Here is a 56,913-nt window from a genome sequence, read left to right on the forward strand (position 1 = left end):
ATCAGGCGATTGCGCCACGCCGTAGCGGACTGTGCCTGATCGTCCTGATCATCGTACGTGTCGTCGGCGTCGTGTTCGTCGTCGTTGCGGGCCACTGGGATGCGACAATAAAGGGGACAGGAGAGTCTAGCGCAGGCCGGTGCATGCCCGGCCGGGCCAGCCTCCACCCGATCAGCTGGAGTTGTGATGCCGATGTTGCTGGATGACGCGCGGTTTCTGTTTGCACGCGCGGCATCGACCCTGCGCCGGATGCTGGCCAGCCTGCGCACCCGCGGCCTGTCCCAGACCGCAAGCCGAGCCTGGCAACGGGTGTCCGGCCGCTTGACCCGCCGCCCGGCCGCCGCGCCGTTATGGTTGCCGCCTTCCCTGCCCTTCACGCCATTTGCCGTCCCCGGCTCGGATGCGCCGCGCGCCAGCATCGTGATCCCGGTCTATGGCCAGCTGCAGATGACCCTGGACTGCCTGCGCGCACTGGCCGCGCATCCGCCGCAGGTGCCGGTCGAGATCATCGTGGTCGACGACGGTTCGCTGGACGACACCGCACGCGTGCTGCCGCAGGTCGAAGGCCTGCGCTACCACCTGCGCGCGCGCAACGGCGGCTTCATCGCGGCCTGCAACGATGGCGCGGCGCTGGCGCGTGGCGAGTACCTGGTGTTCCTCAACAACGACACCCTGCCGCAACCCGGCTGGCTGGACACGCTGCTGGCGACCTTCAGCACGCATCCGGAGACCGGACTGGCTGGATCGATGCTGGTCTATCCCGATGGCCGCCTGCAGGAAGCTGGCGGCGTGGTGTTCGCCGATGGCTCCAGAACTGGTTTCGGTCATTACGACGCGCCTTTCGATCCACGCTACAGCTATGTGCGCGAAGCGGACTACTGCTCGGGCGCAGCCATCGCGCTGACACGTGCCCTGTTCGAACAGCTCGGCGGCTTCGACGCACGCTATGCACCTGCGTACTACGAAGACACCGACCTGGCCTTCGCCGTGCGCGCCGCGGGCCTGAAAGTGCGCTACCAGCCGGCCTCGGTCGCCGTACATCGCGAAGGTGCGACCGCAGGCACCGATACCGGCAGCGGCATCAAGGCCTACCAGGTGCGCAATGCGGAGGTATTTGCGCGGAAATGGCGTGCGGCGCTGGCGACGCAGCCCGCACAAGGGATACAGCCCTCATCTGCCAGCCTGCACGCACGGCAGCAACAGGTCCTGATCATCGACTCGGACACCCCCAAGCCGGATCGCGACTCGGCCTCGCTGCGCCTGGTCAACCTGATCCGTCTGCTGCAGGAAGAAGGCGCCCACGTGTGCTTCATCGCCACCGATGTCGGCTTTGTCGAGGACTACACCCCGGCCCTGCAGGGGATGGGGGTGGAGGTCTGGCACGCGCCGTTCGTAAAGGGCCTGCCGAGCTTCCTGCGGCAGCACGGCCGCCGGTTCGACAGCGTCCTGGCCTGCCGTCATTACGTGGCCGACGCGCTGGTGCCGGTGCTGCGCCGCCATGCGCCGCAGGCCAAAGTGATCTTCGATACCGTCGACCTGCACTACCTGCGCGAACGCCGTGGCGCGCAGGCCTCCGGTGATGCGGTGATGCTCAAGCAGTCCCACGCCACCCAGGCGCTGGAACTGGCCGTCATGAATGCGGCCGACACCACCCTGGTGGTCAGCCCGGTCGAACGCGAGGAGCTCGCCCGCGAAGCGCCATCAGTGCAGGTCGAAATCCTGTCCAACCTGCACCAGCTCGGTAGCGCCGGCGCGGCGTTCGAGGCCCGCAGCGACCTGCTGTTCGTTGGCGGCTTCCACCACCCACCGAACGTCGATGCGGTGCTCTGGTTTGCCGAAGCGGTGTTCGCGCAGGTACGCGCGCGACTGCCCGATGTGCTGTTCCATATCGTCGGCATCGATCCACCGCCGCAGGTGCAGCGCCTGGCGCAGCAGGCCGGCGTGATCGTGCACGGCCATGTCCCCGACCTGCTGCCGCTGCTCGAAACCAGCCGCATCGCGCTGGCTCCGCTGCGCTATGGCGCCGGCGTCAAGGGCAAGATCAACCAGGCGATGGCGCACGGGCTGCCGGTGGTCGCCACGACCATGGCGGTGGAAGGCATGCATCTGTGCGATGGCGTTGACGTGCTGGTGGCCGACACGCCCGAGGCGTTCGCCGATGCGGTGGTGCGCCTGTATGGCGATGCGGCGCTGTGGCAGACCCTGGCCACGCACGGCATCGACAATGTGCATCGGCATTTCTCGCTGGATGCCGCGCGTGCGACGGTGCGTCGGGTGTTCTTCGACGATGCGCCGCCAAGCTAGTCGGCCAGCAGCGCAGCAATCGCCTGGTAGGCCACGCGCACGGTGTCCGGGCCGTGCAACGCTTCGAGCCGGCGCACGATGAAATGCCCGCGCGCCATGCTCTGGAAGTGATCCATGAAGATCGAGTTCACCGTGGCGCCGCCGACCGCGCCCAGCACCGGCATCCACTGCGCTGCGGCCTTCTCGCTGACCTGGATCGAATAGCGTTCGGCAATCGCCTTGACCAGGCCAACCAGCACCGGCGCGCCCTCCTTCTGCAGGCCATGCCGGGCGACGTGCTTGGCGGCGTCGGACACCATCCTGCTCATCGCTTCGCGCGCGGCGTAATAGCCCACTTCGGCGGCGTCGTCGTTGGGGGCATTGCCGCCCATGGCCAGCACGCGCACGCAGTCCAGCCGCACCGTGGGATCGCTCAGGTCGGCGCCCTCGCTGCGGGCGATGTCGGCGATCGAGCGCAGCATGATCGTGGTGGTCAAAGGCAGTTCGACCGCCAGTGCAGCCAACCCGAACGCACCGCCCACCGCGCCGGTCGCGGCGGTAGCGCCCAGGTGCCACCAGTCCGACGACTTGCGCGCGCCTTCCGGCTTGGTCCGCGTGTCCATGGTGGTCAGCGAAACCCGCAGCGCGGCGCCGATGGCCTTGCGCGCGGCAAAGCCGATGACCGCGTTCGCCCGCCGGGGCAGGAAGCCGATCAGTTTTTCCACCGGCGCGCCGACCACGTTGGCCACGCGCGCACCGAAGCTTGGGTATTCCAGCCGCTGCACAGCCTGGCGCAACTGTTCCAGGTCCTGCGGCCCCAGCGTGCCGGCACTACGGGCCGGAATCAGCTCGCCCGCCAACGGGACTGCCTGTGCCTTGCTCATCGCCTGCGTCTCCTGCTAGCCACCACCGGCACGCGCGTGGGCCACGCGTGCGGCGAAATCATCCAAGCCGGGGGCATTGCGGTCCAGCCCGCGCGCGCGCTGCAATGCTTCGCTGGCCACGCCCAGTTCACCCGCGCCCAGACGCTCGGTGCCGATGTCGATCCAGCGCATCGCCAGCTGGCGGCGCGCGCCGGGCAGGTTGCCATCGCCCGGCGAGATCGCCTGCCACGCGTCCAGGCAGACCTGCGCGGCCCGCACGCGATTGCCAGCCAGTTCGCGACCCACGCACCGTTGCACATCCGGCAGCAGGCGCTGCGACGCGCGGCGGGCCATCGGATCGTCCGGCGCCAGCGCCTGGGCCGCACGCAGCTTGTCAAAAGCGCTTTCGCCCGGTGGGTCGATCCAGTCACCACGCGCCACTGCGCGGTCCGCGTCGGCCAGCAGTGCGCGAACGCGCCGTTGCCGCTGTGGCGAGGCCGGCACGGACTGATCCAGCTGCGCCTGGCTGCGATGCGCCCGGTCGATGGCGCGCATCACTTCGGCCACGACCGGCGACTGCGGTGCCAGTGCACGGGCCTGCGCCAGATCGGCATCGGCGCCGGTGAAATCGAAGTCTGCCGCCAGCCGGCGCGCACGCCGGGCGTATTCGGATGCGGCGTTCTGCAGGCCCAGCGTGGCCGCGGCATCGCCCGGCGCGGCCATCAAGATGGCCTGGTAGCCATGGACCGCCTGCTCCAGCCTGCCGCGCTGCAGGCTGGTATCGGCCTGGCGCCGCTGTTGTTCCAATGCGCGGGCCAGCTGCGCGCTGGCGCCCGGCAGGTCGTAATGGCCTGCGTCGTAGCCACGCACCGTGGCGATCAGCGCGGCGCCGTCGGCCAGTTGCCCCGCCTGCAGCGCCTTGCGCGCCTGCTGCAGTTGGTCGGACAACAGGTCTTCGCGCGCTTCCAGCGCAATCGTGTTGTCCGGCTGCAGCGCCAGGATCTGCTTGAACAGCGGTAGCGCTGCATCCGGTGCGCCGTCGATCCTGCCAGCCGCGCGCGCGGCGACGGCGCTGGCGATCAGCGTACCGATGCCGGCCGCATCGGCCTCGCGCTTGCGCAGGTCGGCAGCGACCGCATCGGACAGCGCCTGCGGCACCTGCAGCTGGCGGGCCAGCGCCAGGGACTGCCGCGCGGCGTCCAGGTCATTGGCTTTCAAGCTGGCCTGCGCCTGGACGATGGCCGCACGCGCGACCCGGGCCAGGCCGTCACGCGCTTCGCCCCGGTCGTTGTCCAGGGCCAGTGCGGCTTCGAAGCGTTGCCGCGCGCCACTGCCATCGGCAGCGGTCAACCTGCCCTGCTTGATCGCAGCATCGCCCTGGTCCAACAGCGACTGGATGCGGGCACCCTGCCAGATCCTGTCGGCGATCGGCTTGCGCAGCAGCACCGCCGATCCCAACCCCACCAGCAGCACCGCCCCCAGCAGCCAGGGCCACCATGGGCGCTGCCGATGGACGACCGGGGGACGCGGTCGCCCCCGACCATCGTCCGGCATGGGCTGCCAGTCGATATGCGGTTCGATCCTGCCGTCGGGCAGCTGGTCGGGCGTGGGATTCACGCGCGGCAGTATCCGTCAGCAGGCGTGATAAGCCGATCCCCCGGCTGAACGCGGGTCAGCCGGCGCGGCGCGCGTCCTGTACGCCGGGCAGCGCGTCCAGCTTGCCCAACAGGGTGGACAGCTGGCCGTAATCGGACACCTTCAGTCGCAGCTTCAGGTGCACGCGACCGGCGCTGCCGGTGTTGTCGCTGTGGATGTCCAGCACATGTGCGTCTTCCTGTGCGATCAGGGTGGTGATGTCCTTGAGCAGGTACTTGCGATCGATGGCACTGATCAGCGCATCCACCTCGTAACCGCCTCCGGCCACGCCCCACTCCACCGGCAGCACGCGTTGTGGATGCTGCGCGGCGAGGCGGCGCAACGAGGCGCAGTCGCGGCGATGCACGGTCACGCCGCGGCCGCGGGTCAGGTAGCCGACGATGGGTTCGCCCGCCACCGGCTGGCAGCATTTGGCCAACTGCACCAGCAGGTTGCCCACGCCCTGCACGGTGAAGCGCGACTTGTCCGCGCCCGGTGCACGCTGCACCGGGCGGCGGGTGGCGTTCTGCAGCGGCAGCGGCGCATCGCCGGACTGGGCGCGCTGGTCCTCCTGCAATGCACGGGCGACCTGGCTGGGCCCGGTGTCGCCCAGCGCGACCTGGATATGGAGTTCTTCAACGGTCTCGGCGCGGAACTTCTTCAGCGCCGGCGCCAGGTCCAGCTGGTGCAGGTGCAGGCGCTTGAGTTCGCGCTCCAGTAGGTCCTTGCCGGCGGCGATGTTCCCAGCGCGGTCCAGCTTGTGGAAGTACGCGCGCACCTTGTCGCGCGAGCGCGCGCTGGCCAGGAATCCGCTGGATGCCTGCAGCCAGTCGCGCTTGGGCTCGCCGGTCTTGTTGGTCAGGATCTCGACCCGATCACCGCTGTGCAGCACGTGGCCCAACGGCACGATCCGGCCATTGACCTTGGCCCCGCGCGTGCGGTGTCCGATCATCGTGTGCACGTGGTAGGCGAAGTCCAGCACGGTGCCACCGCGCGGCAGGTCGATCACCTCACCCTTTGGCGTCAACGTGTAGATACGGTCCTCGGCCAGCTCGGCATCCAGCGCACCGCCCAACACAGCCTCGCCTTCGCCGTCATGGCCATGCTCCAGCAGGCGCCGCATCCACGCGATCTTGCGGTCGAAGGCGGCATCGCCGCCGCCTTCCTTGTAACGCCAGTGTGCGGCCACGCCCAGTTCGGCCTGGGCGTGCATGTCGTGGGTGCGGATCTGCACTTCCAGCGCGCGCCCTTCCGGGCCGACCACCGCGGTATGCAGCGAGCGGTAGTCGTTGGCCTTGGGCCGGGCGATGTAGTCGTCGAACTCCGACGGGATCGGCGTCCACAGCGCATGCACCGCGCCCAGCGCGGCATAGCACTGGGCCACGTCGCTGACCGCGATGCGCACCGCGCGCAGGTCGAACAGTTCGTCCAGCGCCACCTGTTTGCGCTGCATCTTCTTCCAGATGCTGTAGATGTGTTTGGGCCGGCCGCTGACCTCGGCGGCGATGCGGTGCTCGGTCAGGGTGCTCCGCAGGGTTGCCTTGACCTTCTCGATGTAGCGCTCGCGCGCGGCGCGCTTGTCATCCAGCTGGGTGGCGATGGAGCGATAGGTATCCGGCTGCAGATGACGGAAGGCCAGGTCTTCCAGTTCCCACTTCAGCTGCCAGATACCGAGCCGGTTGGCCAGCGGCGCGTGGATGTCGCGGGTCAGCAGGGCCAGCTCGCGGCGCTGGTCTTCAGGCAGGGTGCCAGCGGCGCGCATGCGGGCCAGCTGCCGCGCCAGCAGGATCGGGACCACGCGCAGGTCCTGGATCATCGCCAGCAGCAGCCGGCGCAGGCCCTCGGTATTGCGCGCCGCGCCGGGTTCGGCGTGTAGCGCCCAGACCTGGGCGGCGGCGGCCTGGCCATCCATCAGCGTGGCCATGCCGGGGGCCGCGCGGCGCAGGGACGGCATCACCGCCGCCTGCACGCCCGGCAGGCCGGACAGCAGGGCCGCGCCCAGCACTTCGCCATCGGCCGACAGCCCGGTCAGGGTGGTCAGCGTATCGGTCAGCACCGGCCAGGGATCGGGCATGCCGGCCTGGGCGTCGCTCGCTTCCAGGGCCTCCTGCACCGGCGTGCGCAGCGACTGTGGCAAGCCCGCCAGGACGGACGCGACGACGGCAGGCAGTGGTGTGGACGGTGCGGACATCGGGGCGGCAATGACATGGAGCGCGTGGGCGAGGCGACTACACTAACGGCCTGATCAACGTGGGAACACCCATGCGGCGCACATCCGGCGCGAACGTCGCCACCGATCGACCCATGCAAAGGACATGCGATGCAGGCTCCAACGGACGGCGCTGAGCGCCGGCTGCAGGGACTTCGGGTCCAGATGCACCGTCCGCTGGACTGGTTGCGGCGTCAGTTCCGCGCCAGCGACCTGTGGTTCATCGGCCTGGCCACGCTGGTGGGACTGCTCGCCGCCGGGCTGACGCTGCTGCAGGGCAGCCTGGCCCATGGCCTGCAGCGCTGGCTGTTCGGGCTGGCACCGGATGAGCGCCTGAGTACCGCCGATGGTCTGAGCGTGACCCAGCTGCTGGTCCTGCCGCTGGGCGGCCTGCTGGTCGGCCTGGTGACCCTGGCCGCGCGCCGGCGCAAGCGGCCACTGGTCGATGCGGTGGAAGCCAACGCCCTGCACGGCGGCCGCATGTCGATGCGTGACAACCTAATCGTGTCGCTGCAGACGCTGCTGTCCAACGGTTTCGGCGCCTCGGTCGGGCTGGAAGCGGCCTATGCGCAGATGGGCTCGGGCGCCGGCTCGCAACTGGGCCGGATCCTGCGCGTGCGTCGCGCCGACATGCGCACCCTGGTCGGTGCCGGGGCCGGCGGCGCGATTGCCGCGGCCTTCGGTGCGCCGCTGGCCGGGGCGTTCTATGCCTTCGAGATCGTCATCGGCGCGTATACGCCATCGGCGCTGGCGCCGGTCGCCGCCGCCGCGCTGGGCGGCGCCTTCCTGGCCGAAGCGCTGGGCGCCCCACCCTACCTGCTACCTGCAGCCTCGACCTATCAGCTGGAACCCCGCGACTACGCCATCTTCATCGCGCTGGGCCTGACCTGCGCGCTGATCGGCATCGCGGTGATGCGGCTGGTCGCCGGCATCGAACGGGTGATCGGCAAGATCAACCTGCCGCTATGGGGTCGCCCCGTGGTTGGCGGGCTGCTGCTGATCCCGTTGGCGCTGTACTCACCGCAGGTGCTGTCTTCCGGACACGGCGCGCTGCACCTGGATATCGGCGGCGACAAGACACTGCAACTGCTGGCCACGTTGCTGGTGCTCAAGTGCCTGGCATCGGGCATCTCGCTGGGGTTCGGCTTCCGTGGCGGCCTGTTCTTCGCCTCGCTGTTCATGGGCGCGTTGGTCGGTGCGTTCTTCGCCATCGGGTTGAACCAGCTGGTCGGCGAGTCCTGGGTCGACGTCACCAGCGCCTCGCTGGTCGGCATGGCCGCGCTGGCAGCGGCGATCGTCGGTGCACCGATGACGATGGCAATGCTGATCCTGGAAGGCACCCATGATTTCGTCCTGGCCAGCGCGGTGATGGCCGCGGTGCTGGTGGCCAATACGGTGGTGCGCCAGGCCTTCGGCTATTCGTTCTCCACCTGGCGCCTGCACCTGCGCGGCGAGAGCATTCGCAGCGCACGCGATGTCGGCTGGGTGCGCAACCTGTCGGCCGGCAAGATGATGCGCAAGGATGCCAACCACACGCCCGATGCGATGACTGTGGCCGAGTTCCGCCGGCGCTTCCCGCTGGGATCCACCCAGCGCGTGGTCCTGGAAGACGACGCCGGTCATTACGCCGGCCTGGTGCCGCTGGCCTTCATCTACGGCGACCGCATCAACGAGGGCGCGCCCGTGTCCGAATACGCGCAGAACAAGGACGCCGCACTGAGCGCCGACACCGACATCGTCTCGGTGATGCACGCCTTCGACACCACCCAGAGCGACGAACTGGCCGTGGTCGATGCCGACCGCCGCGTCCTGGGCGTGCTGTCCGAAGGCTTCGTCCGCAAGCGCTATGCCGAAGAACTGGAGAAGCGCCAGCGCGAGTTGATGGGTGAGCGCGTCGTCAGCGACGACTGAGCTCCCTGACTTCCTGCGCGATCGCGGAATGCAGCCCGCCCTCCATCACAGCCTGGGGTCGCAGCGGGGGCCGCATCCTGAAAGGAGCGCATGCCGCCATTGCCCGCCACGCAGACCCATCAATCGATAGTTCCACACAGCCGCGTCGTGTGTGGACACCGACGAAGCGCAGTGCCGCAACAAGATCGCGACGCACCATGAGGTAGGATCGGCTCGTAGCGCTTCCAGCAGGAATGGCAGGCCTCCCAGCGGCCCTGGTGTGGCCCAGCTGCATCACATCAACGACAGGAGTCACCGAAATGGCAGGATTGCCCGAGCATCGATTCACCGACAAGGACCTGTGGGGCAAGGATGGCCGGCCTGGGGCCGACGATGTCCAGCAGCAGAGCATCGGCGACTGCTATCTGGTTTCAGCCGCAGGCGTCGTCGCCCAGCAGACGCCGGATCTCATCCGCAACAACATCGAGTTCAATGAAGCCACGGGGGAATTCGCAGTCCGCCTGTATCAAGGGGACCACTGGCAGCGGGTGCCGGTGACTCAGGCAGAGCTGACAAACAATCTTTCCGAAAGGGGCGGGAGCAGCTTCGGCAGCAAGACACCGGACGCCGGCGGCGGACTATGGCCAGCGATCTACGAGGTCGCCTACGCGAAGATGCGCTGGAACGACTGGGAGACAGGCCTCCAACAGCTAGCCAAGGGCGGCAATCCTGCCGATGCCCTTCACGCCATTACGGGAGAGGAGCCAATCAGGCTGGATGCAGCCCAAGTCAAGGAAATGGGCATGCAAGCAACAGTGATGCGTATCAACGATGCACTGGCCCACGACAAACGCGTCGTCATGGGTACCAACAAGGACCCGAAAGGCGCGAGCGAATTGTGGGAGGCGCTCGTGTCCAGAACCGGTTACAAAACCGACGGTGTCACCGGCCATCATGCGTACATGGTCTTGGGAGCGCGTTACGACGAAGCGTCAGGTGAGGCGGTCATCACCTTGCGTAACCCATGGGGTCACAACCGGGGCATTGATCCCTCGCTTGGACCAGGCAAAGGCGCAGAAGTTGAGGTCAAGCTCAACGAACTGCTGCAGGAAAACACCAGGTCCTTCGGCACGTTCCACATCGGCATGCTGGAGCCCCAGCAACAAGGCCTTTTCGAGGCGATCCAAAGGCAGGTGGGCGACAAAGCGGGAGATGCAGCCGTCGCACTGGCCAGCGTGCAGGCCAGCCGCGAAGGCATCACCTCTACGGATCAACTGCGCATGGCGGCAGTCACCGACGATGGCAAGTTGTGGGTGGCCGGCAAGACCGAGGGCTATCGCACCATGGTTGACACCCTGGCGGCGCTGCCATCCCGCGAAGAATCTTTGGGCCAGCTCGCCCAGGAAGCACAACGCCTGCAGGTCGCCAGTTCGCAAGCACCAGAGCCGCCCGCCCGGCAACTCGCCTGATGACGACCATCATTACGGGTGCGCATCGCATGCACTTCGCCATCAGACTCGGCATGGCGGCAAGCATGATCTTGCTTGCCGGCTGCAGCCGACAGCCGCTGGACGCCATCCATGGCTGGAAAGAAAGCTTCGTCGATATCCGCGACACAAGCCTGGAAGAGGTATATGCGCCGCGTCGCGCAGCGGCACGCGCGGCGTTTCAGGAGGAGATCGGTCCGGACTTTAAAGTGCTGGGTGACAAAGTGTTCCTGATGGATACGGGCATGGATGGTCCAACCTTCAAAGAGCTCAATCCAATATTCTTCCCGCGCAAGGATGATCCAGTCCAATGCGGAAATGCGCAACGCGTCATTGAGAGCAAGTTATCCGGCATACGTGTAAAGCCTTACCTGATCAACGACCAATGCCGGTTTGCGGTATTCCACTTCAATGACGGACAAATCAATGATGGCAAGCAAGACGTGATGACGCTTTACGACGTAGCGCTCACCCGGGCAGTTGCGAACTAATTGACTAGGTAGCATACGCGACTGATCGCGAACCTGATCACGATCAGCGCACAACTTCATCGCGATGCGCCCCTTTCGCGAAGAGAAGGGGGTAGGTACTTTTCGCAACTCAGCAGCAGAGCGCAAAGTCGAAAATAACCCCTCCCTTCGCCCGGGTGTTGCGGCATTTCCATGCCCTTGCGCGTCAGCGCCCCTGCAACGCCACCACCCGCTGCGCCAGCCTCTTCGGACTGACACCGCTGCGCGCACCCAGCTCCTGGGCGAACAGCGATACACGCAGCTCTTCGATGTCCCAGCGCAGCGCCTGCCACTCGTCGGACTGCGCACGACCCAATGCCGCGGCGTCTTCCAGCGCCTGCACGAACGGCGCCAGCTCCAGCATGCGCTGCTGGTCGCGAGTGGGGTCGCGCTTGGCGCGTTCGGCGCGCAGCTTCATCGCCTTGAGATAGCGTGGGAACTGGGCCAGCGCCTCGGCCGGCGTCTGCCGCAGGAAGCCTGGATGCACCAGCGCAGCCAGCTGCGCGTGCAGGTCGTCCAGGTTGCCGCGCGCCCAGCCCATCAATGGCGCTTCCAGTTCCGGCTTGAGCTCGGCCACCGCGCCCAGGATCGCCTCGGCCAGCTTGAGGCGCTCCATGGCCTCACCGAACAGGCCTTTACCGGCCACATCGCGGCGTTGCGCGAACGTACCGGGATCGCGAATCTCGCCCAGCCCTTCGGCCAGCACCGCATTCAACGCCGCATCGACGATATCGCCGCGCAGGCGCTCCTGCGATTCCAGCGCCGCGTACAACAGCCCGGTCTTGGGTGACACCGGGAGTTGCTTGCGCGCCTGCTTGACCTTGTCGGCCAGGGCGATCTCCAGCAAGCGGCGCACACCCTTGGGATGCGCCGAGGCGGCCTGCGCGCGATCGGCGAAAATCCGCAATGCGGCGCTGTCGCCCTCATCCACCAGCGCCGGATACGCCGGCACGCCGGCTTCGCCCGGCACCTGCAGCGGGATCGGATCGTGCGGGAAAGTGTGCAGGCCTTCGCTGGCCAACGCGCGTCCGGCGCGGGCAGCGAAGGCATGGCCGGCGCGCGTGCCGAAGCGTTCGCGCAGCGCGTCCAGGTCACGCGATGAGGCCAGCACCTTGCCGTCTTCATCGCGCAGGCGCAGATGCATGCGCAGGTGTGGCTCCAACGCGGCCTCGTCGAAATCCAGCGCACTCACTGGTACGCCAACCGCCTTGGACAGGAACCGCGCCAGCTCACCGCGCAAGTCATCGGCCGACGGCTTGCTGAAGGCCTCATAGAACGCGCGCCCGAAATCCGGCGCCGGCACGAAGTTGCGCCGCTGCGCCTTGGGCAGAGAGCGGATCAGCCCGGCAGCCTTTTCCGCGACGAAGCCTGGCGCCAGCCACGACAGTCGCGTGGGATCGAGCGCGTTGAGCAGGTGCAGCGGAATCTCCAGCGTCACGCCGTCGTCTTCCGCGCCCGGCTCGAACTTGTATTGCAGCGGCAGGCGCGCATCGCCCAGCGCGAAGTACTTCGGATAGCGATCGGCCTCGCTGCCTTCGCCGGGCAGTAGGTCGACCAGTGACCAGCGCAACGTTTGGCGTTTGTCTTCGGCCAGCGTCTTCCACCAGGCATCCAGCCCGGACGCCGAATGCAGCTCGCCTGGAATGCGATCCAGATACCAGCGCGCCTGCCAGCCCTCGTCGGCGACGATGCCGGCGCGGCGCAGCTTGGCTTCTTCCTCATGCGCGGTCGCCAGCACCTTGCCGTTGTCGGCGACGAACGCAGCGCGCGTGTTGATCTCGCCCGGCACCAAGCCTTGGCGCACGAACAGCTCATGCGCCTCGCCCGGCGCGATGCGCCCGTAGTGCACCGGTTTCTTCGGCGCCAGCACCAGCCCGAACAGGCTGATCTGCTCCGAGGCCAGCACCTGACCCTGCGCGCGCGACCAGTGCGGATCGAAGTGCTTGCGCGCCAGCAGTTGCGGCACCTCGGCGATCACCCAGTCCGGTTCGATCGACGCATTGGTCAGGCCCCACACGCGCTGGGTGTCCAGCAGCGTGGCCACCAGCACCCAGGCCGGCGGCTTCTTGGCTAGCGCCGAGCCGGGGAACAGATGGAAGCGGCGCTGGCGCGCCGCGAGGAAATCGCCTTTCTCGGTGCGGTGACCGACCTGCGTGGGCAGGCCGGCAATCAGCGCGCGATGCAGCGACTGATAGGCCGCGCTGCGTTCGCGCTCGCTGATACGTGAAGCAAAACCGGGGTCAGAGTCGACTTTCCCCGTGCTTGCATCACCACCGGCGGCCCCCGTTGGGAAACTCGACTCTGACCCCGGTTTTGCCTTGCCCTCGCGCGCCAGCCGCGCGGCGCGATGCAACTCGCCCCGCGTCGGACGCGAGGATGGCTTGCCTTCGCCCGCGACAAGCGCGGCCGGCGAACCGGCCAGCAGCGGCTCCATCGACGCCAGTACCGGCTCTTCGGCCCAGCCCAGCTCCTCGCACAGCAGGCGCAGCTGACGATGCAGCTCGCGCCACTCGCGCATGCGCAGGAAGCCGAGGAAATGCCGCCCGCACCAGTCGCGCAGCTTGGACTGGGTGAGGTCCTCGTGCGCCTGGCGATAGCCGTCCCACAGCCGCAGGATGCCGACGAATTCCGAACGCGCATCTGCAAATTTTGCGTGTGCGTTGTCGGCCGCTTCCCGCGCTTCCGGCGGACGCTCGCGCGGGTCCTGGATGCCCAGAAATGCGGCGATCACCAGCATCGGCCGCAGACAGCCGTGTGCCTGCGCGGCGACCAGCATGCGCGCCAGCTTCACGTCCACCGGCAGGCGCGCCATCCTGCGGCCCACTTCGGTCAGCTTGCGCAGGCCGTGGCGGTCGGCGTCGGTGACCGCGCCCAGCTCGACCAACTGCTGCCAGCCATCGGCCACGGCACGCTCGTCCGGCGCCTCCAGGAACGGGAAATCCTCGATCCGTCCCAGTCCCAGCTGCAACATCCGTAGGATCACCCCGGCCAGCGACGAGCGCCGGATTTCCGGGTCGGTGTAGCGCGGGCGCTCCTCGAAATCGGCCTGGGAAAACAGCCGTACGCAGATGCCTTCGGCCACGCGTCCGCAGCGGCCCATGCGCTGGTTGGCGCTGGCCTGGCTGATCGGCTCGATGTGCAGGCGGTCCAGCTTCTGGCGCGGGCTGTAGCGCTTGACCCGGGCGAAGCCAGGATCGACCACATAGCGAATGCGCGGCACCGTCAGCGAGGTCTCGGCGACATTGGTGGCCAGCACGATGCGTCGCTGCGAACCCGGATTGAACACCGCGTCCTGGTCGCTGGCCGACAGCCGCGCGTACAGCGGCAGTACTTCGGTGTGGCGGTACTTGCGGCGTTCCAGCGCCTGGTGCGCATCGCGGATCTCGCGCTCGCCCGGCAGGAAGATCAGCACGTCGCCGCGCGCGTCCTCGCGGGTGATCTCGTCCACGGCGGCGACGATGGCCTCGTTGACGCTGCGCTCGTTGCCGCCGTCCTGCGCGTCCTCGTCTTCGCCACCGGGCGCGACCTCGTTCAGCGGGCGATAGCGCACCTCCACCGGATAGGTGCGGCCTTCCACGCTGACCACCGGCGCATCGTCGAAATGCGCGGCAAAGCGTGAGGTGTCGATGGTGGCCGAGGTCACGATCACCTTCAGGTCGCGGCGTTTGGCCAGCAGCTGCTTCAGGTAACCCAGCAGGAAGTCGATGTTGAGGCTGCGTTCGTGCGCCTCGTCGACGATGATCGTGTCGTAGCTGGACAGCCAGCGGTCACTGGCGATCTCCGCCAGCAGGATGCCGTCGGTCATGAACTTGATGCGGGTGTCGTCGCCAACGTTGTCGTTGAAGCGCACCTGGTAGCCGACCGCCCCGCCCATCGGCACCTGCAGCTCTTCGGCCACGCGCCGGGCCACCGCACGCGCGGCGATGCGGCGCGGCTGGGTACAGCCGATCATCCCGGCCACGCCACGCCCGGCGGCCAGGCACAGCTTGGGCAGCTGGGTGGTCTTGCCCGAACCGGTTTCACCAGCGATCACCACGACCTGGTGCTCGCGGATGAGTGCGACGATCTGCTCGCCTTCACGTGCAATCGGCAGCGCTTCATCCAAGGTCACTCGCGGCAACGAGGCGGCGCGTGCCTGACATGCACGCACCGACGCCTGCAGCGCCTGGCCGAAGCGTTCGCGCAGCTGCGTGTCGTCGGGCTTGGCCTTCCAGCGCGACCACAGGCCGTGCAGGCGGCCACGGTCCCGGCTCAGCGCGCCATCGATGGCACGCCGGGCGGCGTCAGGGTGTTCGGGGAGCGATGCGATTGATGCCATGAATCGATTGTTCTAGATCTTTTGATTACTAATCTTTATCTATCCTGTTTATTGTGACCCATCGCCACTGACCGGAGACCCTCCATGGCCAAGACCAAGACCGCACCGAAGACCAAGAAGAAGGCAACCCCGCTCGCCGCCGCCCCCAGCGCGCCGAACGTGGACATCGGCATCACTGCCGCCGCCCGCAAGGAAATCGCCGACGGCCTGTCGCATTTCCTGGCCGATGCCTACACCCTGTACCTGAAGACCCACAACTTCCACTGGAACGTGACCGGGCCGATGTTCAACTCCCTGCACACCATGTTCGAAGGCCAGTACACCGAGCAGTGGGCTGCCCTGGACGAAGTGGCCGAGCGCATCCGCGCGCTGGGTTACAACGCGCCGGGTTCCTACACCGAGTTCGTCAAGCTGACCTCGATTCCCGAAGAACCCGGCCTGTCCAACAGCGCCGACTGGAAGGAAATGGTCCGCCAGCTGGTCGTCGGCAACGAGGCGGTCTGCCGGACCGCCCGCCTCACCCTCAAGACCGCCGACGACGGCAACGACGACCCGACCGTGGACCTGATGACCCAGCGCCTGAACACCCACGAGAAGTACGCGTGGATGCTGCGTTCGCTGCTGCAGTAAGGGTTCGGCCTAGCCTGCGCAGCAGGCGAGGCCTCCCGGCATTTGCCGCGCAAATACCGGGCCCCAGCTTCGCGGCCTCCAATCCCCTCGCCTTCGGCGCGCCCCCTTGCTAAGGGGGCTTTCCACCAGAAAGCTTCCTTCAGCGTCTTTTCGAGGCGTTTGGAATTTTCTGGCACGTCAAGGCACAACGCCCGGCCCTCGCCGGGCGTTGTGCGTCTGGGGCCTGAGACGCCGGCCCGGTATCCTGTGCGCATGCAGGAACGTGCTCTAGAACTTCTCCACCGCGTGTTTGGCCACGCGGGTTTTCGCGGCGAACAGGCCGCCATCGTCGAACATGTCGCTAGTGGCCACGATGCCCTGGTGCTGATGCCCACCGGCGGCGGCAAGTCGCTGTGCTACCAGGTGCCGGCGCTGCTGCGCGAGGGCACCGCGATCGTGGTGTCGCCGCTGATCGCGTTGATGCAGGATCAGGTCGAAGCGCTGCGCCAGCTGGGCGTGCGCGCCGAATTCCTCAATTCCTCGCTGGAAGCCGGCGAGGCGCAGCGGGTCGAACGCGAACTGCTGGCCGGTGAACTCGACCTGCTCTACGTCGCCCCCGAGCGGTTGCTGACCGGGCGTTTCCTGTCGCTGCTGGACCGCGCCAAGATCGGCCTGTTCGCCATCGACGAGGCGCATTGCGTATCGCAGTGGGGCCACGACTTCCGCCCCGAATACCGCCAGCTCACCGTCCTGCACGAGCGCTGGCCCGACATCCCGCGCATCGCCCTGACCGCCACGGCCGATCCGCCGACCCAGGCCGAGATCGCCGAGCGCCTGCAGCTGGAAGGCGCGCGCCGCTTCGTCAGTTCCTTCGACCGGCCCAACATCCGCTACACCGTCGTGCAGAAGGACAACGGCCGCCGCCAGCTGCAGGACTTCCTGCAGGACCACAAGGGTTCGGCCGGCATCGTCTACTGCATGTCGCGCAAGAAGGTCGAGCAGACCGCCGAGTTCCTGCGCGAGAAAGGCTTCGACGCCCTGCCTTATCACGCCGGCCTGGATGCGCAGGTGCGCGCGAACAACCAGCGCCGCTTCCTGCGCGAGGACGGCATCGTCATGTGCGCGACCATCGCCTTCGGCATGGGTATCGACAAGCCGAACGTGCGCTTCGTCGCCCATACCGACCTGCCCAAATCGCTGGAGGGCTATTACCAGGAGACCGGCCGCGCCGGCCGCGACGGCGAGCCCGCGCAGGCGTGGCTGGCCTACGGCCTGGGTGACGTGGTGCTGCTCAAGCAGATGATCGAACAGGGCGAAGCCTCCGAAGAGCGCAAGCGCCTGGAGCGACGCAAGTTGGACCAGCTGCTGGGCTATTGCGAATCCATGCAGTGCCGGCGCCAGGTACTGCTGGCCGGCTTCGGCGAGAACTACCCCAACGCCTGCGGCAACTGCGACAACTGCCTGACCCCGGCCGCCAGCTGGGACGCCACCGATGCCGCGCGCAAGGCACTGAGCTGCGTCTACCGCAGCGGCCAGCGCTTCGGCGCGGCCCATATGATCGACGTATTGCGCGGCGCCGACACCGAGCGCATCCGCACGCTCGGCCACGACAAGCTGTCCACCTATGGCATTGGCGAGGACCTGGATGCGGCGATGTGGCGCGGCGTGTTCCGCCAATTGGTGGCCGCCAGCGTGCTGGAGGTCGATGCCGAGGGATACGGCGGCCTGCGCCTGACCGCCTCGGCCAAGCCGATCCTGCAAGGCCAGCAGACCGTGCTGCTGCGCAAGGACTCGCCGAAGCTGCGCCAGCGCGAACGCGGCACTGCGCCGACGGTGCAGGTCTCCGAATACGATGCGCCGCTGTTCGACGCGCTGCGGCAGATGCGCGCGCGCCTGGCCAAGGAACAGAACGTGCCGGCCTACGTGATCTTCCACGACGCCACCCTGCGCACCATCGCCGAGCAGCGCCCGCAGAGCATGGGCGAACTGGCACGCGTCGGCGGCGTCGGCGGCAGCAAGCTGGACCGCTATGGCGCCAGCCTGCTGGAAGTCGTGCGCGAGGCGGGCTGATCGCATTCCACCGGCAACACCAATACACACCTTTCCAGCGGACATCGTCATGAGCGGCTATTGCAGCTTCGCCCCCGGCCACCCGGTCCACGCCAGTTACCACGACACCGAATACGGCTTTCCGCAACGCGAGGAATCCGAGCTATTCGAACGCCTGCTGCTGGAGATCAACCAGGCCGGGCTGAGCTGGGAAACCATCCTGCGCAAGCGCGAGCACTTCCGTGCAGCCTATGGTGCATTCGACGTGGACACGGTGGCCGCCTACGGTGAGGCCGACATCGCCCGGCTGATGGCTGACGCCGGGATCATCCGCAACCGGCTCAAGGTGCTGGCCGCGATCCACAATGCCCAGGTCATCCAGACCCTGCGCACCTCGCACGGTGGCTTCGCCCAATGGCTGGATGCGCACCATCCGATGGAAAAAGCCGACTGGGTGAAGCTGTTCAAGAAAACCTTCCGTTTCACCGGCGGCGAGATCACCGGGGAATTTTTGATGAGCCTGGGATACCTGCCGGGGGCACACCACGAAGGATGCCCGGCATTTGCAGCGGCGGCGAAGAAAAAGCCGGCGTGGATGCAGGTGGACAAGCCGTTGAAGTCGGCGAAGACGAAGAAGTAACAGCAGCGGAGCAAGCTCCGTTCTACACACAGCCAGCGCGCTCCAGACCTGTAGAACCGAGCTTGCTCGGTTGCTGTTGCTGTTGCTGTTGCTGTTGCTGTTGCTCAGATGTTGATCTTCAGCGCCTTCAAAGCGAGCCGAGCACAGCAGGCAGAGATGGCCGAAGAGGCGCGCGTGTCTGAGCGAAGCGAGTTTGCGCGCCGTGCCATTTCCGGCGAGGAGCAAAGGGCACCGATGCGCAGCATCGGCGAGTGTTTTCAATCCCCTTTGGGGGACAGGCGCTGCGGTTTTGGCTACTTTTTCCAAGCACAAAAGTAGCTCGTGCGGCGAAGCCGCGCGAAAGCGCGAAAGCCTTGCACTTCGCTGCTTTCCAGAACAGAAGAATCAGACGCCCATATACCGATGCGGCCGATGGTTGAACATCAGCACCAGGCTCAACACCACCGCGCCCAGCGCCGAATACAGCACCTTCGACGGCGCCAGGGTGAAACACGCCACCAGCATCAGCACGCCATCGAACGTCATCTGCACGCGCCCCGCACTGATCCCGCGCGAACGCTGCAGGTAGACCGCCAGGATGCCCACGCCGCCCAGGCTGGCGCGGTGGCGGATGAAGAACAGGATGCCCATGCCGACCAGCGCACCGCCTACCAGCGCCGAATACAGCGGCGTCACGTGCGCGTAATCGGCCCAGCGCGGCAGCAGGTCGGTCAGCACGCCGCAAGCGGCCACCGCCACGAACGTCTTGATGGTGAATTCCCAGCCCATCCGGCGCACCGACAGCCAGTAGAACGGCAGGTTCACCAGCACGAACAGCAGGCCGAAATTCCAGCCCAGCGCGTAATGCGCCAGGAACGCCACCCCGGCCATGCCACCGATCATCAACCCGCCCTTGGCGAACACCGCCAGCCCCAGCGAGGCGGTCAGCGTCGCCAGCACCATGCCCTGCACGTCCTCGGCGATGGAATGGTGGTACGCGCGGTCATCGACCTCGGTGCCGGCTGAATCCGGCGGCGGCGTCAACGGACCGGACGTCACCACCACGCCGGGCGGCGAATGGTCAGCGCCACCATCGTCCAGGCCGACCTCCGGCGCAGGCGTCAGTCCATCGAGGGCGGGATCTTCAGAGGGCGGCTTGGAGTGCGGCACGGCGATGGCAGGCGTGGGCGGCGCTGCATTCTACTGGGTGCACCGCGGCAATTCCGTCACATCTGAAACTTCATGGCAGCCGCCATGCCACCACCAAACGACAACGGCCGCACCCGAAGGCACGACCGTTGCATGCAATGCAGGAGATTTCGGCGTTAGCGGACTTCCGCCACCTCGACGCCGTCCAGGCCCTGGGCCAGGGTGCGGGCATCGCCGCCCTGGGCCAGCTTGATGCGCAGGCGCACCTCGTTCTGCGAGTCGGCGTAACGCAGCGCATCCTCGTAGGAAATCTCGCCAGCCTGGTACAGCTCGAACAGGCTCTGGTCGAAGGTCTTCATGCCCAGGTTGGTCGACTCCTTCATGACCTCCTTGAGCTTGTGGATCTCGCCGTCGCGGATGTAGTCCTGGATCAGCGGCGTGCCCAGCATGATCTCCATCGCCACGCGGCGGGCCTTGCCATCGGGCGTAGGCACCAGCTGCTGGGCGACCACGCCCCTGAGGTTCAGCGACAGGTCCATCAACAACTGGTTGCGGCGGTCTTCGGGGAAGAAGTTGATGATGCGGTCCATCGCCTGGTTGGCGTTGTTGGCGTGCAGCGTGCATAGCACCAGGTGGCCGGTTTCGGCGAAGGCGATCGCATGGTCCATGCCTTCGCGGGTGCGCACCTCGCCGATCATGATCACGTCCGGCGCCTGGCGCAGGGTGTTCTTCAGCGCGTTCTCCCAGCTGTCGGTGTCGATGCCGACCTCGCGCTGGGTGATGATGCAGCCCTCGTGCTTGTGCACGAACTCGATCGGGTCCTCGATGGTGATGATGTGGCCGGTCGAATTGAGGTTGCGGTAGCCGATCATCGCCGCCAGCGAAGTCGACTTGCCGGTGCCGGTGGCGCCGACGAAAAGAATGATGCCGCGCTTGGTCATCGCCAGGGTCTTGATGATCGGCGGCAGGTTCAGCTCATCGACACTGGGGATCTTGGTCTCGATCCGGCGCAGCACCATGCCCACCTGGTTGCGCTGGTAGAAGCAGCTGACGCGGAAGCGCCCCACGCCGGCCACGCCGATGGCGAAGTTGCACTCGTGGGTCTTTTCGAATTCCTCGCGCTGGGCTGGGGTCATCACGTTCAGCACCAGGTCGCGCGACTGCTGCGGCGTCAGCGGCGTCTGGGTGATCGGCGAGAGCTTGCCGTGCACCTTGATCGACGGCGGCATGCCCGAGGTGATGAACAGGTCCGACGCCTTCTGGTGCGCCATCAGCTTGAGGAACGAGGTGAAGTCGATGGTGCTCATCTTTTTCTCCGGGAGCCGGACACCGCGAGCCGATGGCCGGAAAACGATACGGAACCCTCGCGAACCGCGCGCCGCGCAGGCAGCGCACCGGTCGACACCTGCCGATGCAGGCGCCCCGCCCGCATCACTCGAACAGACGCTTGTCCTTGGCGTATTCCTTGGCCTGGTTGCGCGTGATCTGGCTGCGCTTGACCAGGTCCTGCAGATGTTGGTCCAGGGTCATCATGCCGTACTGCTGGCCGGTCTGGATGGCCGAGTACATCTGCGCGACCTTGTCCTCGCGGATCAGGTTACGGATGGCCGGCGTGCCGACCATGATTTCCCAGGCTGCGGTGCGTCCGCCCCCCACCTTCTTCAGCAGCGCCTGCGAGATCACCGAACGCAGCGACTCGGATAGCATCGAGCGGACCATCGGCTTTTCGCCTGCGGGGAACACGTCGATGATGCGGTCGATGGTCTTGGCCGCCGAGCTGGTGTGCAGGGTGCCGAACACCAGGTGGCCGGTTTCCGCGGCGGTCAGCGCCAGGCGGATGGTTTCCAGGTCGCGTAACTCGCCGACCAGGATGTAGTCAGGGTCTTCGCGCAGGGCCGAACGCAATGCCTCGTTGAAGCCGTGCGTGTCGCGGTGCACTTCGCGCTGGTTGATCAGGCACTTCTGCGAGGTGTGGACGAATTCGATCGGGTCCTCGACGGTGAGGATGTGGCCGTATTCGTTCTTGTTGATGAAGTCGATCATCGCCGCCAGCGTGGTCGACTTGCCCGAGCCGGTCGGGCCGGTGACCAGGATCAAGCCCTGCGGCTGCTGGATCATTTCGCGGAACAGCGGCGGGCAACCCAGCTCTTCCAGGGTCAGCACTTCGGACGGAATGGTGCGGAACACCGCACCGGCGCCGCGGTTCTGGTTGAACGCGTTGACGCGGAAGCGGGCCAGCGAGGGAATCTCGAAGGAGAAGTCGACCTCGAGGAATTCCTCGTAATCGCGACGCTGCTTGTCCGACATGATGTCGTAGACCAGCGCGTGCACCTGCTTGTGGTCCAGCGCGGGAATGTTGATGCGGCGCACGTCGCCGTCCACGCGGATCATCGGCGGCAGCCCGGCCGACAGATGCAGGTCCGAAGCCTTGTTCTTGACCGAGAAGGCCAGTAGTTCGGCGATATCCATGCGTCGAGTGTTTCCCCTGTCGAAAAGTGCTGCCAACTGGAACCATGTATCCCCGAAGGGCAGTATAGCGTCCTTCCCGCGACTGCCAACGGGCCTGTCCACGTGCTTTCCAAGCGTCTCGCCGACACCATGAACAGGCTGCAGAACGCGGCCACCGCGGCCCAGCGGCCAATGCCGACCCTGGTGGCGGTCTCCAAGTTCCAGCCGGCGCAGGCCGTGGCCGAACTGGCCGATGCCGGCCAGCACGTCTTCGGCGAGAACTACGTGCAGGAAGCCCAGGCCAAGCTGGCCGCGCTGGATCGATCGGGCCTGACCTGGCACCTGATCGGCCACCTGCAGTCCAACAAGGCCGGCGTGGCCGCCGAACTGTTCGACTGGGTCCAGACCGTGGACCGTCCCAAGCTGGTCACCGCGCTGGCTTCGGCACGGCCTGCCGGGAAGCCGCCGTTGAACGTGCTGATCCAGGTCAACATCGACGACGAGTCCAGCAAGCACGGTTGCGCGCCCACCGAGATCGATGCATTGGCCACCCTGATCGCTACCCAGCCGACCCTGGCGCTGCGCGGGTTGATGGCGATCCCCGCACCGCACGAAGATCCGGCCTTGCGCCGCGCTGCATTCGCGAAGATGAAAGCGCTGTTCGACACCCTGGCCGCGACACACGCGGGCGTGGACACGCTGTCGATGGGCATGAGCGAGGACTGCGCGCTGGCGGTGGCCGAAGGCGCGACCATGGTCCGGGTCGGCACGGCCTTGTTCGGCGCGCGGCCGGCCAAGCCGTAGCACCCATCGCCCACATCGGCGAAGCGGTGATAATCCAGCGGTCACTTCTCCAGGAATCCACCCGCACCATGACCAGCCCGACGCCGCAGCACGCCACGCCCGCCAGCGATGCCACGGCCTTCATCGGCGGCGGCAACATGGCGCGCAGCCTGATCGGCGGCCTGATCGCCCGTGGCATCGACCCGGCGTCGATCCGCGTGGCCGAACCGGTGGCCGAACTGCGCGAGGGACTGGCCAGCCAGTTCGGCGTACAGGTATTCGAAACCGCCGCCGATGCCGTCCAGGGCGCGGGGCTGTGGCTGTTCGCGGTCAAACCACAGGTGATGCGTGGCGTCTGCGAAGCGCTGGCCGATGTGGCGACCCAGGCCAGGCCGCTGGTGGTGTCGATTGCCGCCGGCATCACCGCCGCGCAGTTGTCGCGCTGGCTGGGGGGGGATGCGGCCGTGGTCCGCGCCATGCCCAATACACCGGCCCTGCTCGGCGCAGGCGTGACCGGGCTGTTCGCCACCGAGCAAGTGGACGCGGCCGGCCGCAACCGCACCGATGCATTGCTGTCCTGCGCCGGCAAGACCGTGTGGATCGACGCCGAAGCGCAGATGGATGCGGTGACCGCCGTGTCCGGCAGCGGCCCGGCCTATGTATTCCTGCTGGCCGAGGCGATGGAAGCCGCCGGCATCGCCCAGGGCCTGCCCGCCGACGCCGCGCGCGCCCTGACCCTGCAGACGGTGCTGGGCGCGGCGCGGATGCTGACCGAATCGGGCGAAGCGCCGGCCGAACTGCGCCGCCGCGTCACGTCACCCAACGGCACCACACAAGCCGCGGTCGAGACCTTCCAGGCCGGTGGCTTCGAGCAGCTGACCGAAGCGGCGATTGCCGCCGCCACCGCGCGCGGCAAGGCGCTGTCGGCGGCCAACGACTGAGTCATGACCCGCGGGTGCACCTCGCGATTGCCGCGGCTCGGCCATGGCCTGAGCGTCGCGCTGCTGTGCGCTGCGCTGACCGCCTGCTCGGCCGGTGAAACCCCACGCAAGGTCGAAGCCATCGCCCCGGCCGACACCATGCAGCAGTTCGGCAACCTGCGCGTGCGCTACAACGCACTGCCGAGCCTGTCGATGAATGCCACCGCCGCGCAGGCCTACGGGATCGAACGCGGCGCCGGCCGGGCCCTGGTCGTGATCGCGCTGCGGCGGATGCAGGGCAACGACGAACTGCCGGCGCAGGGCGACGTCAGCGGCAGCGCGACCGATCTGTCCGGACGGCGCCAGCCCATCGCCTTCCGCATCGTGCGCACCGGCGATTACCTGGACCAGATCGGCGTGATCGACGTCAGCGCACACGACACCTTGCGCTTCGTGCTGGAGATCCGCAGCCCCGAAGGCGGTGGCACGCTGCGCTTCGAACGCACGTTCTAGCGTGCCGTGTGGGAGCCGCTACAACGGCGATGGCTCGACCAGCAGAGCCCCGTCGCCGCTGTAGCGCCTCACACACAAGCTAACTTCAACCTGCACACCAGCGTTGCGGGCCATCGCCCTGCTCGCCCAGCGTGTCGTCGGGATTGCTCAACCGGCACCGGCGCAACGACAGGCAGCCGCAGCCGATGCAGTCGGTGAGCTGGTCCCGCAATTGATGAAGCGCAAGGATGCGTTCGTCCAACTCGTGCTTCCACGCCGCCGACATCCGCGCCCATTCAGCCTTGGTCGGCGTGCGCGCCTCGGGCAGCACCTCGAAGGCTCGACGCACCGATTCCAGCGGCACGCCCACGCGCTGGGCCACCCGGATCACCGCCAACCGCCGCAGCACATCGCGCCCGTAGCGGCGCTGGTTGCCGGATGTGCGCAGGCTGTGAATCAGCCCTTTCTTCTCGTAGAAATGCAGCGCCGAGACGGCCATGCCGCTGCGTTTTGCCACATCGCCCACCGCCAGCTCCCGCATCGCTTGACCTCAACTTTGCTTGAGGTCGCATGCTGCCGTCCCCGCCAGTGGCGTGCAAGCGCGCGATCCTCCGGCGCCTCTTCCAATGTGGTCCTACATGAACGCCTCGAACACACCTGCCCTGCCCCGATCCGAAGCGATCGTCACGCCCGAATCGATCCTCGCGCCGCGCTACCGTGCCACCACCGTCGGCATGGTCGCGCTGGTGTCGCTGACCGCATTCGAGGCGTTGGCCGTGGCCGCGGCGATGCCGACGGTGGCCACCGCACTGGATGGTCTACCGCTGTATGCGCTGGCCTTCGGCGGCACGCTGGCTACCAGCGTGGTCGGCATGACGGTGGCCGGGCGCTGGAGCGATCGCAACGGTCCGGCCAGCGCGCTGTGGAGCGGCCTGGCCTGCTTCGTCGCGGGGCTACTGCTGGCAGGCCTGGCCACGACGATGCCAGTGCTGATCGCCGGGCGCCTGGTCCAGGGACTGGGCGCAGGCGCGCTGTCGGTGGCGCTGTACGTACTGGTCGGGCGGCAGTATCCGGAAGACCTGCGGCCGCGCATCTTCGCCGCGTTCTCGGCCGGCTGGGTGGTGCCATCGCTGGTCGGCCCGGCCTTGAGCGGACTGGTGGTCGAACACCTGGGCTGGCGCTGGGTGTTCCTGGCGGTGCCGGTGCTCGCTATCCCTGCAGCCTGGCTGCTGCGACCCGCACTGGCAGCGCTGACACCGCCGCCCGCACAGGCTCAGCCGGGACAATCTGCAGGCTGGGCCGTGGGTGCGGCGCTGGGCGTGTGTGCGCTTTACCTGGGCGCGCATCAGCACGGCCTGATTGCGACGGTGATCGTGCTGCCTGCACTGGGCCTGCTGCTGGTCAGCACCTGGCGCCTGCTGCCACACGGCACGTTGCGCGGTGCACGCGGGCTGCCCAGCGTGATCGGCCTGCGCGGGATGGCCGCGGCGGCCTTCTTCGGCAGCGAGGCGTTCCTGCCGCTGGTGCTCTCGCACGAACACGGCCTGTCGCCCAGCTGGGCCGGCGCGGCCTTGAGCGTGGGCGCGCTGGGCTGGTTCTTCGGCTCCTGGTACCAGGGCCATCGTGCGGGGCTGAGCCGGCAGGCGGTGCTGCGCACCGGTTGCACGCTGCTGGGATTGGGCGGCGCGGCGACCGCGACGGTGGTCTGGCCGGCGATGCCGGTGATCGTGCCGGTGATCGGCTGGGCCTTCACCGGGCTGGGCATGGGCCTGCTCTATGCCAGCCTGTCGGTGTTGACGCTGTCGCTGTCAGCGCCGGCCGAACAGGGCCGCAACAGCGCCGCGCTGCAGCTGTGCGAAGCGGTCGCGGTGGCGACCGCGCTGGCGATCGGGGGTTCGTTGTTCGCGGTGCTGCTGCCGCGCGCCCCGTTGTTGGGCTACGCCGCGCCGTTTGCAATCTCGCTGCTATGCGCAGTGGTGGCGGCTTGGCTGGCGCGACGCACCCGCAGCAGCCGAGCGCCGCGCTAGCGCTGGCGCGCGCTCCATGCATGGATGATGGCGACGATGGCCTGCAGGCCATCGGTCAACGCGGCCGGCCCGGGCTGCAGGATCAGCGGCGATTTGATCTCGTGCAGTTCGCCATCGCGCACCGCGGGGATGGCGTCCCAGCCCGGCCGCGCAGCCACGTGTTCGGGCCGGAAACGCTTGCCGCACCACGCGCCCAGGATGATGTCCGGCGCACGTGCGATCACCGGCGCGCCATCGGCCAGGATGCGGCCCCTGGCCAGCGGCTCGCGCGACAGCTCGGGGAAGATGTCCTCGCCGCCGGCGATGCCGATCAACTCGGCGACCCACTGGATGCCGGTGATGATGGGTGTGTCCCATTCCTCGGAGTACACCTTCGGCCGGCGCGGCAGCTGCGCGCCCTGGGCCTGCGCCGTCTCCAGCCCGCGTTCCAGCGCATCGGCATAGGCCTCGGCCTTTGCTGCGCAACCGACCAACGCGCCGAGCCGGCGCACGTAGTCGACGATGCCTTCGACGCTGCGATGGTTGGCGATCCACACTTCCACGCCGGCCTTGACCAGCGCAGCGGCGATGTCGGCCTGGATGTCGGAAAAGCCAATCGCCAGATCCGGCTTGAGCGCCAGGATCTGGTCGATCCTGGCGCTGGTGAACGCGGCGACCTTGGGCTTCTCGCGACGGGCCTGTGGCGGACGCACGGTGAAGCCACTGATGCCAACGATGCGGTCTTGCTCGCCCAGCGCGTACAGCGTCTCGCAGGGCTCCTCGGTCAGGCAGACGATCCGGCGCGGACCCATCGCGGCGCGCCTCAATCCGGCAGCGTCATGCGGAAATACACCACCCGCTCGGTTTCCTCGAAACCGCATGCGGCATGGATACGCTGGGCATCGAGGTTGTCCAGCGCCGCATCGGAGGCCAGCTCGGCGCAGCCCTGCGCACGCGCCCAGTCGCGCACCGCGGACAGCAGCGCGCGGCCCACGCCGCGCCCGCGCCAGTCGGCGGCGACATACCAGCCCTCCAGGAAGCCCACCGGCGACGAATTGGTTCCGTTGACATGGTCCTGGCGCAACGTCGCTTCGGCGAAGCCCACCGCGGTGCCGTCGGCGGCGAAGGCGATGAAGTTGCCGGCGTCCGAGCGCTGCAGCGCTTCGGCGACGTTGCCGAAGGCATCGGTTTCGTCCGGCCACAGCGCCGTGCGCAGGCGCGCCCAGGCACGCAGATCGCCCGCGGTGGCGCCGCGGACCGAGAAGGTGTCGTTCAAGTGCGGGGAAATCCGGGTGTGCCTACGCGCGGCGCGGCGCTCAAGGAAACAGCATCCGCTTGGTCCAGCCGCCATCCACGTCGCGCTCATAGCGCCAGCGTTCGTGCAGGCGGAACCTGGCGCCGTACCAGAACTCGAAACTGTCGGGCACCACGCGGAAACCGGTCCAGCCATCCGGGCGCGGCACCTCGCGGCCTTCGAACTCGGTCTCGACCTGGACCAGGCGGTCGTTGAAGTCGTCCTCGTCCTCCAGCGTGTGCGACTGGGCCGAGGCCCATGCACCGAGCTGGCTTTCGCGCGCGCGGGTGGCGAAGTAGGCATCGGCCTCGGCGTCGCTGACCAGCTGCACGGCGCCTTCGATGCGCACCTGGATGCCGGCCTCGCGCAGGGTGCGCCACAGCAGCAGCAGCGCCGCGCGCGGGTTGGCCTGCAGCTCCTGGCCCTTCTGGCTGTCCAGGTGGCTATAGAACACGAAACCGCGCGCGTCATGCGCCTTCAGCAGCACCGTCCGCAGCGACGGGTGGCCTTGCAGGGTCGCGGTGGCCAGGCTCATCGCGTTGTATTCGGGCTCGGCCGTGCTCTGGCTGGCCTCCTCGTAGAGTCCGGAGAAGGTGGACAGGGCTTCGGCGTAGAGATCGACTTCGGTGGTCATCGTGAAAGCGCGCGGGTGGTCGGGAACGGTGCGCTATTGTCGCCCGATGGGCACACCCACGCACCCGTCTGGCCAAGGCTTCCCCGACACCCTGGTCCAGGCGGCACTGGCCAGCATCCGCGCCCTGCCGCAGGCGGTGCCGGTCTGGGGGCTGTCGATGCTGCAGGGCACTGGAAAATCCACGTTCGCCGCGCAGCTGGCACGGGCTGCCACCGATGCGGGCCTTCGTCCGGCGGTGCTGTCCCTGGACGATTTCTACCTGACCCGCGCGGCCCGCAAGACGCTGGCACACGAGGTTCACCCGCTGCTGGAAACCCGCGGCCCGCCCGGCACCCACGACCTGCCGTTGGCACTGGCCACGCTACGGGCACTGCGCGAAGGTCGATCGGTGAAGCTGCCGCGCTTCGACAAGCTGGCCGACGACCGTGCGCCCGAATCGCAGTGGCCGACGCTAGAAGCACCGGCGCAGCTGGTGATCTTCGAAGGCTGGTGCCTGGGCACGCCTGCACAGGAACTGGCCGCGCTGGTGGCGCCGATCAACGCACTGGAACGGGAGGAAGACCGCGACGGCCTATGGCGCAGCACCTGCAACGCCGCGCTGGCACGCGATTACCCGGCGCTGTGGAAGACCTGCGACGCACTGTGGTTCCTGCAGCCACCGGGCTTCGACAACGTGGTCGCCTGGCGCTGGCAGGCCGAGCAACAACTCAAGGCCGCGCACCCAGGCCAGGCCGGCATGACCCGTGCGCAACTGGAACGCTTCGTCCAGCACTACGAGCGCGTCAGCCGGCAGGCGCTGCGCACGCTGCCACGGCTGGCGGACCGGGTGATCGCGGTGGATGCGCAGCGACGCGTTGTCGGCCACTGACACGGTTTCCCCTGCAACTTCCGTGGCGACCGGCGCGCCGTCGCCGCTATCATTCGAGGCGATGAATCCCGCCCCCAATCTCGTGATGGTCGGCCCCATGGGCGCCGGCAAGACCTCCATCGGCCGCCGCATCGCCGAGCGTTTCAGCCTGGATTTCGCCGACGTGGATCACGCCGTGGTCGAGACCAGCGGCACCAGCATTCCCACCATTTTCGAGGAAGTCGGCGAAGCCGGTTTCCGTGAGCGCGAAAGCGCTGCGCTGGCCGAATTGCTGGCCGGCGAAGGCCAGGTGGTGGCCAGCGGCGGCGGCGCGGTGCTGAGTGCCGGCAACCGTGCGCTGATGCGCCAGCGTGGCTTCGTCATCTACCTGCGGGTGGACGTGGACACCCAGCTCAAGCGCGTGGGTCGCGACCGCAACCGTCCTTTACTGCTCACCGGCGACCGCCGCGAGGTCCTGACCGAATTGATCCGTCTCCGTGAACCGCTGTACCTGGAAGTGGCCGACCTGGTCCTGGAAGCCGACCGCCTGACCCCGGGCGAAGCCACCGCGGCCCTGGTCTGCCGCCTGGCGCGCGAATGGCAGCGCAACGGCGCCAACGCCGCATGAGCCCGTCCATGCAGACCGTCCACGTCGGCGGCGACACGCCTTACGACATCCGTATCGGCGCCGGCCTGATCGCCGATGGCACAGCACTCGCCCAGCATGTGCGTGGCCGCCATGTGCTGCTGGTCAGCGACTCGCATGTCGCACCGCTGTATGCCGATGCGCTGGAGCAGGCGCTGACCACAGCCAAGCCCGAGATCAAGATCGCGCGCTTCGTGCTGCCGGCCGGCGAGGAATCCAAGACACTGGAAAATTTCGGTGGTGCCATCGACGCCCTCGCCGCGCTGGGTGCGACCCGCGATGCCTGCGTGTTCGCGCTGGGCGGCGGCGTGGTCGGCGACCTGGCCGGCTTCGCCGCGGCCTGCTGGATGCGCGGCGTGGATGTAGTGCAGCTGCCGACCACGCTGCTGTCGATGGTGGATTCGTCGGTCGGCGGCAAGACCGCCGTGGACATCCCGCAGGGCAAGAACCTGGTCGGCGCGTTCCATCCGCCGCGTGCGGTGTTTGCCGACACCGCCGCGCTCACCACGCTGCCACCACGCGAGATCCGCGCCGGCCTGGCCGAGGTCATCAAGTACGGCGCACTCGGCGATCCGCTGTTCTTCGAGTGGCTCGAAGCGCAGCACCAGCCACTGCTGGCCGGTGACGCGCACGCGCTGGCGACCGCCATCGCCCGCAGCTGCGAAGCCAAGGCCGCCATCGTCGCCCGCGACCCGCTGGAAAAAGGCGAGCGCGCGCTGCTCAACCTGGGCCACACCTTCGGCCATGCCATCGAAACCGAACAGGGCTACGGCGGCGTGGGCAACGCCAACCTCAACCACGGCGAAGCTGTCGCCGTGGGCATGGTCCTGGCCGCACGCCTGTCGGCGCGGCTGGGCCTGAGCAACACCGAAGACACCGGGCGCCTCATCGCGCTGCTGTCCGCCTACGGCCTGCCCACGCAGATCCCCGCCGGCCTCTCACCCGATGCGCTGCTGGGCCGGATGCGCCTGGACAAGAAGAACATCGCTGGCCGCCTGCGCCTGGTGCTGTGGCGCGGGATCGGCCAGGCCATCGTGGTGCCCGACGTCGACGAAGCCCAGGTGCTGCCGGTCCTGGCCGGGATGCCGTAACCCGCGTCAGGCACTGCCCTCGCGTTCGATCACCAGGACACGGGCTGTGCCCTGCGGATGGGCGACGTGCTCGGTGCCTTCCGGTGCGTGGAAGACATCACCTGCTTCGAGCAACGCGACACGCTCGGCGCCCTCCTGGCGCCAGCGCATCTGCACGCGGCCATCCAGCACCGCGAACACTTCCTGCCCGTCGTTGACGTGCCAGACGTAGGGCTGGTCGGTCCAGTGCAGGCGCACGCCGACGCCATCGATCAACGCGACCGGCAGCGCGTCCCAGGCGCGCGAGCCGATGAAGTCACGGCTGCGTACCACCGTCGGCGTCGGAGGACTCATGCGGCGGCGCATGCGCGCTGGTTGGACTGCAGGATGTTGTCCAGCGGCAGGGCTTGCCCGGCCTGCAGCGCAGCGATCCAGGCGTCGGTCGTGGCCACCGCGGCGAAGTTGCTGTGGAAGACCACGCTGAAGACCCGGTGGATTTCCTCGGCGCTGGCCTGGCCGGCGGCGTTGGCGTAGGGCAGCGCGCCACTGGCATCGCCCAGCACTTCCACGCGCAGGCCGCGATGGAAGGCTTCATAGATGCTGGAGGCGTTGCAGTTGTGGGTCATGTAACCGACCACGGTGACGGTATCGATGTCGTGCGCGGCCAGCCACGCCGCCAGGTCGGTGCCGGTGAACACGCTGGGCTGCGCCTTGCGGAGGTGGTGATCGCGCGGGCGTGCGGCCACGTCCGGATGCAGGTCCCAGCTGGCGCTGCCATCGGCAAACACCGGCGCGCCAGCCGGCAGCGTGTGCTGGAACACGACCACCGGTACGCCTTGCACGTGGGCGGCATCGATCGCACGGACGATGTTGGGCAACGATTCGGACACCGGCGGATGGGCGATGCGCAGCTGGCCGGTGAAGTATTCGTTCTGGACATCGATGACCAGCAGGGCACGACGGGGAGCAGACATGGGAAGCGCCTTTTGTCGGAGAAGGCGGCCAGTCTGCGCGGCCATCGCCTGGCTAACGAGTGGCCCGATGAATAACTTTCGATAGAATCGGGCCATGTCGCCGCATCGCATCGCCGTGGTCGCCTTCGACCGCATCAGCCCCTTCCACCTGTCCGTACCGTGCCTGGTGTTCGAATCGCGCCCGGAGCCGGACCTGCTCGCCTTCGAGCTGCGGGTCTGCGCGGCCGAGCCCGGCCCGCTGCGCACCGATGCCGGTTTCAGCCTGCAGCCTGCGCATGGATTGGAGGGCCTGGACGGCGCCGACACCGTGATCGTGCCGTCCTGGCGCCATCAGGACGAACCGGCCCCGCCGGAGCTGATCGTGGCACTGCGTCGCGCCCACGCAGCCGGTGCGCAGTTGGTGGGGCTGTGCCTGGGCACCTTCGTCCTGGCCGATGCCGGCCTGCTGGATGGCCGCCCGGCCACCACGCACTGGGCCGCGCTGGAGACCTTCGCCCGGCGCCATCCGCAGGTGCGGCTGCAGCCGGACGTGCTGTACGTGGACGATGGCGACGTGCTGACGTCCGCGGGCACCGTGGCCGGCATCGACTGCTGCCTGCACCTGGTGCGCCGCCTCCATGGCGCCGAGGTCGCCAACCGCATCGCCCGGCGGCTGGTGGTGGCGCCGCATCGCCAGGGCGGGCAGACCCAGTACATCGAACAACCACTGCCCACCGACCCGGGCGACGAACGCCTGGGCCAGGTGCTGGAATGGGCGCTGACCCGCCTGGACCAGCGCCTGGACGTGGACACGCTGGCCGCGCGCGCGCTGATGAGCCGACGCACCTTCACCCGGCGATTCAGGCACGCGACCGGCGCCAGCGTCGGCGACTGGCTGGCGCACCAACGGCTGGCGCGCGCGCAACGGCTGCTGGAAACCACTGACCGGCCACTGGACCGGATCGCCGGCGAAGCCGGGTTCGGCAGCGCCACCTCGCTGCGCCAGCGATTCGCCGCCACGCTGGGCACCTCACCCTCGGCCTACCGGCGGAGCTTTCGCGGTTGAACGCAACCGGCTTGGCTACAATCGCGTCCATGCGCCTCTTCCTGCAACAGCATCCAACCGCGGGCGAATCCGCCCGATACCTGCAGCTGACCCTGCAGCCCGACCTGTTCGGCGGCTGGGAGCTGCTGCGCGAAAGCGGCCAGATCGGCGGCCGCGGCCAGCTGCGTCGCGAGCAGTACCTGGCCCAGGCCGAGGCCACCGCGGCGTTCGAGAAAGCCCGCGATGCGCACCTCAAGCGCGGCTTCCAGGTGATGTTCGTGCGCGGCGCCGACGCGCCGCGCTGACCCTGCGCGCGCCTTCCTTTTCCCTTTCGTTGAATCCGCCATGACACCCCTCAAGAACGACCGCCTGCTGCGCGCGTTGCGCCGCCAGCCCACCGACCGCACGCCTGTCTGGCTGATGCGCCAGGCCGGGCGCTACCTGCCCGAGTACCGCGCCACGCGTGCCAGGGCCGGCAGCTTCCTGGCGATGGCCAAGAACCCGGAAATCGCCTGCGAGGTGACGCTGCAGCCGTTGGCGCGCTTCCCGCTGGACGCGGCGATCCTGTTCTCCGACATCCTCACCATCCCCGACGCGATGGGCCTGGAGCTGTACTTCGTCGATGGCGAAGGCCCCAAGTTCAAGCACACCGTGCGCAGCGCCGCCGACGCGTCCAGGCTGGGCGTGCCGGACATGGAAACCGAGCTGCGCTACGTGATGGACGCGGTGCGCGTGATCCGCCGCGAACTGGACGGCAGCGTGCCGCTGATCGGCTTTTCCGGCAGCCCGTGGACGCTGGCCTGCTACATGGTCGAAGGCGGCGGCAGCAAGGACTTCGCCCGGATCAAGGCGATGGCACTCAACGACCCGGCCACGCTGCACGCGCTGCTGAAGGTCAACACCGACGCGGTGATCGCCTACCTGTCAGCGCAGCGCGCGGCCGGTGCGCAGGCGCTGCAGGTGTTCGACACCTGGGGCGGCGTGTTGAGCCCGGCGATGTACCGCGAGTTCTCGCTGCCCTACCTGCAGCGCATCGCGGCCGAACTGGAACGTGGCCATGGCGAAGAACGCACGCCGCTGATCCTGTTCGGCAAGGGCAATGCCGTACACCTGGAAGCGCTGGCCGCCACCGGCACCGACGCGGTCGGCGTGGACTGGCTGGTGGAGCTGTCCGATGCCGCGCGCCGCACCGGCGGCCAGGTCGCACTGCAGGGCAACCTGGACCCAGCGGTGCTGTACGGCTCACCGGCTGCGATCGATGCGCAGGTCAAGAACGCGCTGGACAGCTACGCCAGCGGCAATGGCGGCAGCCGCGACGGCCATGTGTTCAACCTGGGCCACGGCATGTCGCCTGACATGAATCCGGATCACGTCGCCGCGCTGGTCGAAGCGGTGCATCGCCACAGCGCACGCTGATGGCATCGGGCGCGGCCAGGCCGCGCCCAACTTCACGCGCGACTTCAGCCGCGGGCCATCGACGCCTGGCGTTCCTGCTGCTGCGCCTGATCGGACTGGACCGGCATCATCAACAGCTGGGCGCCGGTTTCGCGCGCCTGCGGCGCTGGCTGGCCCAGATCCACGCTGGCGCGCTGGCCGGGCGAGTTGCCGACCAGCCACAGGGTCTGGTCCTGCACGTGGACGTGCTGCAGGCGGTCAGCCGTGATGCCTTCGTGGCGGGCCAGCAAGGTGGCCTGCGCAAGATGGTCTTCGCCCACGCCTGCCGGTGCGTGATCGCGGATCGCCATGTAGAGCGGCGTATCGGGATGGCTGCCGTGGCCCAGCACAGGCTGCGCCGTCTCCGCGCGTGTGAAATCAACGGTCGGCGCGGTGACGGACGGCGCGCCGGACGATGGCGTGTTGGGCGTGCCGTGCGTCGCGCCTTCCACCTGCCCAGGCAGCGGCGAGAACGACAGCTCGCGTCCACGTGCTTCCTCACCCGAGCGCAGCGAAACGGTGTACAGGGTCGAAGGCAGGCTGGCCAGGGTGCTCGGGTTGCGGATCAGGTCGGCGGCGAACCGTTCCGGGGTGCGCTGGCCACCTTCCGGCGCCGGTTCGGCCAACAACCGGATCGCATCGCTGCCACCGGTACGCGCGATGTTCTGGCTGGCGCGGCCGGTGGCCGCCTGTAGCTGGGCCATCTCCTGTTCGCTGAAGCGCAGCGTGGCTTCCTGCCCGGCCTGGAACGGCGCGCTGCCATCGCGTCCATAGATCGCATTGAGCTGCCCGGCCTGGGTAGCATCGGGCGTGAAGCGATAGGTGTAGCTGCGCTCGCCCGGCGTGCCATCGGCAGCGAAGGGCTGGTCGATCTGCAGGGCGATGTCGTGTTCACGGTAACGCAGCGTGCGCGAGACGTCCGCACTGCCATCGCCATGCACGGTGCGCACGACCTGGCCGCTGTTGGCGCCTGTCGAGAGCGAAGTCGAGAGCGAACCGACGCCAAGGTCGACCTTGCCTTCCGAGCGCACGTCCAGGCGCGAAACCGTGGTCACCTGGGACAGCCCCGGCCCGTCGCGCTCGGGCATCGTCCCCGAATGCATGACGTCATCGTAGGCCTGGCGACCCTGCGGGGTGGTCAGGTCGAATTCGGCGCTGTGCAGCGTGCCACCGGACACCCGGTCCTCACGCCCGAGCATGGCGCTGGCAGGGCCAAGCTTGATGCCGATCCCGTGATAGGCCTCCACCGCCTCGCGCGGGCCGGCCACGACACGCACGCGACCACCTTCCAGCGCTTCGACCGACATTTGCACGCCCTGTTCTTCCCCGACCCGGTCCTTTGTCGCCAGCTGTCGCAACCGGGTGGTGACCTCGACGCTGCCGGTGTGGGCGGCATCCATGCTGATACGCGTGCCGACCGGCATCGATGCCGGATCGAAGGGATTGATCGAACGCAGGTCGGCATCACGCGCGGCGTGTTCGGGCAATGCAACCTCGAACCTGGCCGTGCCACGTTCCTGCACGCGTACGCCGGCGCCGATATCGCGCACCGAACCGTTGGCCTGGAGGGAAGCGGTGACCGTGCCTTCCAGCGTGTAGCGGACCACGCCGTCCCTGCGGACGACCTCGCCCTGCAGCGTGGCATCCAGGCCGGCGCGCAGCTGTGCGCCACCCAGCTGAACCTGGGCCCGCACCTGCCCGCCGTGTTCGGTGACGTGGCCATCGACCCTGTGCGTCACCGCCGGCGCTGCACCCGCGCCACGATCTGCCTGCGACGCATTGCCTGGCGAGGAAGGAATTTCGTCCATGAAGTGACCTGTCTTCGGGGGATTCAGGGCCCGATGCTAACAACCGGCTGCCGAGGGTGCGCCCATGCCGTCCCCGGACTGTGGTGGAGTCGACATCGTGGCTCCCGGCCGGCCCCTGCCCGCCAGGACCCCGGCGATGGCTTCGGCCAATAGCTCGCCAGTCACCGGCTTGCGCAGGAAGCCATCGAAGCCGGCGGCGCGCGTGAGTGCTTCGGCCTGCGCATCGGCGCGTGCGGTCACCGCCAGCAGCGGTAGCACCAGGCCTTGCGCACGCAGCTGCCTTGCCAGTGCCAACCCGTCCATGCCGGGCAGGTCCAGGTCGAGCAATGCAATGTCGAAATGACTGACAGCCGCCTCGGTCAATGCCGCCAGGCCGTGCGGCACGGCGTGCACGGCATGCCCGCGCGCCTGCAGCAGGCCGGTCACGACCTCGGCAATGGTCGCGTTGTCTTCGACCAGCAGCACCGACAGCGGTGCGACGTCGCCTTGCGTGGGCATTGACGGCGCAACGGGCAGACCGGTCGCGGCCGGCAGCGGCAGGTCCACCAGGAAGCGTGTGCCCTGCCCAGGCGCGCTCTCGACCGTGATCGTGCCGGCCATCGCCAGCGCCAGTTCCTGGCAGATCGCCAACCCCAGTCCGCTGCCGCCATAACGCGAGGTCGTGCGTGCACCTTCGGCCTGCTCGAAACGCTGGAACAGCCGTGCCTGCTGTTCCGGATTCATGCCCGGGCCGGTATCGCTGACCACCAGTCGGACGCCTGGCCCAGCCAGTGGCAACGCCTGCAGGCGCACCGCGCCGTGTTCGGTGAACTTGACCGCATTGCCCAGCAGGTTCATGACGATCTGACGCACGCGCATCGGGTCGCCGCGCAAGGTCTGCGGCACCCGCTCGGCGACGCTGCAGGAAAACGCCAGGTTGCGCTGCCCGGCCATCGGCGCGGTCATCGCCGCCACGCTGTCCAGCAGCTCGCGCAGGTCGAAATCCTGCTGGTCCAGTTCCAGTCGCCCGGCTTCGATCCTGGCCAGGTCCAGCGCGTCGTTGACCAGCCGCAGCAGGTGCGTGCCGGCCTCCTGGATGGAACCTGCATAGCCGCGCTGGCGTTCGTCCAGCGACGTGCCCAGCAGCAGTTCGCTCATGCCCAGCACGCCGGTCATCGGCGTGCGCACCTCGTGTCCCAGCGTGGCCAGGAAATGGGTCTTGGCCAGCGATGCCTGCTCGGCCAGTTCGCGCTTGTGCTGGGCCAGATTCCAGGCCGAACGCCGGCGCAGCCGCTCGCGATAGGCCCAGGCGCACAGCAGGACCAGCGCCAGCGCGCATAGCGTCAGCACAGCGATGCCTGCACCGCTGCGCCACCACGGCGGAGCCACGCTGAAAGCAAAACGGTGCTGCGCCGAAGGGGTGCCACCGGCCTCGACCCCCTGCAGCTCCAGCACGTAATGCCCTGGTGCCAGCGCCGAAAGTACGCGGTCGCCGCTGGCGCCCTGGTCAACCCAGCCCGGATCGAAGCCAACCAGGCGCGAGCGGTAACGGTTGCCGGCCGGATCCTCGAACGACAGCAGGCGCATGCCCACGCGCAATTCGCGATCGCCCGCGCGCAGCTGGACATCGGGATCGGTCAGCGGAACGACTGCGCCTTCGCGCACCACCGTCGGCGTCTGCAGCAGCAACGGCGGTGGCGTCGGCGCGCGATCGGGCAACGAGGGATCGACCAGCACCAGCGCACCGTCGCTGGTGGTCGAGGCCAGCACGCCGTCATCCAGCTGGTACAGGCACTTTTCCAGGAACTCCTGGCTGCTCAGTCCGTCGCGCATACCGAAACCGCGCACCTGTCCCGTCACGGGATCCACCCGCAGCAGGCCGCGCTGGGTCGCCAGCCACAATCGTCCCTGCGCATCACGCTGCAGGCCATTGGTCGGGATGCTGGGCAGTCCCTCGTTGATCGACTGGAGCTTCTCCCAGCGCTGGCCCCGTTGTTCCCAGTGCTCCAGCAATCCCACCCGATACAACCAGAGCTGCCGGTCGCCAACGGGCACGAAACCGGAGACGTCATCGCCGTCCAGCTCGGGCACCGGCAGCAGGACGCGTTGCCGCGGATCCCAGCGCAGCAGGCCACCGCCGCTGGCCACCCACGGCTCGCCGTCGGGGCCCAGGCGCAGCTGCTGGAAGGCCAGGTCTTCCTGCGTGACTGGATTCAAGCGGAATTCGTCCAGCACCTCGCCGCTGGCGCCATCGCGGCGCTGGAGCATGCCGCTGACGCCGACCCAGACATCGTGGCGCGCGTCTTCGATCAGCGCTTCCGGCGCCATGCCCCCGCCCTGGATGCGCTGGATCAGCCAGCGACGATGCTGCCCCGTCGCCGGATCGAAGCGCACCAGGTGCGCCGGTACATGACCGAACCATAGCCGCCCGCGACTGTCCTGCAGGCCCGAGGCCGGGGCCATCCCCTTGAGCACGTCATCGCGCAGCGTGGTCACGCTGAGATCGCCGGTGCGCGTATCCAGCTGTTCCAGCGCACCGCTGGCATCGAACTGCCATAGCTTGTCCTGCTGCCCCGGAGCCACCGCGCAATAGGCGTCGACCGCCCTGGATTTCGGTGCGGGCAGCACCGCCAGGCGACGCCAGTCCGGACGCAGATAGGCCAGCCCCTGCCCCATCACCGAGACCCACAGCCCGCCCCCCTGCGCGTGGTCCATGGCCAGCACATACCGGTTGGAGAACAGCGCATTGCGCTCGCTGACCGGCTGCGGGGCCGCGTCGCCCTGCGTCAGCCACAATCCATGCTGGGTGCCCAGCCAGTACTCGCCGCCGCCAGCGGATGCGACCGCCATCAGCTGGTTGGTGTCCTCAAACATCGAGGCCCAGCGCGGCTGGTGCCAGCTTCCATCCGCGCCAAGCAGGCTGGGACCGTATGCACCACTGGCCCACAGTCCACCGTCCACCTGGAACAGTGCCGCCACGGCATGCCCGGACATGGCGCCTGCAGCCACGCGCTCGACCTTGCCATCCTGCACGTAGGCCAGGCCTTCGGTGGTCGCGATCCACAGTCGCCCCTGCGCGTCGCTGGCGAGCGACAGCACCGTATCGGAAGGCAGCGCGTCCTGGGTATTGGCGTTGTCGAAGCGGGTCATCGTGCCGTCGGCCGCGATGCGGTACAGCCCACCGCCGTTGGTGCCGAACCAGACCTCGTCGCCGATGCCACTGACGGCGAAGACGTCGTCGCTATGCATCTGCGGATACTGTTCCTGCCGGTAGTGCCTGAAGCGCTTGCGTTGCGCGTCCAGCACGCTCAGGCCAACGCTCGCCACCCACACCCGATCCTGCGGATCGATGTACATCGCCTGCAGCAGGTTGCCGCCGATCGAAGCAGGGTCGTGGGGATCGTGCTGCCACACCGTGAATTCGGTGCCGTCATAGCGCGCCAGCCCATCGAAGGTGGCTGCCCACAGATACCCTTGGCGGTCGGTGGCCAGCGCGGTCACGGTCGCCGACGGCAGCCCGTTGGCGACGCTGCTCAGGCGGAACACGGGCCGCTGCGGCACCTGGGCCTGCGCACCAGCCCAGCACATCCCCAGCAGCAATACAGCCGCACGCAACCCTGCACGCCACACATCCATGCGCTTTCTTTCATCCATGTGACTCCCACGCCATCCTCGCAACGGACTCCGGCAGGCGCAAGTCACGCCACCACGGGGCGACCCCAAAGCATGGGTAACCAGGCCCTCATGCCATCGAAGTGCGAACCGCGGCGCGGCCGGACTTGCCTAGGTCACTGCTCGATCCGGCGCTGCGCCACCGCACGTGCCATGCCGATGGCCTCGACCAGCATCTCGCCGGTGACCGGCTTGCGCAGGAACCCGTCGAACCCCGCCGCGCGCGTCTGTGCCTCGGCCTCGCCATCGGCGCGCGCGGTCACCGCCAACAGCGCGGCCTGGAAACCCTGCGCACGCAACTGGCGCGCCAACGACAGTCCATCCATGCCCGGCAGGTCCAGGTCCAGCAGGGCGATGTCGAAGCCGCCCACCGCCACTTCGGTCAACGCCGCCAGGCCATGGCCCACCGCCTGCACGCGATGGCCACGTGCACGCAGCAGGCCGGTGATGACCTCGGCGATGGTGGCGTCGTCCTCGACCAGCAGGACCGACAACGGCAGGCTTTCATCCCGGGCCGGCACCACCACCGTCGGCGTGCCGCGCGCGGCGGTCGGCAACGGCAGGTCCACCAGGAAGCGCGTGCCCTGGCCCGGCATGCTCTCCACGCTGATCCGCCCGCCCATGGCGCCAGCCAGTTCCTGGCTGATCGCCAGCCCCAGGCCGCTGCCGCCGTAGCGCGCGGCCGTGCGTGCGCCTTCGGCCTGCTCGAAGCGCTGGAACAGCCGCGCCACCTGCCCTGCGGCGATGCCCGGACCGCTGTCGCTGACGATCAGGCGCACGCCGCCGCCTTCCAGCGGCAACGCCTGCAGGCGCACCCAGCCCTGCTCGGTGAACTTGACCGCGTTGTTGAGCAGGTTGAGCAGGATCTGGCGCACCCGGACCGGGTCGCCACGCAACGCGACGGGCAGGCCCGCAGCCACATCGCTACTGAAGGCCAGGCCGCGCTTGCCGGCCATCGGCGCGGTCAACGCCACCACGCCGTCCAGCAGTTCGCGCAGGTCGAAATCCTGCTGGTCCAGCTCCAGCCGACCGGCTTCGATCCGGGCCAGGTCCAGCGCATCGTTGACCAGTCGCAACAGGTGCGTGCCCGCGTTCTGGATCGAACGCGTATAGCCATGCTGGCGCTCGTCCAGGTTGGTGGACAGCAGCAACTCGCTCATGCCCAGCACGCCGGTCATGGGGGTACGGACTTCGTGGCCCAGGGTCGCCAGGAAATGGGTCTTGGCACGCGAGGCTTGCTCGGCCACGGTGCGCTCGTGCTGCGCCATCTGCCAGGCAGTCCGTCGCCGCAATCGCAGGCGATACAGGTACAGCCCCCAGAAGATCAACAGCAGCGACAGCCCGATCCAGCACACCAGCCCCCAGGGGCTGCGCCACCACGGCGGCAGCACCCGGAAGCGCAGCGTCTTCACCGACGACCACACGCTGTCGCTGCTGCGGCCCTGGATTTCCAGCGTGTAGCGACCAGGCGGCAGGCGCGAGAACAGGCGCTCGCCGGTGGTCCCCACGTCCACCCAACCCGGGTCGTAGCCATTGAGACGGAACCGATAGCTGTTGTCGTCCGAACCGGAGAACGACAACAGGCGCGCCACGATGTGCAGGTCGCGGTCATTGCTGTCGACCTGCGGCTCGGCCACGTGGGTCAGGTCCAGGCCATCGTCACCACGGCGCACGCCGACGAATTCGATCTGCAGCGAAGGCTGCCGCTTCGAAGGAACCAGCTGACCGGGATCGAACAGCACCAGGCCATCCGGTGTGGCGGCGCTGATCTGGCCGGTCGTGGCCTGGACCAGGGATAGTTCGCGGATGTCCGGATTGGGCAAGCCATCGCGCACGCCGTATTGGCGGACCGAACCAGTCACCGGGTCGGTCCGCGCAAGACCGCGCGACGAGCTGGTCCACACCACGCCCTGGTCATCGACCACCAGACCCGTCGGTGCCGCCGCCGGGAAACCTTTTTCTTCGCCAATGGCCGCAAGCAGTTCCAGGCGCTGCCCATTCCAACCGTATCGCTCGATCCGTCCCATCCGCCCCACCCAGAGATGCTGCGCATCCGGGAACGCGAGCGAAAACGCCGCCGACGGGACGTCACCTGCAATGGCTTGGAACTGCTGGCTTGCCGGGTCCCAGGCCCGCACGCCGCGATCGCTCGCCAGCCACAGGCGACCGTCCGGCCCGCAGCGCGCGTCCTGGACGAAGGAATTCTTGGCCAGGTTGAGCCGCGGCGCGGCCAGCACATGCCCGTCCAGGTCACGCAGTTGCATGCCCGAAGCGCGCGAATACAACCAGAGCTGGTCGCCGCAGGCACGGATCAGGTCGGTACTGCCGGCCAGCATGGCATCGCGCGCGGCGCCAGAGACCCAGCGCCGCACCTGGTGGCTGGCCGGGTCGTAGCGCTGCAACGTATCGGCCAGGCCGATCCACACCCGGCCCGCGCGATCTTCGGCCATCGCCTGCGGCCACTGCACCGAATCGATCACGCGCAGGTGGTGCTGCACCTTGCCCGTGACCGGGTCCAGCCAGTCCAGCGCACTGCGCGTCCCTGCCAGCCACAGGCCGCCGCCCGTTGCCGGCGTGGAGACCAGCACGTAGGGGTTGTACATCGAAGCCGGATCACTGTCGTCATTGGTCAGCACCGCGAACTGGCGCCAGTTCGCCGGCAGATGCCACAACCCGGCGTTGATGCTGGCAAACCACAGGCCACCATCGCGGTCTTCATACGCGGTGGCCCAGCTGGGCTTGACCATGCCCTTGGCCGACACGCTGTACAACGGCACGTTGTGGACGGCCCCTCCGGCCTGATACCCCAGGCCGGAAGCCGTATCCAGCCAGTAGGTGCCGGCGTGGTCGCGCAGCAGCGTCTGCAGGACGGGGATGTTCGAACTCTGGCCCCACGGTTGCTTCACGTATTGCCCATCGGGCTTGCGCAACACCGCGCCACGCGTGGTGGCGATCCACAGGCTGCCGTCGGATTCGGGGCGCAACCGATTGACCAGCGGCGAAGGCAGCGCGTCGTCCGGAACGCGTTCGAAATCGCGACCGGTCCAACGCGCGACACCGGCACGCGTCGCCAGCCACAGACTGCCGTCGGAGGTGACCGCCATGTGCACGATTTCATTGCTCGGCAGGCTGCGCGGATCGCCCGGGACCGGCATGAAATGCTGGAAGCTGCCATCGGCCAGGCGCCGGGTCAGGCCACCGCCCTGGGTGCCGAACCACAGGCTGCCGTCGGCGGTCGCCTCGATGCACCAGATCGTATTGCTGGTCAGCTCCGGCGTGTTCTGGCGATTGTAGAAATGGAACATGCGCCGGTCGGCATCGAGCACCGCAATGCCGGCGTTCTCGGTGCCGATCCACAGCCGGTTGTCCAGGTCCGAATGCAGGGACCAGATCAGGTTGTCGCGCAGGCCGTCTTCCATGCGCCAGATGCGGAAGCCGCGGCCGTCATAACGCGCCAGGCCATCGTGGGTCGCCATCCACAGATAGCCCAGCTTGTCCTCGGCGAAGGCATTGACGCGGCCGCTGGGCAGGCCGTCGCCGACACCCATCTGGCGCGGCTGGGGGGTGAGTGGCACCGCGGCCTGGGCCAGGCCGGCCCAGGCCAGCAGGCCACACAGGAAAAATCGTCTTGCCCACATCCGCTGGTTGCCCCCATGGCGTTGTCGCGTCTTGCCGCGTGGGCCTTGCCGGATGGGCCGCCTGCGTACGCACGCCATCGTGCAAGCAAGCGCGGAGGCTGGCAACCATCGCAATGGCAGGACAAACACGGCATTGCGGCGCATGTCATTCCACGCGCCCGCAATGGATTGTTCCTGGCAGGCACAACGTTCTGCGCCAGGCAGGTGTCTAGAATCCCAGCCATGACAATGCCACGCCGCCACAGGCGCCTTCCCTCTTCCGCCTGGCTGCTGGCCGGCCTGCTGGCGACTGCAGGTGCCGCCGCGACGCCGAAGACCTACCAGCTGGACCCCGTGCACACCCGGGTGCTGTTCGCCATTTCCCATGCGGGCTTCTCGCAGGCGATGGGCACGGTGTCGGGCAGCACCGGGCTGCTGCAGTTCGACCCGGACGACTGGAGCCAGGCCCGGGTGGAAGTCAGCGTGCCGCTGGAGCGTGCCGACCTGGGCGATGCGGCCTGGAACAAGGCCGTGGCCGCCGGCAACCTGCTGGATATCAAGGACCACCCGCAGGCGAGCTTCGTCTCCACCCGCGTGGTGGGCACCGATGCCACGCATGCCGAAGTAACCGGCAACCTGACCCTGCATGGCGTCACCCGCGAAGTGACCCTGGCGGTGACCTTCAACCAGCTCAAGCGTCATCCGCTGCCGCCGTTCCGGCGCACGGCCGGGTTTTCGGCCACCGCCACGATCAGCCGCGCCGATTTCGGCATCACCGCATGGAAATCGGTGATCGGCGATGCGGTGCAGCTGACCATCCAGGCCGAGGCCACCCGCTCGGGCAAGGATTTCGACGACCAGCCGGACCAGGACCCGGACAACGCCACGCCGCAGGAACCTGTGCCGCCCGACGCGGTCGCACCCTCACCCGCCAACGACGCTCCCCAGCCAACGCCACAGGACCCCACCCCATGACCCGACCGAACGCCGAACGCTGGGGCGCCGTCAGCCAATCGCTGCACTGGCTCATCGTGCTGCTGATCTTCGTCCTGGCCGTGGTCGGGCTGACCATGGGCGAGCTGCCCAAGACGCCGAAGTATTTCTGGGTCTACACCGCCCACAAATCGGTCGGCATCACGGTGCTGGTGCTGGTGGTCGCGCGCCTGGCCTGGCGCCTGTATGCCGGCGCGCCCCGGCCGGTACCGGACACGCCAGGCTGGCAGCACACCATCGCCAGCCTCACCCACCTGCTGCTGTACGGGATCATGTTCGCCATGCCGCTGTCGGGCTGGCTGTACGACTCGGCCAGCGGGCTGCGACCGTTCAAGTTCTTCGGGCTGTTCAACATGCCCAAGCTGGTCGCGCCCGACGAAGCGATCCGCGCCGTCGCCCACGGCATCCACGCCTGGGGCCTGTACGTGCTGATCGTGCTGGTGGCGATGCATGCCGGCGCCGCGTTCTACCACCATTTTTTCCAGGGCGACGCCACGCTTGCCCGCATGCTGCCGCGCGGCTGGTTGCGCGCGCCGACTTCCGCTCCGCAACCCAGGGATTCCTGACATGTCCAGCAAGTTCCTCTCCCCCGCCCTCACCGCCGCCGCACTGGTGGCGATGTTCTCCACCGCCGTGGCCAAGGCCGCCGACTACGTGCAGGCGCCCGGTTCGACGCTGGTGTTCGCCACCAGTTACGACGGCGAAACCTTCACCGGCAAGTTCGGCAAGTTCGACACCAAGGTCAGCTTCGATCCGGCCCATCCCGAACTCGGCACGCTGGAGGTGACCATCGGCCTGACCGGCACCAACACCGGCAACGGAGATCGCGACTCGACCCTGGCCGGTGCGGATTTCTTCAACGTGGGCAAGTTCGCCCAGGCCACCTATACCGCCAAGGGCTTCAAGTCGCTGGGCGGTGACCGCTACAGCGCCGACGGCACGCTGACCCTGCGCGGCGTGTCCAGGCCGGTCACGCTCACCTTCGTGTGGACGCCGGGAGCGCAGCCGACGCTGGCCGGCAAGGCGACGGTCAAGCGCCTGGACTTCGGCGTTGGTGGCGGCGACTGGAAGGACACCAGCACCATCCCCGATGCCGTCGCAGTCAGCACCAAGGTCGTACTGAAGCCGGTCAACTGAGCAGGCAAAGCAGTCACGACGCACACGACGCCGGGCACTGCCCGGCGTTTTGCCGTGTGGGCCGTGCAACGGTGCCGTTGGGGAGAATGACTTCCGGTCCATGCGCGCTTGTCCGCAACGCGGCGATGCTCGTGCTTCTCCCATGGAACAAGGATCTTCTGCATGCGCCTGCCAACCCTGCTGGCTGCCATCCCGATCGCCGTGCTGTTGTTCGTCAGCCCGGACGGCCACGCCGCCGCCATCGCCAGCACGCCGCAGGCAGCGGTGCAGCAGTACGTGCAGGCCGAATCGAAGTTCGATCTGGATGCGCTGAAGGCCGTGCTGGATCCACAGTTCATCGAGATCAGTCCGTTGGGCCAGGTCGACGACCACGCCGCGGTGCTGTCGTTCTATGCGCCGGAGAAAAAGATGGACGGCCCGTCGGTGCAGCTGGCGCAGACCGTGGTGCACGACCACGGCGACACGGCCGTCGTCAGCGCCCAGCTCAGCTACGCCATGCAAGGCCACGCCATGACGCTCACCCTCGGCGCGGTGGCGCGCAAGACGCCACAGGGCTGGCAGCTGCTGTCGGCCCAGTACACGCCAGTGCGCGAGAACCGCAATCCCGCCGCCGCGCCGTAACGCTTCAACCCGCCATGAAGGCCTGCACCCGCGCACTGTCGAACGGCCAGTCCAGTTCCCGCGCGTCGCACGCATCGCGCAGCACCGGCACGCGCAGGCCGTAGCGCGCCTCCAGCCCGGCATCGTCATCGATGTAGACGCTGTCGAACTCCGGCAGCCGCGCGGCGGCCAGGATCTCCAGCGCCAGGTCGCACAGGTGGCAGTCATCGCGCTGGTAAAGCAGGTAGGTGGACATCGGCAGGCATGCGAGGGAAGAGTTGCAGTGGTAACCCAGGCCGGGCTGCGGCGTCGAGTCCGCCCGGCTGCCGTCGCCGTCCTGTGAGGGCGAATGCAATGAAAAATCGAAATTAAAGCGAAGGATCGGCGCCTACAATGCGCCAACCCGCCCTTCCCTGAAAATAATTTCGATTTTATGGACGTCGCCGTCGCCGGCACGCTTGCCAGCCGCATCCACCAGCAACTGCGCCACGACATCGTGCGCGGGCGGCTGAAGGCCGCGGGCAAGCTCAAGCTGTCCGAGCTGCAGCAGCATTACCAGATCGGCCTGGCCCCCTTGCGCGAAGCGCTGGCGCGGCTGTGCGGCGAGCAGTTGGTGGTCAGTGCCGACCAGCGCGGCTTCTGGGTCGCGCCGCTGTCGCTGCAGGAACTGGACGACATCGCCAAGGTCCGCGTACTGGTGGTCAACGAGGCGATGAACGACTCCATCGTCCACGGCGACGCCGCGTGGGAAGCCGACGTCCGCCAGTCACTGGATGCACTGGCCGCGATCGAGCGCGACCTGTCCGGCAGCAGCACCCAACCGCCGGCCGACGTGCTGGACGAACTGGAAGCGCGCAACTTCCGCTTCCATCGTGCGCTGCTCGGCGCCTGCCGCTCGCCATGGCTGCTGCGCCTGCAGGACATGTTCTACCACCAGGCCGAACGCTACCGGTACGCCGCCCTGCCGCGCTCGCGCGACAAGCGCTTCTCGCTGGACGAACACCTGGCCATCGCCGATGCCGCGCTCCAGCGCAACGTGATCAAGGCCTGCCGCCTGCACGACGAACACATGGCGCGCACCCACGACAGCGTGCGCGCGGCGCTGGCGCAGCACCTGCAGACCGACGCCGTCGCACCCAGCGCACGCGCGCGACGCTGACCGCGCCTCAGCCCCCTTCTTCCAACGCAGTTCTCTTCCGGATTTCCCAACGTGGCCGTCAGCACTTTCGACCTGTTCAAGATCGGCATCGGGCCGAGTTCCTCGCATACCGTCGGGCCGATGCGCGCTGCGGCGCGCTTCGTCTCGCGCTGGCTGACCCAGGCCGATCGGCTGCAGGACGTAACCCGCATCCGCGCCGAAGTGTTCGGCTCGCTGGCGCTGACCGGCCGTGGCCACGGCACCGACAAGGCCGTGCTGATGGGCCTGGAAGGCCACCTGCCCAACCTGATCGACCCGGACGTCATCCCGGCCACGCTGGAGCGCATCCGCAGCGAACACCGCATCGCCCTCGGCGGCACGCACGTGATCGCCTTCGAGGAAAAACGCGACCTGCTGTTGAACAAGCGCCAGAAGCTGCCCTTCCACACCAATGGCATGCGCTTCACCGCATTCGATGCGGCCGACAACGTGATCGCCACGCGCGATTACTACTCGGTCGGCGGCGGTTTCGTGGTCAATGCCGACGAGGCCGCCGACGACCGCATCGTCGCCGACGAAACGCCGCTGCCGTATCCGTTCAACAGCGGCGACGAATTGATCGCGCGCAGCGCCGAAAGCGGCCTGTCGATCGCCCAGCTGATGTTCGAGAACGAAAAATCCTGGCGCAGCGAGGACCAGATCCGCGAAGGCCTGCGCGAGATCTGGAACGCCATGCAGTCCTGCGTGGCGCGTGGCATCCGCCAGGAAGGCACCCTGCCCGGCGGCCTGCATGTCTCGCGCCGCGCCCCGGCGCTGTACCGCGAGTTGTCGACCAAGCCCGAAGCGGCGATGCGCGACCCGCTGACCACGCTGGACTGGGTGAACCTGTACGCGCTGGCGGTCAACGAGGAAAACGCCGCCGGCGGTCGCGTGGTCACCGCCCCCACCAATGGCGCGGCCGGGATCATCCCCTCGGTGCTGCATTACTTCGACCGGTTCTGCCCGGGCGCCAATGAGCAGCGCGTGTTCGACTTCCTGCTGACCGCCGCGGCGGTGGGCATCCTGTACAAGGAAAACGCCAGCATCTCCGGCGCCGAAGTCGGCTGCCAGGGCGAGGTCGGCGTGGCCTGTTCGATGGCCGCCGCCGGCCTGACCGCCGCGCTCGGTGGCAACACCAGCCAGATCGAGAATGCCGCCGAGATCGGCATGGAGCACAACCTGGGCCTGACCTGCGACCCGATCGGCGGCCTGGTCCAGATCCCCTGCATCGAGCGCAATGCGATGGGCTCGGTGAAAGCCATCAACGCCAGCCGCATGGCCATGCGCGGCGACGGCAAGCACAAGGTCAGCCTGGACAAGGTGATCCGCACCATGCGCGATACCGGCCGCGACATGCGCGATAAGTACAAGGAAACCAGTCGCGGCGGGCTGGCGGTGAACGTCATCGAGTGTTGAGCACGCCCTGGCCTGCCATCGCGCGGCCCCGACCCGATCCGCGGGCTGGCCGTGCGCATCAGCGGCTGCCGCCTGGTGGGTTGCCATCGACTGCTATCGTGGCGCCACCGTCCATCGCGCAGGAAGCCCAACGATGCCCACGCCCGCCACGCGGCCCGGTTCAGTCCGGCCTCGCCCGGTACGCAAGGGCTGGGCCGGGATCTGGCGACTGCTGATTCCTGCCGGGGCAGTGCTGGTCGCCGCGGTGTATTTCGGCCAACGCCCCTCTTCGCCAACCGAAACAGTGCCCGCGCCTGCAGCGGTACCCGATGAAGCGCCGTCATCAGCGCGCGAGGCATTGATCCTCAAGCCCACCCAGCCCGGCCAGACCCCACCATCGGTCGTCCAGGACGCACGCTTTTCCGTCCTCGATGACGGGCAGACCCTGCGCATCGACGGTGGCATCGGCCCCCAGTTCGCCCGTCAGCTCGAAGCCGTGCTGGGTGAACATCGTTTCCTGCAGCGCATCGTCATCACCAGCGGCGGCGGCTATGCGGGGCCCGGCCTGGAAGCAGGCCGCCTGATCCAGCGGCACAACCTGACCGTCCGGGTGCATTCGATCTGCGCCAGCATGTGCGTGGGCCTATGGGCTGCCGCGACCGCCCGTGAGCTGGAGCCCGATGCGCTGATCGGCCTGCATCAATGGCGCCTGGACTGCCGCCCGCTGGGTGAGGCGCTGCGCAGGGAATGCGAGTACCAGGGACAGTTCGCCACCGAACACGACAGCACCTACACGGCGTGGCTGCGCAGCGCCGGATTCAATGCCTACCTGCTGTCGCTGCAGGCCAACACGCCGGCCGCCAACGTCGCCGTGCTGACCGCGCCGCAACTGTGGGAGAACGGCGTGGACTTCAACGTGGTCAATGCCGACGGGCAACGGATGACACGCGAGCAGGTGCAGGCATTCCTGCGTGACCGACGCCTGCGTGACAGTCACTGACTGCTGATCTGAATGACCTGGGGCCTGTTGCCGCCGGACTGACCACACAGGCTGCCTAGGGCCACGTCGGACCGGCCCTAGGCAGCCTGCTCGCGGCTGCCGGGCAGCAGGGCCAGCACGTCGTCCAGCAGCGCTGCGGCGGTAACTTCCGCCCCGGCGCCGGGACCCTGGATCAGCAGCGGCTGGTCGGGATAGCGGTCGCAGTGGATCGCTACGCGGTTATCGGTGCCGCCCCCGCCGCACAGGGCGTGACTGGCCGGCAGCGCACGCAGGCCAACGCTGGCTCCTTGCGCGTCGAAACGCCCGACCAGGCGCAGCTGCGCGCCATCGCGACGGGCGACATCCAACTGCTCCTGCAGTGGCGCATCGAGCACGCTCAGCAGGTCGTCGATCTGCGCATGGCTGGCATTGGCCAGCACCTGCGGCACCAGCGATTCGACGCGCACATCGGAACGCTGCAGCGGCAGGCCAGCCGCACGCGCCAGGATCAGCAGCTTGCGGCGCACGTCCTCACCGGACAGGTCGATGCGCGGGTCAGGCTCGGTATAGCCCGCCGTGCGCGCCTGGCGCACATGGCTGGAAAACGCCTGCGTGCCATCGAACTGGTTGAACAGCCATGCCAGCGAACCGGACAGCACGCCTTCGACCGAGGTGATCGCATCGCCACCGGCCACCAGCGCGCGCAGGCTGCGCAGCAGCGGCAGGCCGGCGCCGACGGTAGCGCTGTCGCCGTAGACCGCACCGCCGTCGCGCGCGGCCTGTTCGATGGCCTGTGCGCGTAGCAGGTCCGCGCCGGCGCCGAGCTTGTTCGCGGTTACCACGTGCACGCCGCGGCCCAGCCATTCGGCATGGCGCAGGGCGATGGCATCGCTGGCGGTGGCGTCGATGACGATGTCGCCGGCATCCAGCGCATCGGCTTCGGCCCAGGGCGGGACGATGCGGGTGTTGGCCGGCGCATCGCGCAGCTGCTGCAGGGCCGCTTCAAGCGCGCGGTCGCCTTCGATCACCTCACGCGAATTGGCGATCCAGGCGAAGGCCGGCAACGCAACGCCGCGCACCTGCAATCGCTGGTAGCGCGCGATCAGCGCAGCGCCGACCACGCCAGTGCCCAGCAGCGCCAGGCGTGGTGCGCGGCGCGCGTTGAGGCGGACGACCGCGCTCATGCGTCGACCGTTTTCCGGGCCGTCGCCTGGATCACCGACTGCGCGCGGATCAAACCCGCCTGCAGGTCGGCCACCAGGTCCTCGGTCAGTTCAATGCCGATCGACAGCCGCAGCAGGCCATCGGAAATCCCCGCCTTGGCACGGGCTTCGGGGGTCATGGCCGCATGGGTCATGGTGGCCGGATGGGCGATCAGGCTTTCCACACCGCCCAGCGATTCGGCCAGGGTGAAGTACTTCAGTCCATCGACGAAGGCGCGGACGGCCGCTTCGCCGCCGTCCAATTCGAACGAGATCATCGCGCCGAAGCCCTTCTGCTGGCGTGCGGCGATGGCATGGCCCGGATGCGAAGCCAGGCCCGGGTAATAGACCTGGGCGACGGCATCGTGGCCGTCCAGCAGGTCAGCGATGGCGACCGCGTTTTCCTGGTGCACGCGCAGCCGCGCATCCAGGGTGCGCAGGCCGCGCAGGGTCAGGAATGCATCGAACGGCGAACCGGTCAGGCCCAGCGCGTTGGCCCACCACACCAGCTGCTGGTGCAGTTCGGCAGTGCGCGCGATCACCGCGCCGCCGACCACGTCGCTATGGCCGTTGACGTACTTGGTGGTCGAGTGCAGCACCAGGTCCGCGCCGAATTCGAGCGGCTTCTGCAGCGCCGGCGACAGGAAGGTGTTGTCCACCACCACCAGCGCGCCGGCCTTGTGCGCCGCTTCGGTGACGAAGCGCAGGTCGGTGATGCGCAACAGCGGGTTGGACGGGGTTTCGATCAGCACCAGCCTGGGCGACTGCGCCAGCGCATCGGCCAGCGAGCGCGGGTCGGTCAGGTCGGCGGTGATCAGCTCGAAGTGACCCTTGGACGCCAGCGCGTTGAACAGGCGCCAGCTGCCGCCGTACGCATCGTGCGGGACCACCAGCTTCTCGCCCGGCTGCAGCAGCGCGTTGAGCACCAGGTTGATCGCGCCCATGCCGGTCGCGGTGATGACGCCGCCGGCGCCGCCTTCCAGCTCGGCCAGGGCTTCGCCCAGCAGGTCGCGGGTGGGGTTGCCGCTGCGGGTGTAGTCGTACTGGCGCTTGTTGCCGAAGCCGTCGAAGGAGAAGTTCGACGACAGCACGATCGGCGGGGTCACCGCACCGTAGGCGGTATCGCGGTCGATGCCCGCACGCACGGCGGCGGTGGCCGCGCTGCAGGGAATGTTGTCGTTGCTGGCATGGCTCATGGGGTATCTCCGGTGGGGCGAAGGGCAGTGGCGAGGATCGCGTCGATGCGGTCGGTTTCTTTCAGGAAGGCGTCGTGGCCGTACGGCGAGCGCAGCACGCGCAGGTGGCCGTTGGTGCCGAGTCCTTCGACCAGCGTGACCATGTCGGCCAGCGGCACCAGGCGGTCGCCTTCGACCGCAACCACCGTGGTGGGAATGGCAATCGTGGCCGGGTCGATGCGGTGCAGGTCGATGGATTCGGACAGGCGCAGGAAGGCGGTGACCGGCGTGCGCGCCACGTACTGCGCGCCGGCGGCATCCAGGTAGTCCTCGGCGGCCACGCGCACGCGGCCATTGACCAGCTCCGGCGGCGCGTCGAAGCGCTCGCCGAATTCTTCCGGCGTGCGGTAGCTGAGCATGGCGAACTGGCGCGCCAGCGACAGGCCCTGCTGGTCGGCGCACTGCATCTGGCCCAGCGCCACCGCGTGGCGCTGCAGCGCGCGCCAGGCCGAGGCGAACGGATGCGGGCGATGCGCGCCGCTGACCGCGATCAGGCGTTCGACGCGCTGCGGATGGCGCGCGGCCAGGTGCTGGCCGACCAGCGCGCCGTAGGAATAACCGACGAAACCGCGCAGGCGCGGAATCTCCAGCGCATCCAGCAGCGCGACGATGGCATCGGCCTGGTCGGCCGGGTCGATCGGCGCATCCAGCTGGCCATCGGCGCCGATGAAATCGAACGCCAGCACGCGCACGCGTGCCGGATCCAGGGTGCGGCCAGCGCCGACCAGATCGTTGGCCCAGCCGTTTTCGGGGAACTGCACGCTGGCCGCCGCATGGCGGTGGGCAGAAATTCCGCCGGCCAGGAACACCACCGGCGCACCGGCCGGACCCTGCAGCTCGTAGCGCAGGATCAGGGTGCGGGCACCGGCATGACGCAACGCCAGGGCCACCGGCAGCTCACCGCGGATCGCGGGCGCACCGGCAGCCGGCGTACACGACGCATCGGCTTCAGTGGATTCAGGCGGCGGTGGCGGTAGCTGTGTTCACGAGGCTCATGGCGAATCCGGGAGGAACGGCCATCGAGCTTTCGCGGGAAGCTCGCGTTCGTCGTGCGTGGCGATGCAGCTGCTGCACGGTACGAACCATCTTTCGGTCTAAACGCAGATGCGTCGCCGCAGGATTTGGCACCTACACGACACGCTGGATTGCGTCGCTGGCTGCCCCGGCTTCAAAGGGCCTGTCCCTCTGCCGGTCTCGATGGTGGGTGAAGGTTGCCAGCCTCGTCAGGGGATGTCAATCGCTCTATCAAGATAAAGCGATGGTTGTTTCAGAAACCGTTGTCAGACCCCCCATGCAGCGCCCGCAATGACCACGCGCCACTTCATAATCGGAGGTCATGACACGCCCCTCCCTGTTCTGCGCCGCGCTGGCGACCCTGTTGCTGGCCGGCTGCGCCAGCGTCACCCCGCCAGCCTCCACGCCTGCACCCGACACCGGTCCACCGGCACCCAAGCCCGATGCCGTGGTCAGGGAAGCCTGGATTTCCACCGGCCAGCCGGAAGATGAAATCGACTCACTGGCCGTCTGGCCGACTGAACAAGGCGGCGCGTGGCTGATCGCCACGGCCAAGTCCAGCAACCAGCTGGTGGTCTACGACGCCGACAGCGGCCAGCGCCTGCGCACGGTCGGTGGACCGGGCGAGGGTCCGGGCCAGTTCAAGCGCCCCAACGGCATCGCGGTCTGGGGCGACCTGGTGTTCGTCGTCGAACGCGACAACCACCGGGTGCAGGTGCTGCAACTGCCCGACTTCACCCCCCGCGGCGTCATCGGTGCCGACACGCTCAAGGTGCCTTACGGCCTGTGGCTGCAGGAAACCGCACCAGACGCGCTGGAGCTGCTGGTCACCGACAGCTTCATGGCCGATTTCCGCACCGGCCTCCTGCCGCCGCGCGAGCAGATGGACCAGCGCGTGCGTCGCTTCCACGTGCCGCTGGACGAGGACGGCCCGGTCACCGGCACCGATGCCGGCAGCTTCGGCGACACCAGCGACGCGGGGATGCTGCGGATGGTCGAATCCATCGCTGGCGATCCGGCACACGACCGGTTGCTGATCGCTGATGAGGACCAGCGGGTCGGCTCGACCCTGCGCGACTACACGCTGGACGGACGGTTCCGCGGCACCAGCCTGCCGCGTTTCACCGGCGATGCCGAAGGCGTGGCGCTGTGGGACTGCGACGTGGATGGCGGCTGGTGGATCGCAGTGGACCAGACCAGCCCGACGCTGTTCCGGGTATACGACCGCGCCAGCCTGGCACCGGTCGGGACGTTCAGCGGCGAAGTCGTCGCGCAGACCGATGGCGAAGTGGTGTACGCCGCCGGCACGCCACGCTTCCCCGATGGCGCGTTGTTCGTCCAGCACGACAACCGCGCCGTGGCCGCGTTCGACCTGCGCGACATCGCCACCGCCCTGCACCTGCGCGGCAGCTGCCTGCCATGAGCCCGCGCGCGGCCTGCGCCAGCGCGCTGTGCCTGCTGCTGCTCGCCACCGGGCTGACCACCGCGCAGGCCGGGCGCCTCTACAAATGGAAGGACGCCCAAGGCGTCACCCACTACGCCGGGAAACCGCCGGGCCAGCAGGCACCGGCGGCTGGCCCAGTCGATGTCCTGCACTTCCAGAGCACGCCGAGCGCGCTGGTGAAGCTGCGCCTGGAAAAGACCCCGACCCGTTACCAGGCCTGGGCCGACAACCTGTTGCCCGGCCCGGTGCAGGTGCAGTTGTCCTTCGTCCGCCAGCGCGGACTGATCGCCTCGCCCGACCTGCCCGTGCGCAAGCTCGTGCCCGCCCATGGCAGCGTGCTGGTGTCGACCCTGATCGTGGCCGATCCGCTGGCCGGCAGCGATTTCCAGCTGAAACTCGACGCCCAGCCCGGCGATCCGCAGGCCAGGCCGTTGGACGTGATGTACCAGCTGCCGTTCGACGCACCGATCCGCGTCGACCAGGGACCCGGCGGTCATCTCAGCCACGACGATGCGCAGAACTTCGACGCGATCGATTTCGCACTGCCCGAAGGCACGCCGGTGCTGGCCGCGCGCGATGGCGTGGTGATGCAGGTCGAAGGCGACTTCGACAAGGCTGGCCTGGACAAGGAGAAGTTCGGCGGCCGCAGCAACTTCGTCCGCATCCTGCACGGCGACGGGACCATGGCGCTCTACGCCCATCTCAAGCCCGAGGGTGTGCTGGTCCGCGCCGGCCAGTCGGTCACGACCGGGCAGCGGATCGGCCTGTCCGGCAATACCGGGTTCTCGACCGCACCGCACCTGCATTTCGTGGTGCAGGTCAACACGGGCATGCGCTTGGCCTCCGTCCCGATCCAGATGCGCGGGCCGTTGGGTGAATTGCGGTTTCCCGACCAAGCGCCCGGGCGGCAGAACACGCCCCGATAGGACACCGGCCTGCCGTAGGAGCGGCTTTTATCCCGCACACCCAAGGCATTCGCTGGATCGCTGACCAAGGGACATGGCGCCGACTGGCGTCATTCAGCGCGCGTTGACAGCAAACTTATTACATAAGTGTAATATTAGCCTGTGAACAGATTCGACACCCCGCCCACGCGCTTCGATGCGACCGAGCTGGGCCTGCAGGCCACCAGCCGCAAGCACCGCAGCTTTCCCAGGCAGGCGGCCACGGTGGTGCGGATGGTCAAGCTGCTGCACAAGCTCACCGTCGACCATGGCAATGAGCTGCTGCGTGCATACGGCCTGAGCTATCCCGAGTACAACGTGCTGATGATGATCGACGCCAGCCCGGACGGTGCGCTCAATCCTTCGCTGATCGCCGACGCGGCCGGCGAAAAATCCGCCAATGTCACTCGCCTGACCAACCAGCTGGTCGACAAGGGCCTGATCGCGCGCCTGCCCAGCGCCCAGGACCGGCGCATGTCGCTGCTGCGGCTGACGCCCGAAGGTGAAGCGCTGATTGCCGCGTTCCTGCCACAGGTCAACCGCCAGCTGCACGATTACACCCGCCACCTGGATGCCGATGAGCAGGCCCAGCTGCAGCAGCTGATGGTCAAGCTGCTGCGCGGCGTGGAGGAATCGCTGTGAGCGCCACCGCGCCCGCATCCACGCCGCGCGCCTCGTGGACCGCCCAGGCGCGCGAAGCCCTGCGCGGCGAAGGCGCGGCCTGGATGTTCGTGTTCAAGGTGCTGCTGTCGATCTACCTGGCCGGCATGATCGCCATGCGCATGGGCTTCTCTTCGCCCAGCACGGCGATGATCACGGTGATCGTGGTGATGAACCGGCAGAGCGGCATGGTCCTGGCCAAGGCGTTCTATCGTGCCATCGGCACCATCGTGGGCAGCATTGCGGCGGTCTGCATCACGGCATTGTTTCCGCAGCAGCCCGTGCTGTTCCTGCTGGCCCTGTCGCTGTGGGTCGGCCTGTGCGCGGGCGGCGCGCTGATGTTCCGCAACTTCCGCTCGTACGGCTTCGTGCTGTCCGGCTACACCGTGGCGATCATCGCCCTGCCAGCGGTCAACGCGCCGACGGAAGTGTTCACGCTGGCCACCGCGCGCCTGACCGAGGTGCTGCTCGGCCTGCTGGTCAGTGCGGTGGTGTTCGACGTGGTGTTCCCTGCGCGCCTGCGCAACAGCCTGCGCACGGCCGCCAATGCATTGCTGGCCGGCTTCCTGGATTTCGTGCGCGACGGCACCCGCGGCGCCCTGCCGCGCGAGCAGATGGAACAAGCCCACCTGCGCTTCGTGCGTGAGTCCATGGCACTGGAGGACCTGCGTGCATCGGTGGTGTTCGAAGACCCGGAAGCGCGGGTGCGCAGCCGTCGCATGCGCCTGGTCAACCAGCGCTTCATGGCCGCGTCCACGCGCTTCCAGTCGCTGCATCACCTGATCAACCGGCTGCTGCGCAGCAGTCCCGACGATGCCGTCGCCGGTGCGCTGATGCAGCTGTACCGGCCGCTTGGCGAAGCGCT

The 56,913-nt window shown here is 68.1% G+C and carries 48 protein-coding genes, 1 pseudogene and 1 riboswitch (2 of these 50 running past the window's edge); of the genes and pseudogenes, 28 read left to right on the forward strand and 21 right to left on the reverse strand.

Going from position 1 to position 56,913, the window contains the following annotated elements:
• Nucleotides 1–95, reverse strand: the 5' end (the start) of a protein-coding gene (gene mrcB, locus O8I58_RS07045; protein ID WP_298321757.1) for a penicillin-binding protein 1B. Its footprint begins 2,338 nt before the window's first position; only the first 95 of its 2,433 coding nucleotides appear in the window; the start codon lies at nt 93–95; its stop codon lies beyond the left edge, outside the window.
• A 91-nt stretch (nt 96–186) separates the two neighbouring features.
• Here mrcB and O8I58_RS07050 point away from each other — a divergent pair, with 91 nt between their 5' ends.
• Nucleotides 187–2,304: a glycosyltransferase gene (locus tag O8I58_RS07050; RefSeq protein WP_298321759.1), complete on the forward strand. Its 2,118-nt coding sequence runs from the start codon at nt 187–189 to the stop codon at nt 2,302–2,304.
• On the opposite strand, the gene O8I58_RS07055 is transcribed toward O8I58_RS07050, so the two are convergent.
• Genes O8I58_RS07055 through O8I58_RS07065 form a run of 3 tightly spaced genes read right to left on the reverse strand, consistent with a single transcriptional unit; the run spans nt 2,301 to nt 6,972 of the window.
• On the reverse strand, nt 2,301–3,167 hold the full coding sequence (locus tag O8I58_RS07055; protein ID WP_298321761.1) for an EcsC family protein: 867 nt from the start codon (nt 3,165–3,167) through the stop codon (nt 2,301–2,303). The two genes, O8I58_RS07050 and O8I58_RS07055, sit on opposite strands and share 4 nt — an antisense overlap.
• Nucleotides 3,168–3,182: 15 nt before the next feature.
• Nucleotides 3,183–4,763 carry a tetratricopeptide repeat protein gene (locus tag O8I58_RS07060; RefSeq protein ID WP_298321763.1) on the reverse strand — a complete coding sequence of 527 codons (1,581 nt, stop codon included), beginning with the start codon at nt 4,761–4,763 and terminating at the stop codon, nt 3,183–3,185.
• Nucleotides 4,764–4,818: 55 nt separating this feature from the next.
• Nucleotides 4,819–6,972, reverse strand: a complete 2,154-nt coding sequence (locus O8I58_RS07065; RefSeq protein ID WP_298321765.1) for a RelA/SpoT family protein — start codon at nt 6,970–6,972, stop codon at nt 4,819–4,821.
• 129 nt (nt 6,973–7,101) lie between these two features.
• Between O8I58_RS07065 and O8I58_RS07070 the strand changes: the two genes are divergently transcribed.
• The 3 genes from O8I58_RS07070 (at nt 7,102) to O8I58_RS07080 (ending at nt 10,858) form a co-directional block, all read left to right on the forward strand.
• Complete coding sequence (locus tag O8I58_RS07070) at nt 7,102–8,901, forward strand: chloride channel protein (RefSeq protein ID WP_345781329.1); 1,800 nt, start codon at nt 7,102–7,104, stop codon at nt 8,899–8,901.
• Between the two features lie 299 nt (nt 8,902–9,200).
• Complete coding sequence (locus O8I58_RS07075) at nt 9,201–10,349, forward strand: C2 family cysteine protease (protein ID WP_298321767.1); 1,149 nt, start codon at nt 9,201–9,203, stop codon at nt 10,347–10,349.
• Nucleotides 10,349–10,858, forward strand: a complete 510-nt coding sequence (locus O8I58_RS07080; RefSeq protein ID WP_298321769.1) for a hypothetical protein — start codon at nt 10,349–10,351, stop codon at nt 10,856–10,858. Before O8I58_RS07075 ends, O8I58_RS07080 begins: the two co-directional genes overlap by 1 nt.
• Before the next feature lie 184 nt (nt 10,859–11,042).
• Here the strand turns inward: O8I58_RS07080 and hrpA are convergent, their stop codons facing one another.
• The gene (hrpA, locus tag O8I58_RS07085; protein WP_298321771.1) at nt 11,043–15,194 is read right to left on the reverse strand and encodes an ATP-dependent RNA helicase HrpA; all 4,152 of its coding nucleotides are present in this window, start codon (nt 15,192–15,194) and stop codon (nt 11,043–11,045) included.
• A gap of 84 nt (nt 15,195–15,278) precedes the next feature.
• On the opposite strand from hrpA, the gene O8I58_RS07090 reads away from it, so the two are divergent.
• The 3 genes from O8I58_RS07090 (at nt 15,279) to O8I58_RS07100 (ending at nt 18,492) form a co-directional block, all read left to right on the forward strand.
• Complete coding sequence (locus tag O8I58_RS07090; RefSeq protein ID WP_298321773.1) at nt 15,279–15,824, forward strand: Dps family protein; 546 nt, start codon at nt 15,279–15,281, stop codon at nt 15,822–15,824.
• Nucleotides 15,825–16,076: 252 nt separating this feature from the next.
• Nucleotides 16,077–17,873: a DNA helicase RecQ gene (gene recQ, locus O8I58_RS07095; protein ID WP_298321774.1), complete on the forward strand. Its 1,797-nt coding sequence runs from the start codon at nt 16,077–16,079 to the stop codon at nt 17,871–17,873.
• Between the two features lie 49 nt (nt 17,874–17,922).
• Entirely contained in the window at nt 17,923–18,492 is a 570-nt protein-coding gene (locus O8I58_RS07100) for a DNA-3-methyladenine glycosylase I (protein ID WP_298321776.1), read from the forward strand.
• Between the two features lie 384 nt (nt 18,493–18,876).
• On the opposite strand, the gene O8I58_RS07105 is transcribed toward O8I58_RS07100, so the two are convergent.
• The 3 genes from O8I58_RS07105 to O8I58_RS07115 all read right to left on the reverse strand — a co-directional run bounded on the left by O8I58_RS07105 (nt 18,877) and on the right by O8I58_RS07115 (nt 22,089).
• Entirely contained in the window at nt 18,877–19,572 is a 696-nt protein-coding gene (locus tag O8I58_RS07105; RefSeq protein ID WP_298322821.1) for a YitT family protein, read from the reverse strand.
• Nucleotides 19,573–19,796: 224 nt separating this feature from the next.
• Nucleotides 19,797–20,927, reverse strand: coding sequence for a PilT/PilU family type 4a pilus ATPase (locus O8I58_RS07110; RefSeq protein WP_298321778.1), 1,131 nt, complete (start codon nt 20,925–20,927; stop codon nt 19,797–19,799).
• A 124-nt stretch (nt 20,928–21,051) separates the two neighbouring features.
• On the reverse strand, nt 21,052–22,089 hold the full coding sequence (locus tag O8I58_RS07115; protein WP_298321780.1) for a type IV pilus twitching motility protein PilT: 1,038 nt from the start codon (nt 22,087–22,089) through the stop codon (nt 21,052–21,054).
• A gap of 129 nt (nt 22,090–22,218) precedes the next feature.
• Between O8I58_RS07115 and O8I58_RS07120 the strand changes: the two genes are divergently transcribed.
• From O8I58_RS07120 to O8I58_RS07130, 3 genes are all read left to right on the forward strand, one after another.
• Nucleotides 22,219–22,872, forward strand: a complete 654-nt coding sequence (locus O8I58_RS07120) for a YggS family pyridoxal phosphate-dependent enzyme (protein WP_298321782.1) — start codon at nt 22,219–22,221, stop codon at nt 22,870–22,872.
• Between the two features lie 68 nt (nt 22,873–22,940).
• Nucleotides 22,941–23,792 carry a pyrroline-5-carboxylate reductase gene (gene proC, locus O8I58_RS07125; protein ID WP_298321784.1) on the forward strand — a complete coding sequence of 284 codons (852 nt, stop codon included), beginning with the start codon at nt 22,941–22,943 and terminating at the stop codon, nt 23,790–23,792.
• A gap of 3 nt (nt 23,793–23,795) precedes the next feature.
• A complete protein-coding gene (locus tag O8I58_RS07130) occupies nt 23,796–24,284 on the forward strand; it encodes a DUF4426 domain-containing protein (protein WP_298321786.1) in 489 nt (162 codons plus the stop codon).
• 85 nt (nt 24,285–24,369) lie between these two features.
• Here the strand turns inward: O8I58_RS07130 and soxR are convergent, their stop codons facing one another.
• On the reverse strand, nt 24,370–24,804 hold the full coding sequence (gene soxR, locus O8I58_RS07135) for a redox-sensitive transcriptional activator SoxR (RefSeq protein ID WP_298321788.1): 435 nt from the start codon (nt 24,802–24,804) through the stop codon (nt 24,370–24,372).
• 97 nt (nt 24,805–24,901) lie between these two features.
• Between soxR and O8I58_RS07140 the strand changes: the two genes are divergently transcribed.
• Nucleotides 24,902–26,290, forward strand: coding sequence for an MFS transporter (locus tag O8I58_RS07140; protein ID WP_298321790.1), 1,389 nt, complete (start codon nt 24,902–24,904; stop codon nt 26,288–26,290).
• Here O8I58_RS07140 and O8I58_RS07145 read toward each other — a convergent pair.
• From O8I58_RS07145 to pdxH, 3 genes are read right to left on the reverse strand one after another with little or no spacing between them, the layout of a single operon-like run.
• A complete protein-coding gene (locus tag O8I58_RS07145; RefSeq protein ID WP_298321794.1) occupies nt 26,287–27,081 on the reverse strand; it encodes an ABC transporter substrate-binding protein in 795 nt (264 codons plus the stop codon). The genes O8I58_RS07140 and O8I58_RS07145 overlap by 4 nt on opposite strands.
• An 11-nt stretch (nt 27,082–27,092) precedes the next feature.
• Nucleotides 27,093–27,545, reverse strand: coding sequence for an aminoglycoside 6'-N-acetyltransferase (aac(6'), locus tag O8I58_RS07150; protein ID WP_298321796.1), 453 nt, complete (start codon nt 27,543–27,545; stop codon nt 27,093–27,095).
• A gap of 40 nt (nt 27,546–27,585) precedes the next feature.
• Nucleotides 27,586–28,197: a pyridoxamine 5'-phosphate oxidase gene (gene pdxH, locus O8I58_RS07155; protein WP_298321798.1), complete on the reverse strand. Its 612-nt coding sequence runs from the start codon at nt 28,195–28,197 to the stop codon at nt 27,586–27,588.
• A 46-nt stretch (nt 28,198–28,243) separates the two neighbouring features.
• On the opposite strand from pdxH, the gene O8I58_RS07160 reads away from it, so the two are divergent.
• The 3 genes from O8I58_RS07160 (at nt 28,244) to aroB (ending at nt 30,781) form a co-directional block, all read left to right on the forward strand.
• Entirely contained in the window at nt 28,244–29,065 is an 822-nt protein-coding gene (locus tag O8I58_RS07160; protein WP_298321800.1) for a kinase, read from the forward strand.
• Nucleotides 29,066–29,126: 61 nt separating this feature from the next.
• Nucleotides 29,127–29,672, forward strand: coding sequence for a shikimate kinase (locus O8I58_RS07165; protein WP_298321802.1), 546 nt, complete (start codon nt 29,127–29,129; stop codon nt 29,670–29,672).
• Complete coding sequence (gene aroB, locus O8I58_RS07170) at nt 29,669–30,781, forward strand: 3-dehydroquinate synthase (protein ID WP_298321803.1); 1,113 nt, start codon at nt 29,669–29,671, stop codon at nt 30,779–30,781. The genes O8I58_RS07165 and aroB overlap by 4 nt, the downstream gene beginning before the upstream one ends.
• A 6-nt stretch (nt 30,782–30,787) precedes the next feature.
• Here the strand turns inward: aroB and O8I58_RS07175 are convergent, their stop codons facing one another.
• Together O8I58_RS07175 and O8I58_RS07180 are read right to left on the reverse strand one after the other, a co-directional pair.
• The gene (locus O8I58_RS07175; RefSeq protein ID WP_298321804.1) at nt 30,788–31,114 is read right to left on the reverse strand and encodes a cupin domain-containing protein; all 327 of its coding nucleotides are present in this window, start codon (nt 31,112–31,114) and stop codon (nt 30,788–30,790) included.
• Nucleotides 31,111–31,734, reverse strand: a complete 624-nt coding sequence (locus O8I58_RS07180; protein ID WP_298321806.1) for a cysteine hydrolase family protein — start codon at nt 31,732–31,734, stop codon at nt 31,111–31,113. The genes O8I58_RS07175 and O8I58_RS07180 overlap by 4 nt, the downstream gene beginning before the upstream one ends.
• 94 nt (nt 31,735–31,828) lie before the next feature.
• Between O8I58_RS07180 and O8I58_RS07185 the strand changes: the two genes are divergently transcribed.
• Genes O8I58_RS07185 through hemE form a run of 3 tightly spaced genes read left to right on the forward strand, consistent with a single transcriptional unit; the run spans nt 31,829 to nt 34,174 of the window.
• Nucleotides 31,829–32,779 carry a GlxA family transcriptional regulator gene (locus O8I58_RS07185; protein WP_298321808.1) on the forward strand — a complete coding sequence of 317 codons (951 nt, stop codon included), beginning with the start codon at nt 31,829–31,831 and terminating at the stop codon, nt 32,777–32,779.
• A 29-nt stretch (nt 32,780–32,808) separates the two neighbouring features.
• Nucleotides 32,809–33,063 carry a WGR domain-containing protein gene (locus O8I58_RS07190; protein ID WP_298321810.1) on the forward strand — a complete coding sequence of 85 codons (255 nt, stop codon included), beginning with the start codon at nt 32,809–32,811 and terminating at the stop codon, nt 33,061–33,063.
• A gap of 40 nt (nt 33,064–33,103) precedes the next feature.
• The gene (gene hemE / locus O8I58_RS07195) at nt 33,104–34,174 is read left to right on the forward strand and encodes a uroporphyrinogen decarboxylase (RefSeq protein ID WP_298321812.1); all 1,071 of its coding nucleotides are present in this window, start codon (nt 33,104–33,106) and stop codon (nt 34,172–34,174) included.
• 44 nt (nt 34,175–34,218) lie between these two features.
• Here the strand turns inward: hemE and O8I58_RS07200 are convergent, their stop codons facing one another.
• From O8I58_RS07200 to O8I58_RS07210, 3 genes are all read right to left on the reverse strand, one after another.
• Complete coding sequence (locus O8I58_RS07200; RefSeq protein ID WP_298321814.1) at nt 34,219–36,000, reverse strand: hypothetical protein; 1,782 nt, start codon at nt 35,998–36,000, stop codon at nt 34,219–34,221.
• Between the two features lie 36 nt (nt 36,001–36,036).
• Complete coding sequence (locus tag O8I58_RS07205; protein ID WP_345781330.1) at nt 36,037–39,633, reverse strand: ATP-binding protein; 3,597 nt, start codon at nt 39,631–39,633, stop codon at nt 36,037–36,039.
• A 134-nt stretch (nt 39,634–39,767) separates the two neighbouring features.
• The gene (locus tag O8I58_RS07210; protein WP_298321816.1) at nt 39,768–43,289 is read right to left on the reverse strand and encodes a two-component regulator propeller domain-containing protein; all 3,522 of its coding nucleotides are present in this window, start codon (nt 43,287–43,289) and stop codon (nt 39,768–39,770) included.
• A 222-nt stretch (nt 43,290–43,511) separates the two neighbouring features.
• Between O8I58_RS07210 and O8I58_RS07215 the strand changes: the two genes are divergently transcribed.
• From O8I58_RS07215 to O8I58_RS07230, 4 genes are all read left to right on the forward strand, one after another.
• Complete coding sequence (locus O8I58_RS07215) at nt 43,512–44,243, forward strand: YceI family protein (RefSeq protein WP_298321818.1); 732 nt, start codon at nt 43,512–43,514, stop codon at nt 44,241–44,243.
• Entirely contained in the window at nt 44,240–44,827 is a 588-nt protein-coding gene (locus tag O8I58_RS07220; RefSeq protein ID WP_298321820.1) for a cytochrome b, read from the forward strand. The genes O8I58_RS07215 and O8I58_RS07220 overlap by 4 nt, the downstream gene beginning before the upstream one ends.
• Nucleotide 44,828: 1 nt before the next feature.
• Nucleotides 44,829–45,398, forward strand: a complete 570-nt coding sequence (locus O8I58_RS07225) for a YceI family protein (protein ID WP_298321822.1) — start codon at nt 44,829–44,831, stop codon at nt 45,396–45,398.
• A 162-nt stretch (nt 45,399–45,560) separates the two neighbouring features.
• Nucleotides 45,561–46,019 (forward strand): nuclear transport factor 2 family protein, encoded by a 459-nt coding sequence (locus tag O8I58_RS07230; RefSeq protein ID WP_298321824.1) that lies wholly within the window; start codon nt 45,561–45,563, stop codon nt 46,017–46,019.
• A 4-nt stretch (nt 46,020–46,023) separates the two neighbouring features.
• On the opposite strand, the gene O8I58_RS07235 is transcribed toward O8I58_RS07230, so the two are convergent.
• A complete protein-coding gene (locus O8I58_RS07235) occupies nt 46,024–46,254 on the reverse strand; it encodes a glutaredoxin family protein (protein WP_298321826.1) in 231 nt (76 codons plus the stop codon).
• A gap of 177 nt (nt 46,255–46,431) precedes the next feature.
• On the opposite strand from O8I58_RS07235, the gene O8I58_RS07240 reads away from it, so the two are divergent.
• The 3 genes from O8I58_RS07240 to O8I58_RS07250 all read left to right on the forward strand — a co-directional run bounded on the left by O8I58_RS07240 (nt 46,432) and on the right by O8I58_RS07250 (nt 49,570).
• Nucleotides 46,432–47,157 carry a GntR family transcriptional regulator gene (locus tag O8I58_RS07240; RefSeq protein ID WP_298321828.1) on the forward strand — a complete coding sequence of 242 codons (726 nt, stop codon included), beginning with the start codon at nt 46,432–46,434 and terminating at the stop codon, nt 47,155–47,157.
• 51 nt (nt 47,158–47,208) lie between these two features.
• A complete protein-coding gene (locus O8I58_RS07245; RefSeq protein ID WP_298321830.1) occupies nt 47,209–48,591 on the forward strand; it encodes an L-serine ammonia-lyase in 1,383 nt (460 codons plus the stop codon).
• A 133-nt stretch (nt 48,592–48,724) separates the two neighbouring features.
• Nucleotides 48,725–49,570, forward strand: coding sequence for a hypothetical protein (locus O8I58_RS07250; RefSeq protein WP_298321832.1), 846 nt, complete (start codon nt 48,725–48,727; stop codon nt 49,568–49,570).
• A 77-nt stretch (nt 49,571–49,647) separates the two neighbouring features.
• Here the strand turns inward: O8I58_RS07250 and O8I58_RS07255 are convergent, their stop codons facing one another.
• From O8I58_RS07255 to O8I58_RS07265, 3 genes and pseudogenes are all read right to left on the reverse strand, one after another.
• Complete coding sequence (locus tag O8I58_RS07255) at nt 49,648–50,733, reverse strand: homoserine dehydrogenase family protein (protein ID WP_298321834.1); 1,086 nt, start codon at nt 50,731–50,733, stop codon at nt 49,648–49,650.
• Entirely contained in the window at nt 50,730–51,947 is a 1,218-nt protein-coding gene (locus tag O8I58_RS07260) for an O-succinylhomoserine (thiol)-lyase (protein WP_298321836.1), read from the reverse strand. The genes O8I58_RS07255 and O8I58_RS07260 overlap by 4 nt, the downstream gene beginning before the upstream one ends.
• Nucleotides 51,944–52,982: pseudogene (locus O8I58_RS07265) on the reverse strand (homoserine O-succinyltransferase). Before O8I58_RS07265 ends, O8I58_RS07260 begins: the two are co-directional and overlap by 4 nt.
• A gap of 83 nt (nt 52,983–53,065) precedes the next feature.
• Nucleotides 53,066–53,190, reverse strand: a riboswitch (SAM riboswitch).
• Nucleotides 53,191–53,322: 132 nt separating this feature from the next.
• On the opposite strand from O8I58_RS07265, the gene O8I58_RS07270 reads away from it, so the two are divergent.
• The 4 genes from O8I58_RS07270 to O8I58_RS07285 all read left to right on the forward strand — a co-directional run.
• Nucleotides 53,323–54,423 (forward strand): NHL repeat-containing protein, encoded by a 1,101-nt coding sequence (locus tag O8I58_RS07270; RefSeq protein ID WP_298321840.1) that lies wholly within the window; start codon nt 53,323–53,325, stop codon nt 54,421–54,423.
• Nucleotides 54,420–55,370, forward strand: coding sequence for a peptidoglycan DD-metalloendopeptidase family protein (locus O8I58_RS07275; protein ID WP_298321842.1), 951 nt, complete (start codon nt 54,420–54,422; stop codon nt 55,368–55,370). Before O8I58_RS07270 ends, O8I58_RS07275 begins: the two co-directional genes overlap by 4 nt.
• A gap of 141 nt (nt 55,371–55,511) precedes the next feature.
• Complete coding sequence (locus tag O8I58_RS07280; protein ID WP_298321844.1) at nt 55,512–56,030, forward strand: MarR family winged helix-turn-helix transcriptional regulator; 519 nt, start codon at nt 55,512–55,514, stop codon at nt 56,028–56,030.
• Nucleotides 56,027–56,913: the beginning of an FUSC family protein gene (locus O8I58_RS07285; RefSeq protein WP_298321845.1), read on the forward strand. 1,264 nt of this gene lie beyond the right edge of the window; 887 of the gene's 2,151 nt are visible here — the first part of the coding sequence; its start codon is at nt 56,027–56,029; its stop codon lies beyond the right edge, outside the window. The genes O8I58_RS07280 and O8I58_RS07285 overlap by 4 nt, the downstream gene beginning before the upstream one ends.

The sequence above is a fragment of the Pseudoxanthomonas sp. genome (assembly GCF_027498035.1).
GTDB lineage: Bacteria > Pseudomonadota > Gammaproteobacteria > Xanthomonadales > Xanthomonadaceae > Pseudoxanthomonas_A.

Coding starts and splice junctions, on each gene's coding strand:
- O8I58_RS07175 (WP_298321804.1), bottom strand. CDS start 31,114: ATGAGTCCTCCGACGCCGACGGTGGTACGCAGCCGTGACTTCATCGGC.
- O8I58_RS07260 (WP_298321836.1), bottom strand. CDS start 51,947: ATGAGCCATGCCAGCAACGACAACATTCCCTGCAGCGCGGCCACCGCC.
- O8I58_RS07275 (WP_298321842.1), top strand. CDS start 54,420: ATGAGCCCGCGCGCGGCCTGCGCCAGCGCGCTGTGCCTGCTGCTGCTC.
- O8I58_RS07145 (WP_298321794.1), bottom strand. CDS start 27,081: ATGGGTCCGCGCCGGATCGTCTGCCTGACCGAGGAGCCCTGCGAGACG.
- O8I58_RS07205 (WP_345781330.1), bottom strand. CDS start 39,633: ATGGATGAAAGAAAGCGCATGGATGTGTGGCGTGCAGGGTTGCGTGCG.
- O8I58_RS07230 (WP_298321824.1), top strand. CDS start 45,561: ATGCGCCTGCCAACCCTGCTGGCTGCCATCCCGATCGCCGTGCTGTTG.
- O8I58_RS07185 (WP_298321808.1), top strand. CDS start 31,829: ATGTCGCCGCATCGCATCGCCGTGGTCGCCTTCGACCGCATCAGCCCC.
- pdxH (WP_298321798.1), bottom strand. CDS start 28,197: ATGACCACCGAAGTCGATCTCTACGCCGAAGCCCTGTCCACCTTCTCC.
- O8I58_RS07090 (WP_298321773.1), top strand. CDS start 15,279: ATGGCCAAGACCAAGACCGCACCGAAGACCAAGAAGAAGGCAACCCCG.
- O8I58_RS07270 (WP_298321840.1), top strand. CDS start 53,323: ATGACACGCCCCTCCCTGTTCTGCGCCGCGCTGGCGACCCTGTTGCTG.
- O8I58_RS07050 (WP_298321759.1), top strand. CDS start 187: ATGCCGATGTTGCTGGATGACGCGCGGTTTCTGTTTGCACGCGCGGCA.
- O8I58_RS07250 (WP_298321832.1), top strand. CDS start 48,725: ATGCCCACGCCCGCCACGCGGCCCGGTTCAGTCCGGCCTCGCCCGGTA.
- O8I58_RS07075 (WP_298321767.1), top strand. CDS start 9,201: ATGGCAGGATTGCCCGAGCATCGATTCACCGACAAGGACCTGTGGGGC.
- O8I58_RS07225 (WP_298321822.1), top strand. CDS start 44,829: ATGTCCAGCAAGTTCCTCTCCCCCGCCCTCACCGCCGCCGCACTGGTG.
- O8I58_RS07065 (WP_298321765.1), bottom strand. CDS start 6,972: ATGTCCGCACCGTCCACACCACTGCCTGCCGTCGTCGCGTCCGTCCTG.
- hemE (WP_298321812.1), top strand. CDS start 33,104: ATGACACCCCTCAAGAACGACCGCCTGCTGCGCGCGTTGCGCCGCCAG.
- O8I58_RS07120 (WP_298321782.1), top strand. CDS start 22,219: ATGAACAGGCTGCAGAACGCGGCCACCGCGGCCCAGCGGCCAATGCCG.
- O8I58_RS07110 (WP_298321778.1), bottom strand. CDS start 20,927: ATGAGCACCATCGACTTCACCTCGTTCCTCAAGCTGATGGCGCACCAG.
- O8I58_RS07115 (WP_298321780.1), bottom strand. CDS start 22,089: ATGGATATCGCCGAACTACTGGCCTTCTCGGTCAAGAACAAGGCTTCG.
- O8I58_RS07210 (WP_298321816.1), bottom strand. CDS start 43,289: ATGTGGGCAAGACGATTTTTCCTGTGTGGCCTGCTGGCCTGGGCCGGC.
- O8I58_RS07080 (WP_298321769.1), top strand. CDS start 10,349: ATGACGACCATCATTACGGGTGCGCATCGCATGCACTTCGCCATCAGA.
- O8I58_RS07130 (WP_298321786.1), top strand. CDS start 23,796: ATGACCCGCGGGTGCACCTCGCGATTGCCGCGGCTCGGCCATGGCCTG.
- recQ (WP_298321774.1), top strand. CDS start 16,077: ATGCAGGAACGTGCTCTAGAACTTCTCCACCGCGTGTTTGGCCACGCG.
- O8I58_RS07255 (WP_298321834.1), bottom strand. CDS start 50,733: ATGAGCGCGGTCGTCCGCCTCAACGCGCGCCGCGCACCACGCCTGGCG.
- proC (WP_298321784.1), top strand. CDS start 22,941: ATGACCAGCCCGACGCCGCAGCACGCCACGCCCGCCAGCGATGCCACG.
- O8I58_RS07140 (WP_298321790.1), top strand. CDS start 24,902: ATGAACGCCTCGAACACACCTGCCCTGCCCCGATCCGAAGCGATCGTC.
- O8I58_RS07180 (WP_298321806.1), bottom strand. CDS start 31,734: ATGTCTGCTCCCCGTCGTGCCCTGCTGGTCATCGATGTCCAGAACGAA.
- O8I58_RS07055 (WP_298321761.1), bottom strand. CDS start 3,167: ATGAGCAAGGCACAGGCAGTCCCGTTGGCGGGCGAGCTGATTCCGGCC.
- hrpA (WP_298321771.1), bottom strand. CDS start 15,194: ATGGCATCAATCGCATCGCTCCCCGAACACCCTGACGCCGCCCGGCGT.
- O8I58_RS07190 (WP_298321810.1), top strand. CDS start 32,809: ATGCGCCTCTTCCTGCAACAGCATCCAACCGCGGGCGAATCCGCCCGA.
- O8I58_RS07240 (WP_298321828.1), top strand. CDS start 46,432: ATGGACGTCGCCGTCGCCGGCACGCTTGCCAGCCGCATCCACCAGCAA.
- O8I58_RS07100 (WP_298321776.1), top strand. CDS start 17,923: ATGAGCGGCTATTGCAGCTTCGCCCCCGGCCACCCGGTCCACGCCAGT.
- aroB (WP_298321803.1), top strand. CDS start 29,669: ATGAGCCCGTCCATGCAGACCGTCCACGTCGGCGGCGACACGCCTTAC.
- O8I58_RS07165 (WP_298321802.1), top strand. CDS start 29,127: ATGAATCCCGCCCCCAATCTCGTGATGGTCGGCCCCATGGGCGCCGGC.
- soxR (WP_298321788.1), bottom strand. CDS start 24,804: ATGCGGGAGCTGGCGGTGGGCGATGTGGCAAAACGCAGCGGCATGGCC.
- O8I58_RS07200 (WP_298321814.1), bottom strand. CDS start 36,000: ATGGACGAAATTCCTTCCTCGCCAGGCAATGCGTCGCAGGCAGATCGT.
- O8I58_RS07160 (WP_298321800.1), top strand. CDS start 28,244: ATGGGCACACCCACGCACCCGTCTGGCCAAGGCTTCCCCGACACCCTG.
- O8I58_RS07070 (WP_345781329.1), top strand. CDS start 7,102: ATGCAGGCTCCAACGGACGGCGCTGAGCGCCGGCTGCAGGGACTTCGG.
- O8I58_RS07215 (WP_298321818.1), top strand. CDS start 43,512: ATGACAATGCCACGCCGCCACAGGCGCCTTCCCTCTTCCGCCTGGCTG.
- O8I58_RS07235 (WP_298321826.1), bottom strand. CDS start 46,254: ATGTCCACCTACCTGCTTTACCAGCGCGATGACTGCCACCTGTGCGAC.
- O8I58_RS07220 (WP_298321820.1), top strand. CDS start 44,240: ATGACCCGACCGAACGCCGAACGCTGGGGCGCCGTCAGCCAATCGCTG.